Source organism: Rhabdonatronobacter sediminivivens (assembly GCF_013415485.1).
GTDB classification, from domain to species: Bacteria; Pseudomonadota; Alphaproteobacteria; order Rhodobacterales; family Rhodobacteraceae; genus Rhabdonatronobacter; species Rhabdonatronobacter sediminivivens.
In genome coordinates, this window is sequence record NZ_JACBXS010000006.1 from 1 (window position 1) to 56,890 (window position 56,890).

At 67.9% G+C, this 56,890-nt stretch carries 51 protein-coding genes and 1 riboswitch (1 of these 52 cut by a window edge); of the genes, 21 read left to right on the forward strand and 30 right to left on the reverse strand.

The window, feature by feature from the left end; all coding sequences use genetic code 11:
* From HUK65_RS03900 to rsmI, 15 genes are all read right to left on the reverse strand, one after another.
* Positions 1-1,338, reverse strand: a 1,338-nt coding sequence (locus HUK65_RS03900; protein WP_268839249.1) for a DNA polymerase III subunit gamma/tau, incomplete at its 3' end; no start/stop codon positions are given.
* Between the two features lie 16 nt (positions 1,339-1,354).
* Positions 1,355-2,266, reverse strand: a complete 912-nt coding sequence (locus HUK65_RS03905) for a 2-dehydro-3-deoxygalactonokinase (protein ID WP_179904833.1) — start codon at positions 2,264-2,266, stop codon at positions 1,355-1,357.
* Positions 2,267-2,378: 112 nt separating this feature from the next.
* A complete protein-coding gene (locus HUK65_RS03910; protein WP_179904834.1) occupies positions 2,379-3,251 on the reverse strand; it encodes an energy transducer TonB in 873 nt (290 codons plus the stop codon).
* Positions 3,248-3,610, reverse strand: a complete 363-nt coding sequence (locus tag HUK65_RS03915; protein ID WP_235441753.1) for an ExbD/TolR family protein — start codon at positions 3,608-3,610, stop codon at positions 3,248-3,250. The genes HUK65_RS03910 and HUK65_RS03915 overlap by 4 nt, the downstream gene beginning before the upstream one ends.
* A gap of 37 nt (positions 3,611-3,647) precedes the next feature.
* On the reverse strand, positions 3,648-4,034 hold the full coding sequence (locus HUK65_RS03920; RefSeq protein WP_179904836.1) for an ExbD/TolR family protein: 387 nt from the start codon (positions 4,032-4,034) through the stop codon (positions 3,648-3,650).
* Positions 4,034-4,666 (reverse strand): MotA/TolQ/ExbB proton channel family protein, encoded by a 633-nt coding sequence (locus tag HUK65_RS03925; RefSeq protein ID WP_179904837.1) that lies wholly within the window; start codon positions 4,664-4,666, stop codon positions 4,034-4,036. Before HUK65_RS03925 ends, HUK65_RS03920 begins: the two co-directional genes overlap by 1 nt.
* Positions 4,667-4,669: 3 nt before the next feature.
* Entirely contained in the window at positions 4,670-5,347 is a 678-nt protein-coding gene (locus HUK65_RS03930; protein WP_179904838.1) for an adenosylcobinamide amidohydrolase, read from the reverse strand.
* On the reverse strand, positions 5,344-6,102 hold the full coding sequence (locus HUK65_RS03935; protein WP_179904839.1) for an ABC transporter ATP-binding protein: 759 nt from the start codon (positions 6,100-6,102) through the stop codon (positions 5,344-5,346). Before HUK65_RS03935 ends, HUK65_RS03930 begins: the two co-directional genes overlap by 4 nt.
* Positions 6,099-7,085 carry a FecCD family ABC transporter permease gene (locus tag HUK65_RS03940; RefSeq protein WP_179904840.1) on the reverse strand — a complete coding sequence of 329 codons (987 nt, stop codon included), beginning with the start codon at positions 7,083-7,085 and terminating at the stop codon, positions 6,099-6,101. Before HUK65_RS03940 ends, HUK65_RS03935 begins: the two co-directional genes overlap by 4 nt.
* A complete protein-coding gene (locus tag HUK65_RS03945; RefSeq protein WP_235441754.1) occupies positions 7,082-7,891 on the reverse strand; it encodes an ABC transporter substrate-binding protein in 810 nt (269 codons plus the stop codon). Before HUK65_RS03945 ends, HUK65_RS03940 begins: the two co-directional genes overlap by 4 nt.
* A 4-nt stretch (positions 7,892-7,895) precedes the next feature.
* Entirely contained in the window at positions 7,896-9,785 is a 1,890-nt protein-coding gene (locus tag HUK65_RS03950) for a TonB-dependent receptor plug domain-containing protein (protein ID WP_179904842.1), read from the reverse strand.
* 129 nt (positions 9,786-9,914) lie between these two features.
* Positions 9,915-10,121, reverse strand: a riboswitch (cobalamin riboswitch).
* Between the two features lie 253 nt (positions 10,122-10,374).
* A complete protein-coding gene (locus HUK65_RS03955; protein ID WP_179904843.1) occupies positions 10,375-11,274 on the reverse strand; it encodes an alpha/beta hydrolase in 900 nt (299 codons plus the stop codon).
* On the reverse strand, positions 11,271-12,218 hold the full coding sequence (gene gshB, locus HUK65_RS03960; protein WP_179904844.1) for a glutathione synthase: 948 nt from the start codon (positions 12,216-12,218) through the stop codon (positions 11,271-11,273). Before gshB ends, HUK65_RS03955 begins: the two co-directional genes overlap by 4 nt.
* Before the next feature lie 154 nt (positions 12,219-12,372).
* Positions 12,373-12,726, reverse strand: a complete 354-nt coding sequence (locus HUK65_RS03965) for a YraN family protein (protein ID WP_179904845.1) — start codon at positions 12,724-12,726, stop codon at positions 12,373-12,375.
* Positions 12,723-13,619 (reverse strand): 16S rRNA (cytidine(1402)-2'-O)-methyltransferase, encoded by an 897-nt coding sequence (rsmI, locus tag HUK65_RS03970; RefSeq protein WP_179904846.1) that lies wholly within the window; start codon positions 13,617-13,619, stop codon positions 12,723-12,725. The genes HUK65_RS03965 and rsmI overlap by 4 nt, the downstream gene beginning before the upstream one ends.
* Before the next feature lie 89 nt (positions 13,620-13,708).
* On the opposite strand from rsmI, the gene HUK65_RS03975 reads away from it, so the two are divergent.
* The 4 genes from HUK65_RS03975 (at position 13,709) to murJ (ending at position 19,557) form a co-directional block, all read left to right on the forward strand.
* The gene (locus HUK65_RS03975) at positions 13,709-14,953 is read left to right on the forward strand and encodes a penicillin-binding protein activator (protein WP_179904847.1); all 1,245 of its coding nucleotides are present in this window, start codon (positions 13,709-13,711) and stop codon (positions 14,951-14,953) included.
* Positions 14,954-15,071: 118 nt separating this feature from the next.
* On the forward strand, positions 15,072-17,768 hold the full coding sequence (locus HUK65_RS03980; RefSeq protein WP_235441759.1) for a [protein-PII] uridylyltransferase: 2,697 nt from the start codon (positions 15,072-15,074) through the stop codon (positions 17,766-17,768).
* Positions 17,765-18,010, forward strand: a complete 246-nt coding sequence (locus HUK65_RS03985; RefSeq protein ID WP_235441755.1) for a YdeI/OmpD-associated family protein — start codon at positions 17,765-17,767, stop codon at positions 18,008-18,010. Before HUK65_RS03980 ends, HUK65_RS03985 begins: the two co-directional genes overlap by 4 nt.
* Positions 18,007-19,557, forward strand: coding sequence for a murein biosynthesis integral membrane protein MurJ (murJ, locus tag HUK65_RS03990; RefSeq protein ID WP_179904849.1), 1,551 nt, complete (start codon positions 18,007-18,009; stop codon positions 19,555-19,557). The genes HUK65_RS03985 and murJ overlap by 4 nt, the downstream gene beginning before the upstream one ends.
* Positions 19,558-19,719: 162 nt before the next feature.
* Here murJ and HUK65_RS03995 read toward each other — a convergent pair whose 3' ends face one another.
* A complete protein-coding gene (locus HUK65_RS03995; protein ID WP_179904850.1) occupies positions 19,720-20,670 on the reverse strand; it encodes an META domain-containing protein in 951 nt (316 codons plus the stop codon).
* Between the two features lie 187 nt (positions 20,671-20,857).
* Between HUK65_RS03995 and HUK65_RS04000 the strand changes: the two genes are divergently transcribed.
* From HUK65_RS04000 to HUK65_RS04010, 3 genes are all read left to right on the forward strand, one after another.
* Complete coding sequence (locus HUK65_RS04000; protein WP_179904851.1) at positions 20,858-22,543, forward strand: NAD(P)H-dependent oxidoreductase subunit E; 1,686 nt, start codon at positions 20,858-20,860, stop codon at positions 22,541-22,543.
* A 147-nt stretch (positions 22,544-22,690) separates the two neighbouring features.
* Complete coding sequence (gene fdhF / locus HUK65_RS04005) at positions 22,691-25,471, forward strand: formate dehydrogenase subunit alpha (RefSeq protein WP_179904852.1); 2,781 nt, start codon at positions 22,691-22,693, stop codon at positions 25,469-25,471.
* Between the two features lie 69 nt (positions 25,472-25,540).
* A complete protein-coding gene (locus HUK65_RS04010) occupies positions 25,541-26,458 on the forward strand; it encodes an HNH endonuclease (RefSeq protein WP_179904853.1) in 918 nt (305 codons plus the stop codon).
* Here HUK65_RS04010 and HUK65_RS04015 read toward each other — a convergent pair whose 3' ends face one another.
* Complete coding sequence (locus HUK65_RS04015; RefSeq protein ID WP_179904854.1) at positions 26,459-27,982, reverse strand: YifB family Mg chelatase-like AAA ATPase; 1,524 nt, start codon at positions 27,980-27,982, stop codon at positions 26,459-26,461.
* 124 nt (positions 27,983-28,106) lie between these two features.
* Between HUK65_RS04015 and HUK65_RS04020 the strand changes: the two genes are divergently transcribed.
* Positions 28,107-28,658, forward strand: coding sequence for an NADPH-dependent FMN reductase (locus HUK65_RS04020; RefSeq protein WP_179904855.1), 552 nt, complete (start codon positions 28,107-28,109; stop codon positions 28,656-28,658).
* Between the two features lie 15 nt (positions 28,659-28,673).
* Here HUK65_RS04020 and HUK65_RS04025 read toward each other — a convergent pair whose 3' ends face one another.
* Complete coding sequence (locus HUK65_RS04025; RefSeq protein ID WP_179904856.1) at positions 28,674-29,723, reverse strand: NAD(P)/FAD-dependent oxidoreductase; 1,050 nt, start codon at positions 29,721-29,723, stop codon at positions 28,674-28,676.
* A 52-nt stretch (positions 29,724-29,775) separates the two neighbouring features.
* Between HUK65_RS04025 and mnmD the strand changes: the two genes are divergently transcribed.
* Positions 29,776-30,435 (forward strand): tRNA (5-methylaminomethyl-2-thiouridine)(34)-methyltransferase MnmD, encoded by a 660-nt coding sequence (gene mnmD, locus HUK65_RS04030; protein WP_179904857.1) that lies wholly within the window; start codon positions 29,776-29,778, stop codon positions 30,433-30,435.
* Complete coding sequence (locus HUK65_RS04035; RefSeq protein ID WP_179904858.1) at positions 30,432-31,319, forward strand: DMT family transporter; 888 nt, start codon at positions 30,432-30,434, stop codon at positions 31,317-31,319. Before mnmD ends, HUK65_RS04035 begins: the two co-directional genes overlap by 4 nt.
* Before the next feature lie 79 nt (positions 31,320-31,398).
* Here the strand turns inward: HUK65_RS04035 and HUK65_RS04040 are convergent, their stop codons facing one another.
* Positions 31,399-33,393, reverse strand: coding sequence for a lytic transglycosylase domain-containing protein (locus HUK65_RS04040; protein WP_179904859.1), 1,995 nt, complete (start codon positions 33,391-33,393; stop codon positions 31,399-31,401).
* 151 nt (positions 33,394-33,544) lie between these two features.
* Here HUK65_RS04040 and dapA point away from each other — a divergent pair, with 151 nt between their 5' ends.
* Positions 33,545-34,420 (forward strand): 4-hydroxy-tetrahydrodipicolinate synthase, encoded by an 876-nt coding sequence (gene dapA / locus HUK65_RS04045; RefSeq protein WP_179904860.1) that lies wholly within the window; start codon positions 33,545-33,547, stop codon positions 34,418-34,420.
* A 129-nt stretch (positions 34,421-34,549) separates the two neighbouring features.
* Positions 34,550-35,449 carry a PhzF family phenazine biosynthesis protein gene (locus HUK65_RS04050; RefSeq protein ID WP_179904861.1) on the forward strand — a complete coding sequence of 300 codons (900 nt, stop codon included), beginning with the start codon at positions 34,550-34,552 and terminating at the stop codon, positions 35,447-35,449.
* A gap of 109 nt (positions 35,450-35,558) precedes the next feature.
* Here the strand turns inward: HUK65_RS04050 and HUK65_RS04055 are convergent, their stop codons facing one another.
* The 9 genes from HUK65_RS04055 to HUK65_RS04095 all read right to left on the reverse strand — a co-directional run bounded on the left by HUK65_RS04055 (position 35,559) and on the right by HUK65_RS04095 (position 43,502).
* Positions 35,559-37,322 (reverse strand): ABC transporter ATP-binding protein, encoded by a 1,764-nt coding sequence (locus tag HUK65_RS04055; protein WP_235441756.1) that lies wholly within the window; start codon positions 37,320-37,322, stop codon positions 35,559-35,561.
* A gap of 164 nt (positions 37,323-37,486) precedes the next feature.
* The gene (locus HUK65_RS04060; protein WP_179904862.1) at positions 37,487-37,849 is read right to left on the reverse strand and encodes a DUF934 domain-containing protein; all 363 of its coding nucleotides are present in this window, start codon (positions 37,847-37,849) and stop codon (positions 37,487-37,489) included.
* 93 nt (positions 37,850-37,942) lie between these two features.
* Positions 37,943-38,668 carry a phosphoadenylyl-sulfate reductase gene (locus HUK65_RS04065; protein WP_179904863.1) on the reverse strand — a complete coding sequence of 242 codons (726 nt, stop codon included), beginning with the start codon at positions 38,666-38,668 and terminating at the stop codon, positions 37,943-37,945.
* On the reverse strand, positions 38,658-40,322 hold the full coding sequence (locus HUK65_RS04070; protein WP_179904864.1) for a nitrite/sulfite reductase: 1,665 nt from the start codon (positions 40,320-40,322) through the stop codon (positions 38,658-38,660). Before HUK65_RS04070 ends, HUK65_RS04065 begins: the two co-directional genes overlap by 11 nt.
* Positions 40,315-40,614: a DUF2849 domain-containing protein gene (locus tag HUK65_RS04075; RefSeq protein WP_179904865.1), complete on the reverse strand. Its 300-nt coding sequence runs from the start codon at positions 40,612-40,614 to the stop codon at positions 40,315-40,317. Before HUK65_RS04075 ends, HUK65_RS04070 begins: the two co-directional genes overlap by 8 nt.
* A 1-nt stretch (position 40,615) precedes the next feature.
* Complete coding sequence (gene cysG / locus HUK65_RS04080) at positions 40,616-41,989, reverse strand: siroheme synthase CysG (RefSeq protein ID WP_179904866.1); 1,374 nt, start codon at positions 41,987-41,989, stop codon at positions 40,616-40,618.
* A 175-nt stretch (positions 41,990-42,164) separates the two neighbouring features.
* On the reverse strand, positions 42,165-42,572 hold the full coding sequence (locus HUK65_RS04085) for a curlin (protein WP_179904867.1): 408 nt from the start codon (positions 42,570-42,572) through the stop codon (positions 42,165-42,167).
* A gap of 38 nt (positions 42,573-42,610) precedes the next feature.
* Positions 42,611-42,997: a curli-like amyloid fiber formation chaperone CsgH gene (gene csgH / locus HUK65_RS04090; RefSeq protein WP_179904868.1), complete on the reverse strand. Its 387-nt coding sequence runs from the start codon at positions 42,995-42,997 to the stop codon at positions 42,611-42,613.
* 58 nt (positions 42,998-43,055) lie between these two features.
* A complete protein-coding gene (locus HUK65_RS04095) occupies positions 43,056-43,502 on the reverse strand; it encodes a curlin-associated protein (protein ID WP_179904869.1) in 447 nt (148 codons plus the stop codon).
* 243 nt (positions 43,503-43,745) lie between these two features.
* On the opposite strand from HUK65_RS04095, the gene HUK65_RS04100 reads away from it, so the two are divergent.
* The 5 genes from HUK65_RS04100 (at position 43,746) to HUK65_RS04120 (ending at position 50,847) form a co-directional block, all read left to right on the forward strand.
* Positions 43,746-44,678, forward strand: coding sequence for a histone deacetylase family protein (locus HUK65_RS04100; protein WP_179904870.1), 933 nt, complete (start codon positions 43,746-43,748; stop codon positions 44,676-44,678).
* A gap of 14 nt (positions 44,679-44,692) precedes the next feature.
* On the forward strand, positions 44,693-44,935 hold the full coding sequence (locus HUK65_RS04105; RefSeq protein ID WP_179904871.1) for an exodeoxyribonuclease VII small subunit: 243 nt from the start codon (positions 44,693-44,695) through the stop codon (positions 44,933-44,935).
* Positions 44,932-45,804: a polyprenyl synthetase family protein gene (locus HUK65_RS04110; RefSeq protein ID WP_179904872.1), complete on the forward strand. Its 873-nt coding sequence runs from the start codon at positions 44,932-44,934 to the stop codon at positions 45,802-45,804. The genes HUK65_RS04105 and HUK65_RS04110 overlap by 4 nt, the downstream gene beginning before the upstream one ends.
* 22 nt (positions 45,805-45,826) lie before the next feature.
* Positions 45,827-47,752 (forward strand): 1-deoxy-D-xylulose-5-phosphate synthase, encoded by a 1,926-nt coding sequence (dxs, locus tag HUK65_RS04115; protein ID WP_179904873.1) that lies wholly within the window; start codon positions 45,827-45,829, stop codon positions 47,750-47,752.
* 146 nt (positions 47,753-47,898) lie between these two features.
* A complete protein-coding gene (locus tag HUK65_RS04120) occupies positions 47,899-50,847 on the forward strand; it encodes a CAP domain-containing protein (protein ID WP_179904874.1) in 2,949 nt (982 codons plus the stop codon).
* Positions 50,848-51,066: 219 nt separating this feature from the next.
* Here HUK65_RS04120 and HUK65_RS04125 read toward each other — a convergent pair whose 3' ends face one another.
* The gene (locus tag HUK65_RS04125; RefSeq protein ID WP_179904875.1) at positions 51,067-52,752 is read right to left on the reverse strand and encodes an acyl-CoA dehydrogenase family protein; all 1,686 of its coding nucleotides are present in this window, start codon (positions 52,750-52,752) and stop codon (positions 51,067-51,069) included.
* Positions 52,753-52,942: 190 nt separating this feature from the next.
* Here HUK65_RS04125 and HUK65_RS04130 point away from each other — a divergent pair, with 190 nt between their 5' ends.
* Entirely contained in the window at positions 52,943-53,707 is a 765-nt protein-coding gene (locus HUK65_RS04130) for a sulfite exporter TauE/SafE family protein (protein ID WP_179904876.1), read from the forward strand.
* A 67-nt stretch (positions 53,708-53,774) separates the two neighbouring features.
* On the opposite strand, the gene HUK65_RS04135 is transcribed toward HUK65_RS04130, so the two are convergent.
* Positions 53,775-54,353, reverse strand: coding sequence for a LabA-like NYN domain-containing protein (locus tag HUK65_RS04135; RefSeq protein ID WP_179904877.1), 579 nt, complete (start codon positions 54,351-54,353; stop codon positions 53,775-53,777).
* A 148-nt stretch (positions 54,354-54,501) separates the two neighbouring features.
* Between HUK65_RS04135 and folK the strand changes: the two genes are divergently transcribed.
* The 3 genes from folK to HUK65_RS04150 form a co-directional block, all read left to right on the forward strand.
* A complete protein-coding gene (gene folK, locus HUK65_RS04140; RefSeq protein ID WP_327787030.1) occupies positions 54,502-55,059 on the forward strand; it encodes a 2-amino-4-hydroxy-6-hydroxymethyldihydropteridine diphosphokinase in 558 nt (185 codons plus the stop codon).
* 84 nt (positions 55,060-55,143) lie between these two features.
* Entirely contained in the window at positions 55,144-55,500 is a 357-nt protein-coding gene (gene rpoZ / locus HUK65_RS04145) for a DNA-directed RNA polymerase subunit omega (RefSeq protein ID WP_179904879.1), read from the forward strand.
* A gap of 73 nt (positions 55,501-55,573) precedes the next feature.
* Positions 55,574-56,890, forward strand: partial view of a RelA/SpoT family protein gene (locus tag HUK65_RS04150; protein ID WP_179904880.1) — the 5' portion only. 807 nt of this gene lie beyond the right edge of the window; 1,317 of the gene's 2,124 nt are visible here — the first part of the coding sequence; the start codon lies at positions 55,574-55,576; the stop codon falls past the right edge of the window.

Consider the following 56,890-nt stretch of genomic DNA (forward strand, 5'->3'; position numbering starts at 1 on the left):
CGCCCGCGCCCCGGCGGCGCCTGCGCTGCCCCCGGGCGCCGGTGCCGGGGGGCCGCCGTTGCCGGGCGGCGGGGGGCTGTCCTGCAGCCTGCGCACCACGTCTTCGGGGCTGGGCAGGTCGGCCACATGGGTCAGGCGGATCACCGCCATTTCCGCCGCCATCATGGCGTTCGGGGATATCTGCACTTCTTCGAGCGCCTTGAGCAGCATCTGCCAACTGCGGCTGAGGATCCGGATCGGCAGCCGTGCGGCCATATCGGCCCCGCGCTGGCGCTCATCAGGGCCGATTGTGGGGTCATCGCTGCCATCGGGCGTGATCTGGATGACGCTCAGCCAATGCGCGATCTCGGCCAGGTCCCGGAGGACTGCCGCCGGGTCGGCGCCATCGGCGTATTGCGCGGCCAGTTCCGCCAGTGCGCCCGCGGCATCGCCGCGCATGATCGCGTCGAACAGGTCCAGCACCCGCCCGCGATCGGCGAGGCCCAGCATGGCGCGCACCTGTTCAGCCTCCACCGCGCCGGCGCCGTGGCTGATCGCCTGATCCAGCAGCGACATGGCATCGCGCACCGAGCCTTCGGCCGCCCGCGTGATCAGCGCCAGCGCGTCGTCGCTGATCTGTCCGCCTTCGGCATCGGCGACGCGGCGCAGATGGGACAGCATCACCTCAGGCTCGATCCGGCGCAGGTCGAATCGCTGGCAGCGCGACAGCACCGTCACCGGCACCTTGCGGATCTCGGTGGTGGCGAAGATGAATTTCACATGCGCGGGCGGCTCTTCCAGCGTCTTCAACAGCGCGTTGAAGGCGTTGTTGGACAGCATGTGCACTTCGTCGATGATATAGATCTTGTAGCGCGCGCTGGCGGCGCGGTAGGCGACCGAGGCGATGATCTCGCGGATATCGTCCACCCCGGTGCGCGAGGCCGCGTCCATCTCCAGCACATCCACATGCCGCCCCTCGCTGATGGCGCGGCAATGTTCGCACCGTCCGCAGGGGTCGGTGGTGGGGCCGCCCTGACCATCGACACCGATGCAATTCAACCCCTTGGCGATGATCCGCGCGGTGGTGGTCTTGCCGGTGCCGCGGATGCCGGTCATCACGAAGGCATGGGCAATCCGGTCAGCGGCAAAGGCGTTCTTCAGGGTGCGGACCATGGCATCCTGACCGATCAGATCGGCAAAGGTTTCGGGCCGGTATTTCCGGGCCAGGACCTGATAGGCCGGTTTGGGGGGTGCCTGTTGCGCTTCGGTCATTGCCTGCCTGCGTGTCGTTCCGGCGCGGAGAGTAGCGCGCTTCGTGACGCTTGGCCACCGCTTCGCGCCGGGGATCGGTATGGGCAAGCAGCGCCGGGGCCGGTCAATGGGCGGTCCCCGGGGCGGGGCCGGGGGCGATCAGTGCGCGCGCGCGCGCCAGCCCGGCAAGGGTCATTTCGGTGTCATCACAGGTGCTGGTCGGCACCGCCAGATCGGCCAGCGCCCGGGCGTACTGCTCCGCCAGGCTTGGCGCGCCCAGCACGGCCACCCGCTGGCCCAGCCAATAGGGTTTCGCCGCGGCCAGTTCCGCCCCGATCAGCAGCCCGGAGAGCCGCGCCCGCCCTCCGGCGGGGGGCTGGCCCTGGATCAGCGCCTCTGCATGAAGTGTGAACAGGCGCGCGGCCAGACGCTCGGGCCGTTCCATCCCGGCGCGGACCCCGTCCACGAAGGCCGCATCTTCCCAGCCTGAAACAGAATCGCGCAGGATCGAATGCCCTTCCAGCAGTGCTGTCAGAGCGCCGGTGAGAAAGGTCTGGAAGCTGACCACCTCGCCCGCGCTCAGATGCACCCAGCGGCTCTGGGCGCCGGGCAGGCAGAGCACCCCGTCCCAGCCCGGATTGCGCGCCAGAAAGCCCGCGATCCGGGTTTCAGCGCCCAGCATCGCATCGGTGGGCTGCGCCTGCGACAGCCCGGGGACCAGATGCAGGGACAGGCGCAGGTCGCGCAGCGGGGCAGGGCGCAGCGTATCGCCCAAAGGGGTGCAGGGCACGGGGCGGAAACCGGCGGCGCCCCGGGCAGGGGCCAGACCGCAGGCCACCACCGGGAGGGTTCGGTCGCCGGGCAACCGCGTGCCCAGTGCCTCGATCACCGCCTGTCCCAGCGTGCTGGCGGTGGCGGCTGGCGTGGCCCCGCCAAGGGTGGTTTCCGCGGCATGCACCGGCGTGGGTCCGGCCATCGCCCAGATGCGCAACCGGGCCTCATCGATCTCTGCGCCGATCCAGTCGGGCTTGTTCATTCGGGGCGACTCCACATGCTGCGTGTTTCCGGTGACGGGGGCCTCTATGCCACGCTGCGCCGTCCGGGTCATCATCGGTCTGCGCCGCCGCGCCGTAACCGTCAGCGCCGGGTCAGCGCCATGTCAGCGGCAGGTTGAACCCATGGGTGCCGCGGATGCCCGACGGCGCGCGGGGCAGGCGGGCCCTTTGCACGGCCTGCATGGCCGCCCGGTCCAGTGCGGCATTGCCCGAGCCCGAAACCACCCGTGCCCCCACCAGACGCCCGTCGCTGGACACCTGCAACTGCACCTGCACGGTCCCCCGGGCCGAGGTTCCCGGACCGCGCTGCTGACGCTGGATCGCCGCGCGGATGCTGCCGCCCCATTGCGCCAGCAGCGTTGCGTCATTGTCGCTGCCGCTGCGCGTTTCGGCCCGGCCCTGGCCGCCCTGGCCCTGGTCAGCCCCCTGCGCGCGGCTGGAGGGGGCGCTGGGCGCAGGGCTGGGGGTGGGGCTGGGGGCCACGGGTTGCGCGGGGCTGGCCTGCGCAGGTGGTTGCGGGCGCTGTTGGGGGGCGCTGCGTTCGGGCCGGGGGCGCGGGCGGGTCTGTGGAAGCTCCTCAGGGGTGGCGTAGAGCTGCGGTGTCTGCGTTTCTGCCGGCGGGGGGGGTGCATGGTCCCGGGGCGCCTGCATGGCCTGCGGCAGCGCGGGCAAGGCCGCCGGGGCGCTTTCGGTGGGGCGGGGCATGTCGGGCGGGGGTGCGGCCTGGGGCGGGGCCATCGGGGCCGGGGGCGCGGGGGGCTGGACCAGCGGCTCTTCCCACTGGCGGACCAGCGCGGCAAGCTGCGGATCGGCTCCGGTCAGGGGGATGGACACCGCGCCGCCCTCGGTGCTGCCGCCTGCGCCCCCGGCATCCTGCCCGCTTTCGGGCTGGGCCAGCGAGAACATCGCCAGATGGGCCACCAGCGCAACCGAGGTGAAGCCCAGAAACTCCATCCCCGCCTTCATGGCGTCGTCGCCCCCGGGCGCACGACAAGGGTGACATCCGACATGCCAGCAGCGCCCAGATCCCGCAGCGCCCGGGCCAGATCTGCCGCCGGAAGTGCGGCATCGGCATGCAGGGTGACAGGGGCGCGCGCCTCGGCCAGAGCGGCCAGTGCCGCATCGCCCCCCGTGCCATCCGCCAGCACCATCCCCTGCGGCCCCAGCCACGCCGCCTGCGTGACGGGGTCCAGCGGGTCCGTGTCCAGTGTCACTACCGGCGGGGTGGTGTCCACCGGGTCCGGCGGGGCGATCTGCGCGGTCATCAGGAAGAAGATCAGCAGCAGGAACACCACATTGATCATGGGCACCACGCTTTCGCGCATCGGGCGGGGCGGGCGAGGGGGGGACAGATCCATCGGCTCAGGGCTCCATCACCACAAGCTGCGCGATCCCGGCGCCCTGCAGCAGCGCGGTCACATCGGCCAGCGCCTGCACATCGGCGCCTTTACGCGGGCGCAGGATGACCGGCGCATCCGGCGCGGGCATCAGCGCTGTCAGGGCATCGGGCAATGCCTGCGCAGGGGTTTCGACCCCGTTGAGCCAGAGCGCGCCTTCGGCGCCGAATTCCACCAGCCGGGGCGGGCCTTCATAGGTGGCGCCCCCGCCTGCGCCGGGGCTGAGCGCGATCCCCGCATCCGCCCCGAATCGCGCAGCCAGCATGAAGAAGACCAGCAGCAGGAACACCACATCGATCATCGGGGTCAGGCTGGGACGGCGCGCGGGGCGCGGGTTGGCCAGTCGGAACATCAGGCCACCCCCCGGGGCGTGGTGAAGACGCGGGTGGCCAGATCCTCCATATCGCCCTGCACCCGGTCGCAGATACTTTCGAACCAGCTCAGCGCCATCGCGGCCGGGATCGCCACCGCCATGCCTGCGGCGGTGGTCAGCAGCGCCTGCCAGATGCCACCGGCCAGGGCTGCGGGGTCGGCGCGGTTGCCCGCGGCCTGCAGCGCCTGAAAAGCCTCGATCATGCCCAGCACCGTGCCCAGAAGGCCGATCAACGGGGCGATGGTGGCGATCAGCTCCAGCGCGCGCAAGCCGCGCCGGGCCTGCATCAGGGCGCGCTTGCCGATGCGCAGGGTTTCCTCGCGCGCGGCGGGCTCGGGCATGGTGCGGTCGGTGCTGGTTTCCATGGCGCGGCGGCTGATGCGCGCGCGCAGCCCGCGCCGGCGCGCCAGTCGGTCCAGCGCTGCAACGCGCGCGCCGCGTTGCCAGTCGGCCACGGCCAGTTCCGCCGGGCGGCGGGACCACGCCCCCAGCCGCGCCAGATCCCAGAACTTCCACAGGATCAGCGCCAGCGTGACTACCGACAGCGCCGCAATCACCCACAGCGCAGGGCCGCCGCGTTCCAGAAAGGGCACAAGCTGCGACAGATCCATGGCTTATCCTCCGCTTGCCGGGCCGATTGTGGCCTGCCAGTCGCGCGCGCCCGCCAGGGTGGCGGTGTAGACCGCGCGGCCCAGCGCCTCGCCCAGGGGCGTGTGCAGCCCGGCGTAATCCTGCGCCCCCGGTGGCGCGGCAATGGCGATGCAGTCGGTGCCGGTCCCGGTGGCATGGCCGCTGCCATCGGGCAGGGGGTGGCGCGCGGTGAGGATGGCGGCGGTGCGCGCTTGGGTCGCGATGCTCAGCGCCTCCAGCAGGCCGGTTTGCGACATTGCCGCGCCCAGCTTGACCGCCAGATTGATGGTGCCGAAGCGGGCGGGTGCCACCTCACGGTCCCAGTCGCGGCCCGAGCGGTCCAACCGATGCCCCACCTGTTCCGAATTCGACAGGCCCACGGTCGCCACGGCCTCGACCGTGATGCCTTCGACGCAGGCGCGGGCAGTGCTGTGCGCGCGCAGATCGCGCGAGGTCAACATGCAGACGACCTCCTGCGTGCCAAGTTGCTGTGCCAGCCAGCGGGGGACATCCAGATCGGCGGGCAGATCGGCATTGCGCACCTGCCGCCACAGGATGCGCCGGGCGGTCTGAAACCCGGGGCGATAGGGCGCCCAGCTCAGCACCTGATGCGGCGCGCCAAGGTCATACGCCAGCCAGGGCGGGTCCAGATGCAGGCTCATGGCACCACCCCCAGCGGCTGGCAGATGGGGCCGTGATCGGTCTGGGCGTAATAGGCGCGGATATGAAAGACGCGGGCCAGCAGGTCTGGGGTCAGCACCTGTTCGGGCGGGCCATCGGCGGCGATCCCGCCGCGCCACAGCACCACCAGCCGGGTGCAGAACCGCGCCGCCAACCCCAGATCATGCATCGAGGCGATGACCGTGCGCCCGTCGCGCGCCTCGGCGGCCAGCGTCTCCATCAGGCCGATCTGATGCGCTGGGTCCAGCCCGGCGGCGGGCTCATCGACCATCAGCAGCGGGGTCGCCTGCGCCAGGGCGCGGGTGATCAGCACGCGGGCCTGCTCCCCGCCCGAAAGCTGGGTGGCGATGCGGCTGCGGAACGCCTGAAGCCCCATGCGGTCGATGGCGCTGTCGATGGCGGCCTGATCGGCAGGGCCGGGGCGCTGGCCGCTGCCCATATGCGGCAGGCGGCCCAGCGCGATCAGGGTGTCCACCGTCACCGGCCAGGCGATCTCGCGCGCTTGCGGCAGCCAGGCGGCGGTGCGCGCCCGCTGCGCCGGCGCCAGCGCCGACAGCGAGGACTGCCCCCGATGCGCCATCAGCCCCAGCGCGCCGCGCATCAGCGTGGTCTTGCCCGCGCCATTGGGGCCCAGCAGGCCCACGAACTCGCCCCCCCGGACCGACAGCGAGATATCGCGCAGCACGTCGCACGGCCCCCGCGCCACGGCAAAATCCTGAAGCTCCAGCCCGCTCATAGCCCCTGCGCCCGTGTCTTGTAGATCAGATGCAGGAACAGCGGCGCCCCCACCAGCGCGGTCAGCACCCCCAGCTTCAGGTCGCGTTCCGGCAGGATCAGCCGCACCGCAATATCGGCCATCAGCACCAGCGCCGCCCCCCCGATGGCCGAGGCCGGCAGCAGCGCCGAGGGCCGCGCCCCCACCAGCGGGCGCAGCACATGCGGCACCACCAGCCCCACAAAGCCGATCGCGCCTGCCACGGCCGTCGCCGCCCCCACCATCGAGGCCACCCCCAGCACCAGCAGCAACCGCAGCCGCGCCAGATGCACCCCCATCGAGGCCGCCGCATCCTCGCCCAGCGTCAGCGCGTCCAGCGCCCGCGCCTGGGTCAACAGCACCAACGCGCCCAGCGCGATGAAGGGCGCGGCCAGCAGCACATGATCCATGGAGCGGTCCACCAATGAGCCCATCATCCAGAACACGATTTCCGAGGCCGCGAACGGGTTGGGCGAGAGGTTCAGCACCAGTGACGTCAGCGCCCCCGCCAGCGCCGACACGGCAATCCCCGCCAGGATCAGCGTGATCGACCCGCCGCGCGCGCCCGCCAGCATCAGGATCAGCAGCACCGCCACCACCGCGCCCGCCAGCGCCGACAGCGGCAGCGCAAACAGATACGCCCCCGCAAAGCCCGTCTGCAACGCCAGCACCGCCCCCAGCGCGGCCGAGCCCGAAACCCCGATCAGCCCCGGCTCGGCCAGCGGGTTGCGCAGATAGCCCTGCATCGCCGCCCCCGCCAGCCCCAGCGCCGCCCCTACCAGCACCGCCAGCAGCGCGCGCGGCAGGCGGATTTCACGCATCACCAGCGTTTCGGCCAGCCTGTCGCCCCGGATCAGCGCCGCGAGCGAGTCCACCGGCGACAGCCCCGCCGGGCCAATCAGCAACGAGGCCGCAAACAGCCCCGCCACCAGCAGCGACAATATGGGCAACAGCAACCGCGTCATGGCGTATCTGCCGCGTCATGCAGATCGACCAGCCGCGCCACCGCCCCCAGCACTGCCGGGGTGCCGCAGATCCATTCGGCATCCGACAGCGCGCCGGCGGCATGGCGGTCGCGCAGAGCCTCCATCGCCGGATGGCGCAACACCTCTTCGGAGCGCGAGGCGCCAGGATACGCCTGCCCCGAGATCACCAGATCCGGCATCAGCATCACCAGCCGCTCCATCGCCAGCGTGCCGCCCCCCGCCAGACCGGCCTCGGCGGCGATGTTGCGAAACCCGGCGGCGGTCAGGATTTCATGGGCCAGCGAATGCTCGCCCGAGGTATAGTTGTTCGCATAATGCAGGGCCGCGCGGGGGGCGGTGCTGCCATGGCGGCGCAACCGCTCCAGGGTGGCGGTAAACTTGGCGGCCTGCGCCTCGGCCTCGGCCTCGCGCCCCAGCAGGGCGCCGACCGCGCGCAGGTTGCCTGGGATGCCCTCCAGCTTGGTGACCACCGGCAGCACCGCAACCTCCACCCCCAACCGCCGCAACAGCCCCACCGTGTAGGCCGAGGTGAACTCCCCCGCCAGCACCAGATCCGGCTGCAGGCGAAACACCTCCTCGGCCTGGCCATGGTTGACCGGGTATCCCAGCGCGGTGTCCAGCATGACCGACACATTCGGATCATGCGAGATATGCGACACCGACAGCAACTGCCCCGGCGCGGCCAGCATCATGGCCAGCTGATCGGTGCACAGGTTGATGGACACCACCCGTTCGGGCGGTGCGGCGGCCACGGCCCCCGCCCACAGGGCGAGGGCTGCGGCCATGGCCCTAGAAACGTGCGGCCAGGCCAACATACACCGCCCGACCGGGGGTCTTGTAGCCCTGGATCTGCTGGTAATCGCGGTCCAGCAGGTTGGTGACCCGCAGCGACAGATCGGTGCTGTCACTGACCGCATAGCGCAGCCCCAGGTCCACCGTGGTAAAGCTGCCCAGCCCCCCGGTGCGCCCGGCCAGAGTGCTGGCCGAGACCGAGCCGCGCAGATCCTCGGTCAGCTGCATGGTTGCCCCCAGCGTCAGGTCATGGCGCGGCACCCGCGCCACCCGCTCACCCGAATTCGGCCCTTCGGTGATCTTTGCCTGGGTGTAGGTGTAGGAAAGCGTGCCTTCGAGTGTGTCGGTCACGGGCAGCATCGCCTCCAGCTCCAGCCCCCGGCTGCGGGTGGCTTCGATCTGGGCATAGCGGTTGGTGGCGAAATCATAGTCGATCCGGTCATCGATCTTCACCTGGAAGGCCGTGGCCGAAAGCCGCCCGCCATTCATCAGCGAGACATCCGCTCCCAGCTCATACGACAGGCTGGTTTCCGGCTCCAGATCCGGATCGCCGAAATTGCTGAACAACTCGAAATTCGAGGGCGCACGGAAGCCGCGCGCGACCTGCCCGCGCAGGGTGGCGCTGTCGGTCGCCTGCCAGGCCAGGCTGACGCGCCCGGTGGTGAACCCGCCAAAGCGCGAATGGTCATCCTGACGCAGCGCCACGGTCACATCCAGATCGTCGCTGGGCCGCGCCACAAGCTGGGCGAAGGCGCCCATGATCCGCGTGCGCGCATCCAGATCGCCAAAGTTTCCGGTCTGGTCGTATTCCTCGCGCTCCCAATCGGCACCGTAGACCAGGGTATAGCCCGGCGCGATCTCGCTCACCCCTTTCCAGTCCAGCCGCGTGCGCTGCCCGGTATAGGTGTTGTCGCTGGGAGAGATGAATTCCTCAGGGTTGGAGACATCCTCGATATAGCGCCGCTCCACATGGTAGCGGGTGACCCCGATCTCCTGCCGCCCGATCTCCAGGTCAAGCTCGGCAAAGGCGCGCGCGCCCCATTGGCGCCAGTCGGCCACCGCGTCCGATTCCGGGTCGGTCGCGGCAAAGCCGAAGCGCTCATTGGTGTCGTATTCGGTCCGTGACCGCTGCACGAAGGCCGTCACCCCCAGCGCAAGCACATCGGTGGCCTGATAGCGGGCCGCCAGGTTCAGCCGCGATTGCCGGTAGCCATCGCGTTCGGCATCCGGGTCATAGACGACGCCCCCAGGCGTGCCCTCATAGGCCGTATGCCCGCCCGTCCGCTGATGCGACAGGCCCAGCGCCAGTTCCAGCCGGTCCATGCGATAGGCCAGCCCATAGTTTGCCCGAAGGGAGCGGTAGCTGCCGCCCTCAAGCTCGATATTCTGCACGAACCCGTCCTCGTCGGCGCGCAGCGTGGTGATATTGACCACCCCGCCCACGGCGGACCCGCCATAGAGCGCCGATTGCGAGCCGCGCAGAACTTCGATCCGGCTGACATTCGACAGCCCGATCTGGCCGATATCGGTCTGCGTTTGCGTGTTCGACGGATCATCCACGCGGATCCCGTCGATGAAGGTGGCGATGTAGCGGGCATCCGCGCCCCGAATGCGCAGACTGGCGGGCGATCCGGTGCCCCCGGCCTGGGTCACACTGACCCCCGGCAGCCGCTGCAGCAACGACGTCATGTCGTTTGCGCCGCTGTCGCGGATATCCTCGCGCGTCAACACGCTGACCGACGCGCCCGAGCGCTGGATCTCGGTTGCCGTCAGATTGGCCGAGAAGGTGATTTCATCGAGGTCGATGACCTGCTGAGCGCTGGCCGAGAAAGCCAAAACGCCTATCAATGCGGTTGAGGCGCAAAGCCCCAGGGGATGTTTCTGCATCTGCAACACCCTTGAAAGACCCATGCGGGCCTTGGAACGTGGAATGTCTGGCGGATGCTCGCGCACCGCAGACGGCGAAGGATGTCACCGCTACGGCCAAACCGTTACCCATGGCGCCGCCCGCGCCCGGATAGGGTGATCACCTCGGCAGGTCTCCTGACTCGCGGGTCTGCGCTTTGCCGGGCCTTCCCATGGTCTTGCACCACAGTGGCATGTGCCGACATCACTCGCCGCTTACAGTTGCGGGGGCAGTCGCGGATTGACGCCCGAAAGGCGCGCACCGTGTTCCCTTTTACCGAAGCGCAAAGCGCCCGGACCGAAGCCTTTCCCGCTTATCCGCCATGACCGGGTTTGACAATCCTTTTCGCCGCCCCATCTCCCCCCGGTCGTGGGTGTGGCGCGAAGACCGCACTGCGCCGATCCGGCATCCGTGCACGCGCCGGCATGGCTCGCGTCTGATGGCCCGCGCCTGCGCTGAAGCGCACCGCATGCAGCCGGAACAACGGCCATGCCCAACGGGATGAGCCGCGCCGACAGGCGGGCGAAGACGGGCGGGAGCCCCCCGCGCACCGCAGCGCAACCTACGGGGTCAGCGTGACAGGCACGCGCGGATGAAATCCCCGGTCTGGCGCAGCGACTCGCGCGCCTCGGGCAGCCAGCCGGGAAAGAACTGCCAGACATGGGGCAGGTTGCCGCGTATGTCGCAATCCACGCGAACACCCTGCGCCCGCAGCCGCTCGGCCATGCGCAGCGTGTCGTCGCGCAGGATCTCGGTCCGTGCCGCCTGCAGGAACACCGGCGGGGCGTCATCGAATTGCCCGAACAGCGGTGAGATGCGCGGGTCCGCCGGATCGGCACCCTGCAGGATCCGCGCGCGCAACCGTTCCAGCCGTTCTGCAGGCAACAAAATCTCGGACCGCGCATTCCCTGTCAGGGAAGCGCCAGACAGCGTCAGATCGGTGAAGGGAGAAAAGGCGAACACCCCCGCCGGCCGTGCGGCTCTCGTGGTGCACAGATGCGACAGAAGCGCCAGCGCCAGCCCCCCGCCCGCAGAATCACCGCCCAGGATGATCTGCTCCGGGGCATGTCCTCGCGCCAGCAAGGCGTGCCAGGCGGCGCAGGCATCCTCGAATGCGGCAGGGAACGGATGCTCCGGCGCCAGCCTGTAGGCGGGCAGGCACAGCGCCACCCCCGCCCGCCGCGCCAGGTAGCGCGCCAGCGGCGCATGGGTGCGCGGGCTGCCGGTGACATAGCCGCCGCCGTGGAAATACAGCACCACGGGCGCCCCCGGCTCGGGGCAGGCTGTCCAAAGCGCGGGCAACGCACCCAGGGCCTCGGCGTGAAACTCCCGCCAGGGCCGCCCGCGCGCGTTCAGCCAGGCCCCGAAGGCAAAGGCCCGGCGCGCGCTGTAACTGTCCCGCTGCCGACGCAGGGACCGCTTGACCCCCAGCCGAAGGAAGACCCGCAGCGCCTTGAGTTGCCAGCTCATCCGCCCCGGCGCCGGGCCTCGATCGCCTCCCAGATACGGGCGGCAACATTGATGCCGTCAAACCGTTCCAACTCCTGAATGCCGGTGGGCGAGGTCACGTTGATCTCGGTCAGCCAGTCGCCGATGATGTCGATCCCCACGAAGACCTGCCCCTTCTCACGCAGAAGCGGACCGATCGCGGCGCAGATCTCACGGTCACGGTCGGTCAGGGTCACCTTTTCGGGGCGCCCGCCGACATGCATGTTGGACCGCGTCTCACCCGCCGCCGGAACGCGGTTGATCGCGCCCACCGGCTCTCCATCCACCAGGATCACCCGCTTGTCGCCTTTTTCGACGGCCGGCAGAAACTTCTGCGCGATCAGCGGCTCGCGGCTCAGACCCGCAAACAGTTCGTGCAGGGACGCCAGGTTGCGATCATTCGGGTCCAGCCGGAACACGCCCGCCCCGCCATTGCCATAGAGCGGCTTCAGGATGATGTCCCCATGTTCGGCCTTGAAGGCGCGCAGCGCGGCCAGATCGCGCGCGATCATGGTCGGTGGTGTCAGTTCCGGAAACTTCAGCACCAGCAGCTTTTCGGGGTAGTTGCGCACCCAGAAAGGGTCATTCACCACCAGTGTCCCCGGGTGGATCATGTCCAGCAAATGCGTAGTGGTGATATAGCCCATGTCAAAGGGCGGGTCCTGGCGCAGCCAGACCACATCCACCGCGCCCAGGTCCTGCGCGCGCGCGGCGCCCAGGGTCACATGATTGCCCCGCTCGCGCCGAACCTCCATCGGTTGGCCCCAGGCGCTTACGCGGCCTTCATTGAACCGCAGGTGATCGGGGGTGTAGTGAAACAGTTCATGTCCGCGGGCCTGCGCTTCCTCGGCAAGCCGGAAGGTGCTGTCGGCGTCGATATCGACACCCCCGATGTGATCCATCTGAAAGGCGATCTTCAAGCTCATGGTCCGCTCCGGCTGCGCAGTGAAGGATCGCCCACGCGACCCGATCCCCTAGATGACGCCCTTCGCGGTCAGATGCAATGATCTGCACGGTATCACCGGGGTGCGCGCGCACCCCGGTGCCGTTCGGGACCGGGCGCCCGGGATGCTGGCCAGATCAGGGGCCAAAGGCGTTTTCGATCAGCTGAATGCGCCCCATGCTGTCCACCAGCGCAACGTCAAACCGTGTTTCGGTGTTCATGGCAGTGGGTTCGCCGGCCAGAAACTCGCCAGCGGCGGCGAAAATACGGTTTGCCTGCCGCTCGGTGATCCGCGCAAGCGCCCGTGAGAAGTCGCGGCTTTTCTTGACTTCGACAAAAACCAGCATGTCCCCGTCGCGCAGGATCAGATCGATCTCGCCGCCCGCGCCGCGCCAGCGGCGCGCGACCAGATCCAGCCCCGCGCGCAGATAGGAGGCAGCAACCCCCTCTTCGGCACATAGCCCCGCATGATACGAAACCGCCCCGCTCATGGCGCGTCCCGTAGGCGCAGCGCGGTCTGATAGACATCGCGCCTTGGCAGGCCCAGCGCCTCGGACACCTGGGCCACGGCGGCCTTGAGCGGTTGCTTTTCCATTGCCTGCATCAATCTCTCCTCAAGAACCTCGGCGCCGGATGTCTGCGTGCGTTGGCGATCTACCAGCACCACGATTTCACCCTTCAGCGTCCGCCCGGACACCGTTTCAGCCAGGGCGCCGAGGGGCATGCGGAGCACTTCTTCGAAGCGTTTGGTCAGTTCCCGGCACAGTGCTGCCTCCCGCTCAGCACCGAAGACTGCCACAAGATCCCCTAACATTTTCTGAATCCGATGCGGGCTTTCGTAGAAGACAAGTGTTGCGGGTATTGTTGCCGCCTCTTTCAGGAATTTCTGCCTTGCGCCTGCCTGTGCTGGGGCGAAGCCCATGAAGCAGAACCGGTCACTGGGCAGCCCCGAGACCACCAGCGCGGCCAGCAGCGCCGAGGGGCCCGGGGCGGCGTGGACGGCGAACCCCTGGGCGAGTGCCTCGCGCACCAGCTGGTAGCCGGGATCGGCGACCATGGGCGTGCCGGCTTCGGCGGCATAGACCACCGATTCGCCGCGCTTGAGTGCTGCAATCAGCCGCGGACGCATCTGCGGGCCGTTGTGATCGTGATACGGCAAAAGCGGGCGCTGGCCGATCGCGATGCCGTGCAGCTCCATCAGGCGGCGCAGGCTGCGGGTGTCCTCGGCGGCCAGGATGTCGGCGCCGGCCAGCAGGTCCAGTGCGCGCAGGGTAATGTCGCGGGCGGCGCCGATGGGGGTGGCGATCAGATGCAGCCCGGGTGGCGCCTTGGGCGTGGGGCTGGCCCGGGACGGCTGCGCGTCTTCGGATCGGTTTGCGGCCATCCGCCTGTCTCCTATTCGCAAGTTTACTTCGGGGGGGCAACTGCGTAGTGTCGCGGGCATTCACGCCTGTTGCAAGCCGGGAGAGTGCCATGGTCAAACCCTTGTTTACGCGAATCGCGGACAGAGTGTCCCGGTTCCTGCCCGTTCTGTCTTCGGCGCGCAGCTTTATCGCCTGTCGGCATGTGGCGCTTCCGGCGGTGGCGCTTTCGGCCAGCATGGCGCTGGCGGCCTGTGATCCGGCCGCCATGCAGCCTGGCGGGACCGCCGACCGGGGAGCGGCCAGCGGCCCGGTGCAGGTGGCGCTTCTGGTGCCGGGCGAGTCCTCGGACTCGGGGCGCAATGCGCTGGCGGCCAATCTGGAGAACGCGGCACGTCTTGCGATTGGTGATCTGCAGGGGGTCGAGATCGATCTGCGGGTCTATCAGACCGCCGGGAATGCCGACCGCGCTGCCTCCGAGGCCGCACGGGCGGTCAATGACGGTGCACAGATCATCCTCGGGCCGGTGTTTTCCGGCTCTGCCGCGGCGGTCGGGCGCACCGTGGCCGAGCGCAATATCAATGTGCTGAGCTTTTCCAACAACACCGAGATCGCGGGCGGCAATGTCTTCGTACTGGGGCATACCTTCGAAAACACCGCCCAGCGCCTGCTGGCCCATGCCGCGGAGCAGGGCAAGGGCCGGGTCATGGTGGTTTCCGAGCGCAACGAGGAGGGCGAGGTCGCCCAGCGCGCGATCCAGCGCGCCGCCGCGCGCACCAATGCCACCATCGCGGCCACCGAAAGCTACTCCTTTTCGCAGCAGGGGGTGGTGGATGCGCTGCCGCGGATCTCCTCGGCGGTGCGGTCCTCGGGGGCGCAGTCGGTCTTCTTTACCGCCAATTCCGCCGGTGCGCTGCCGCTGCTGGCGCAGTTGCTGCCGGAAAACCGGGTGTCGCCCTCGGACTATCAGTTCATGGGGCTGACCCGCTGGGATATCCCGCGTGAAACGCTGGAGTTGAGCGGCCTGCAGGGCGGGTGGTTCGCGCTGCCGGACCCCAGCATGATGCGCCAGTTTGAAACCCGCTACCGGGCACGTTTCGGGGCAGATCCGCATCCGATTGCAGCGCTTGGCTATGACGGCATTGCTGCGGTGGGTGCGCTGGCCCGCAGCCGCGGGTCGGACCGGTTCTCGCGCGCGAACCTGACCCAGGGGTCGGGCTTTGCGGGGGTCAGCGGTATCCTGCGGCTGCGGCCGGACGGCACCAATGAACGCGGGCTGGCCGTTGCCGAAATCCAGAACAACGAGGTTGTCGTCATTGCCCCAGCCCCGCGAAGCTTTGCCGGAACCGGTTTCTGAGCCGCTCCCGCGCGATATCTCGCCTGACGCACCGCAGCCGGGGCCGGTCTTTCCGGCCCCGCCCGCGCAGGAAGACGGCCTGATCCTGCCCCCGGCAGAGTTGGCTGACGTGCCCGCAATGGAGCGCCGCCTGCTGGACGCGCTGCAGGGCAGCCGCGGCACGCGGGAAACCCGCGCCGCGGTCGTTGCGGTCCTGTCCGAGGTGCTGGCCCGCGGCAACGCCGCGCTGGAAGCCGCCCTGCGCGCCCGCCCGCTGGAGGCCCGCGCCTATGTTGCCGCGCAGACCTGGCTGACGGATCTGGTGGTCACCACCGCCCTTCGGGTGGCGCAAAACCACCTGCATCCCAACCCCAATCCTTCGGAGGCGGAGCGCATCGCCGTGCTGGCCGTGGGGGGCTACGGGCGGGCGGAAATGGCGCCGCATTCGGATGTGGACCTGCTGTTCCTGGGGTCGTGGAAGATCACCGGGCGGGTGGAGAACGTCATCGAATCCACGCTCTACATCCTGTGGGATCTGAAGCTGAAGGTCGGCCATTCCAGCCGCACCGTCGCCGACTGCCTGCGCCTGGGCAAGGAAGACTACACCATCCGCACGGCCCTGCTGGAACACCGGTTCCTGTTCGGCAACAAACCCCTGGCAGACAATTTGCATGATGAGCTGTGGTCCGGCCTGTTCGCCCGCACCGAACGGGATTTCATCGAAGCCAAGCTGGCCGAGCGCGCCGAGCGCCACCAGAAGCAGGGCGGCCAGCGCTATGTGCTGGAGCCCAATGTGAAGGAGGGCAAGGGCGGGCTGCGCGACCTGCAGACGCTCTACTGGATCGCCAAATACCTGCACCGGGTCGAACAGGCCGCCGAACTGGTGGAGCTGGGCGTCTTCCGCCCCGAGGAATACAGCGCTTTCCATGACGCCGAGACCTTTCTCTGGGCCACGCGCTGCCATATGCACCACATCACCCGCCGCCCCGTGGAGCAGCTGACCTTCGACCTGCAGCCCGAGGTCGCCGAGCGCATGGGCTTCACCGATCACAGCGGCCGGCGCGCGGTGGAGCATTTCATGCAGGCCTATTTCCGCCACGCCACGCGGGTGGGCGAGGTGACGCGCATCTTCCTGACCGGGCTGGAGGCGCGCCTTGTCAAGCGCGAGCCACTGCTGCGCGGCCTTTTTCGCCGCCGCCGCAAGCTGCGTGACGGCTTTGCCATCGAAAACAACCGCATCACCTTTGCCGAGCCTGACACCGCGCTGGACGATCCCATCGCGCTGCTGCGCATCTTTGACGAGGCCTTGCGCACCGGGCATCTTTTGCACCCTGATGCCATGCGCCTGATCACCGCCAATCTGCACCGGATCGATGCCCGGCTGCGCGCCAGCCGCCGGGCCAACATGCTGTTCATGAACATGCTGCTCAAACGCGGCAACCCCGAACGCGCCCTGCGCCGCATGAACGAGGTCGGCGTTCTGGGCGCCTTCATCCCCGAGTTCGAACGCATCGTGGCGATGATGCAGTTCAACGTCTATCACCACTATACGGTGGACGAACACACCATCCAGTGCATCAGCACCCTGGCGCAGATCGAACGCGGAGAGCTGATCGAGGAGCTGCCCATCGCCTCGCGCATCCTGGAGGAAGGGGTGAACCGGCGCGTGCTCTATGTGGCGCTGCTTCTGCATGACATCGGCAAGGGCCTGCCCGAGGATCACTCGATCATCGGCGCCCAGATCGCCCGGCGCCTGGCCCCGCGCTTCGGCCTGACCCCGGAGGATGCCGAAACCGTGGAATGGCTCGTGCGCCACCATCTGCTGATGTCCGACACGGCCCAGAAGCGCGATATCTCGGACCCGCGCACGGTGCGCGATTTCGCCCGCGCGGTAAAATCGCGCCGGCGGCTGGACCTGCTGACGGTGCTGACGGTCTGCGATATCCGCGGCGTCGGCCCCGGCACCTGGAACAACTGGAAGGCCATGCTGTTGCGCCAGCTTTACCGTGACACGGCCGATGCGCTGGAAAACGGGCTGGAGGCGCTGAACCTGGAGAAACGCGAGGGTGCGGCCAAGCGTGCCCTGCGCGAAGCGCTGGCCGATTGGTCCCGCGCCGATCTGCGCACCGAAACCGCCCGCCACTATGGCCCCTACTGGCAGGGCCTGCCCACCGAAACCCAGGTGGTTTTCGCCCATCTGCTGCGCGGCATCTGCACCTGTGAAATACGCATCGATCTGCACCCGGACCCGGCGCGCGATGCCACCCGCGCCTGTTTTGCCCTGTCCGATCACCCCGGCGCCTTTGCCCGTCTGGCGGGCGCGCTGGCGCTGGTGGGCGCGAATATCGTCGATGCGCGGACCTATACCTCCAAGGACGGGTTCGCGACGGCGGTGTTCTGGATTCAGGACGGCGAGGGCCACCCCTATGAGGAAGCCCGCCTGCCGCGCCTGCGCAAGATGATCGAACGCACCTTCGCCGGCGAGGTCGTGGCCCAGAAGGCGCTGGAGGACCGCGACAAGATCCGCAAGCGCGAGCGCCGCTTCAACATCCCCACGAACATCAGCTTCGACAACGAAGGCTCCGAAATCTACACGATCATTGAGGTGGACACCCGTGATCGCCCGGGCCTGCTGCATGATCTGACCCGGACGCTGGCCGAGAACAACATCTATATTGCCAGCGCCGTGATTGCGACCTATGGCGCGCAGGTGGTCGACACCTTCTATGTGAAAGACATGTTCGGGCTGAAGCTGCACACCAAATCCCGCCAGGAGGCGCTGGAACGCAAGCTGCGCGCGGCCATCCGCGCCGGGGCCGAGCGTGCGCAGGCATGAAACGCCCCCGCCACCCCATGCCCGAGGACGTGGTGCGGCGGCTGGAGGCCGAAGGGCTGCGCGCCGCCTATGACGCGCGCCCGCCCTATCAGCGCAACGACTGGCTGGGCTGGTTTTCAGAGGCCAAACGCCCCCAGACCCGCGCCCGCCGGATTGACGGCATGATCGGCGACTTGCGCGCGGGGCATGGCTACATGGGCATGCCCTGGAACCCGCCCGAGGCGCGAAAGGCCCGCCAGTGACACCCATCCGACTGATCAGCGGCTTCCTGACCGTGGGGCTGTGGACGCTCTTCAGCCGTATCTTCGGCTTTGTGCGCGATGTGGCCATCGCCGCCTATCTGGGCGCCGGCCCGGTGGCCGAGGCCTTCCTGATCGCCTTTGCCCTGCCCAACATGTTCCGCCGCTTCTTTGCCGAAGGCGCGTTCAACATGGCCTTCGTGCCCATCTTCGCCAAGAAGCTGGAACAGTCCGAGGACGCGCTGGGCTTTGCCCGCAATGCCGCCGCAGCGCTGGGCATGTTCCTGCTGGGCTTTTCGGTGCTGGCGCATCTGGCCATGCCCTGGCTGGTCATGGCCATGGCCTACGGGTTCCGCGGGGATGAGCGGTTTGACATGGCGGTGCTCTACGGGCGCATCGCCTTTCCCTATATCCTGTTCATCTCGCTGGCGGCGCTGCTGTCGGGGGTGCTGAACTCCATCGGGCGTTTTGCCGTGGCGGCGGCGGTGCCGACATTGCTGAACGTGGTGTTCATCGCCGCGCTGGTGCTGGCGGATTGGCGCGACTGGCCGGTGGGGGATGCGCTGGCCTGGGCGGTGCCGGTGGCGGGGGTGGCGCAACTGGGCGCGCTGTGGTGGTCGGCGGCGCGGGCGGGCTTTGTCATCGCCCCGCAATGGCCCCGGATCACGCCCGAGATGAAGCGCCTGTTGCGCATCATGGGGCCTGCGATCCTGGCAGGCGGCGTGGTGCAGATCAACCTGCTGGTGGGCCGCCAGGTCGCCAGCTTCTTCGAAGGCGCGGTGGCCTGGCTCAGCTACGCCGACCGGCTTTATCAACTGCCGCTGGGGGTGGTGGGCATCGCCATCGGTGTGGTGCTGCTGCCGGACCTTTCGCGCCGGTTGGGCAATGGCGACACGGCGGGGGGGCGCTGGTCCTTCAGCCGCGCGCTGGAGTTTTCGCTGGCCCTGACCCTGCCCTCGGCGGTGGCGCTGATGGTGATTGCGGGGCCGATCGTTTCCGTCCTGTTCGAACGCGGCCAGTTCGGGGCGGCGGATACGGCGGCCACGGCGCTGGCGCTGGCGGTTTACGGGGCGGGCCTGCCTGCCTTCGTGCTGCAAAAGGTGCTCCAGCCGCTGTATTTCGCCCGCCATGACACGCGCCGGCCCTTCAACTACGCGGTGGTGGCCATGGTGGTGAACGCAGTGCTGGCGGTGGGGCTGGCCCCGGTCATGGGATATATCGCGGCGGCGCTGGCGACATCGGTGGCGGGCTGGGTCATGGTCTGGCAACTTTGGCGCGGGGCACGGCCTCTGGGCGAGGCGGCGCAGCCCGATGCGCGCTTCACCCGGCGCCTTTGGCGGCAAGTCGCGGCATCGCTGGCCATGGGCATGGCGCTCTGGGCGCTGATGCTGGTGCTAGACCCCTGGCTGATCCAGAGCGGGGTGCGCTACCTTGCGCTGGCCGCGCTCATCCTCGGTGGCTCAGTGGTTTATTTCGTCGCGGGCGCTGTCCTGGGCGCATTCAACCTGTCCGATTTCCGCAGTGCCCTGCGGCGCAAGTCCCGGGGCTGAGCCCTAGGCCAGGCAGACAGACGCCCCGGCGCCCTGGCGCCGGGGCAGCGCCCATGCGGCGCCGGGTGGGTGGGTGGGGCGACGCATGGGCGCTGCCTGTACCCGGCCCCAGGTTGCACCCGGCATGGAAGGGAAGCGCGCCACCAGCCTCTGCCAGACCGCTCAGTCGGCCACCTTCGCCGCCTCCAGCACCGGCGCGCCCCGTGCCGTCAGGACCAGCGCGCCTGCATCGTCCAGACGATAGCCGTCAACGCTGGCCAGAACCTCGACCAGTTTCCGTTCCTCGGCCGCCAGATCATCCGGGCAGGCCATCAGGGTCGATGCCATCTGACGGAAATCCAGCATTCCCCCATGACGGGTATAGCTTCCGATCATCCGGTTGCAGCCCAGCCCGGCACTGACCCGGCCATCCGGGGTGAACCCGATCGTGGCGTCCTCGGGCGCTGACACCGGAGCACCGTTCAGGGTCCTGATATCCCAAAGCTGCACCAGATCCGCTTGTGACGAGAGAAGGCTGCACTCGGGCAATTCCTCTCCCGCGATGGAAACCAGCGCGCTTTCGCCCCGGCTCCAGACCCAGGTATCGGCATCCTGCGGATCCTCGAACCGCGCGCCCGAGGCCGCGGGCGCTGCCTCCAGCAGCCAGACCCCGTCACTGCCCCGCAACCGCGCGCCTTCGGGTATGATCCCGAACTCCAGCAAGCTGTCGCCGCAGCGCAACAGGCTGGCAAAGCCCATGGGGTCGCTGTGGCGCGCGCGGATCTCGCCCAGGTCCAGATCGTCTTCGCCGGGTACAACCCCCTGCGGCAGGGTCAACCACAGCGCGCCGTCGGGCCAGCGTAACCCGGCGCGCAGGGTCAGCAGTTGGTCGGCTGGGACCTCCAGCGCGAACGCCAGCGGCACCTGTGCGCCGTCCGTGGGTACGCGCAGCGCAGCCAGTGCGCGCTCCTCTTCGTCCAGCGCCTCGACCATCAGCAGGCTGCCCTCGGGCAGGGCGATGCGTTCGAAATAGGTGATGGCGCCTGCCAACGTGCGGGTGTCGGCCAGTGCCGGCAGCGCAAGCGCAAGGCTCAGCGCGGCTGTCAGGGCAGGGGGGAGCAAAGGGTGTGTCATCATCGTGGCCTTGTGCAATTTCATATGCGCCCAGTGTAGCTGCATTGCGCCGGGGCGTCATGGGCGCGGTCGGGCAGGTTGATAGCTGCTGCCTATCGAATTACGGATAATTGATATTGACCGAGCGACAAATGCCCCGTTACATTGTATACCAACCAAGCAAACTAGCGATATGGGAGCCAGGAACATGGCCTTGGACGAAGGAAACGGTGTCTGGAAGTCGGGGCGCGGGCGCGGACGGCGCACCCCCAAGGGCCGCCAGTATGACGACCAGGCGCTGGAAGAGGTGCAGGCCCTGCTGGGCGAGCGTCCCCGCCGCCGCGACCTGCTGATCGAATTCCTGCATCTGATTCAGGACCGTTACGGGCATCTGTCCGCGGCGCATCTGCGTGCGCTGGCGCATGAGATGCGTCTTTCGATGGCCGAGGTCTGGGAGGATGCCAGCTTCTACGCGCATTTCGATCTGGTGAAGGAAGGCGAGACCCCGCCCCCGGACCTGACGATCCGGGTGTGCGATTCGCTGTCGTGCGAACTGGCCGGGGCGCAGGCTTTGAAGGACGCGCTGGAGGCCGGGCATGACCCTTCGAAGGTGCGCGTGCTGCGCGCGCCCTGCATGGGCCGTTGCGACACCGCGCCGGTGGTGGAGATCGGCCACCGCCATGTGGACCACGCCACGCCCGAGACTATCGCCGAAACCATCGCCGCGGGCGATTTCCACGCCGTGATCCCCGATTACGAGCGGTTGGAGGCCTATCGCGCCAATGGCGGCTACGCCGCGCTGGAAGAGCTGCGCCAGAACGGCGACTGGGAAGCGGTGCAGGAAAAAGTGCTCGAATCCGGGCTGCGCGGGCTTGGCGGCGCCGGGTTCCCTTCGGGCAAGAAATGGGGCTTCGTGCGCGCCAACCCCGGCCCGCGCTATCTGGCCGTCAATGGGGATGAGGGCGAGCCCGGCACCTTCAAGGACCGTTACTATCTGGAGCGCGTGCCGCATCTGATGCTCGAAGGCATGCTGATCGCCGCATGGGCGGTCGAAGCCGACAAGTGCTTCATCTACATGCGCGATGAATACCCTGCGGTGCTGCATATCCTGGCCGAGGAGATCGCCGCGCTGGAGGCGGCAGGGATCGTGGCGCCCGGATACATCGACCTGCGCCGCGGCGCAGGCGCCTATATCTGCGGCGAGGAATCGTCGATGATCGAATCGATCGAAGGCAAGCGCGGCCTGCCCCGCCACCGCCCGCCCTATGTGGCGCAGGTGGGCATCTTCAACCGCCCCACGCTGGTCCACAATGTCGAAACTCTGCACTGGGTGGCCCGCGTCTGCCGCGAAGGCCCCGAGGTGCTGAACAGCACCGAGTTGAACGGACGCAAGGGCCTGCGCAGCTATTCGGTCAGTGGCCGTGTGGCGAAGCCGGGCGTGTACCTGCTGGCCGCCGGGTCCACCATCCGCGACGTGATCGAGGCCGCAGGCGGCATGGCCGAAGGCCACACGCTGAAGGCGTATCAGCCGGGCGGGCCGTCTTCGGGGCTGTTGCCCGCGTCGATGGACGACATCCCGCTGGATTTCGATACGTTGCAGCCGCATGGCAGCTTCATCGGGTCCGCCGCCGTGGTGGTGCTGTCGGACAAGGACAGTGCCCGTGCCGCGGCGCTGAACATGCTGCGGTTTTTCGAGGATGAAAGCTGCGGGCAATGCACGCCCTGCCGCTCGGGTTGCGAGAAGGCGGTCAAACTGATGCAGGCCGACACATGGGACCAGCCGTTGCTGGAAGAGCTGTGCCAGACGATGGTTGATGCCTCGATCTGCGGGCTGGGGCAGGCGGCGCCGAACCCGATCCTGCTGACCATGAAACACTTCCCCGAGGAAGTCTGATGCCTGCCTGTCCCATAACGGCCCGGGGGTTTCCCGGCCCGGGACACCGCCGGGCCGCGCTCCCACCCGCCCACCCGCGCGCGCCCCGGCGCCGTCCCGGGCCGGGGGCGTCGCGGCCTGTTGCCATGAAATTCGGAGATTGAGCCAATGACCGACAAGATCACCTTTACCCTTGACGGCAAGCAAGTGACCGCCGAGCCCGGCCAGACCATCTGGGAAGTTGCCAACGGCCGTGGCCTGGTCATCCCGCATCTGTGCCACAAGCCTGCGCCGGGGTATCGCCCTGATGGCAACTGTCGCGCCTGCATGGTGGAAATCGAAGGTGAGCGGGTGCTGGCTGCCAGCTGCATCCGCGAACCGCAGGATGGCATGGTGGTGCTTTCGGCATCAAACCGCGCCAAGGCCGCGCAGAAGATGGTGATGGAACTGCTGGTCGCCGACCAGCCGAAGCAGGAAGTCGCGCACGACAAGTCCGCCCATCTGTGGGACATGGCCGAACGCAATGGCGTCAGCGAAAGCCGCTTTCCGGCGCTGGAGCGCGAGCGTATTCCGCTGCTCGATGACAGCCATGTGGCCATGCGCGTGAACCTGGATGCCTGCATCCAGTGCGGGCTGTGCGTGCGCGCCTGCCGCGAGGTGCAGGTCAATGACGTGATCGGCATGGCCGGGCGCGGGCACGACACCTGGCCGGTGTTCGACTTCAATGACCCGATGGGCGACAGCACCTGCGTGGCCTGCGGCGAATGTGTCCAGGCCTGCCCCACCGGGGCGCTGATGGAAGCCAGCGTTCTGGACGACGCCCAGCAGGGCGACAGCAAGGATATCGATTCCGAGGTAGAGTCGATCTGCCCCTTCTGCGGGGTGGGCTGTCAGGTCAGCCTCAAGGTCAAGGACGGCAAGGTCAAGTATGTGGACGGCATCAACGGCCCCGCGAACGAAGGGCGGCTTTGCGTCAAGGGCCGCTTTGGCTTCGACTACATCCACCACCCGCACCGGCTGACCAAGCCGCTGATCCGGCGCGAGGATGCGCCCGCCAAGGGGTTAAACGTAGACCCCGAGAACTGGCAGGAATTCTTCCGCGAGGCCAGCTGGGACGAAGCGCTGGACGCCGCGGCCAATGGCCTGGGCGGGTTGCGCGACACCCACGGCGGCACCGCCGTTGCGGGCTTCGGGTCGGCCAAGTGCACCAACGAGGAGGCGTATCTGTTCCAGCGCCTCATCCGCGAAGGGTTCAAGCACAACAACGTCGATCACTGCACGCGGCTGTGCCATGCCTCGTCGGTGTCGGCGCTGATCGAAAACGTGGGCTCGGGCGCGGTTACCGCCACGTTCAACGAGATCGAGAATGCAGACGTGGCCATCGTCATCGGCGCCAACCCGGTGGAAAACCACCCCGTCGCCGCGACCTTCTTCAAGCAGTTCACCAAGCGCGGCGGCAAGCTGATCATCATGGACCCGCGCGGTCAGGCGCTGGCACGCCACGCCACGCACATGCTGCAGTTCAAGCCGGGCGCCGACGTCTCCATGCTGAACGCGATCATGCACGTGATCGTCGAGGAAGGGCTTTTCGACACCCAGTACATTCAGGCGATGACCGAAAACTGGGACGAGATGCGCGCGCGGCTGAAGGATTTCACCCCCGAGAAGATGGAGCCCATCTGCGGCATTCCCGCCGACACGCTGCGCGCGGTGGCGCGCGACTTCGCGGGCGCCAAGGCAGGCATGATCTTCTGGGGAATGGGGATCAGCCAGCACATCCACGGCACCGACAATTCGCGCTGCCTCATTTCGCTGGCGCTGATGTGCGGGCATGTGGGGCGCCCCGGCACCGGGCTGCACCCGCTGCGTGGTCAGAACAATGTGCAAGGGGCTTCGGATGCCGGTCTGGTGCCCATGTTCCTGCCCGACTACCAGAGTGTGACCGAAGACAGCATCCGCAACCACTTCACCGAGATCTGGGGTTCGGGCGATTTCTCGGACCAGAAGGGTCTGACCGTGACCGAGATCCTGGACGCGGTGCACGAAGGCCACATCAAGGGCATGTATATCCTTGGTGAAAACCCGGCCATGTCGGACCCGGACCTGAACCATGCCCGCGAGGCGCTGGCGAAGCTGGAGCATCTGGTGGTGCAGGACATCTTCCTGACGGAAACCGCCAACTATGCCGATGTGATCCTGCCAGCGGCGGCCTTCTATGAGAAGTCCGGCACGGTCACCAACACCAACCGTCAGGTGCAGATGGGCCGTCCCGCCACCCAACCCCCGGGCGAGGCGCGCGAGGATTGGGAAATCACGGTGGCTCTGGCCGAGCGGCTGGGCCTGAACTGGGGCTTCACCCATCCCAGCCAGGTGTTCGCCGAGATGAAGAAGGGCATGAAGTCGCTCGACAACATCACGTGGGAGCGGCTGGAACGCGAGAACGCGGTGACCTATCCGTCGCTGTCGCCCGAGGATCCGGGCCAGGCGATCGTGTTCTCGGACGTCTTCCCGCGCGAAGGCGGCCGGGCGCGCTTCACCCCCGCCGACGTGATACCGCCGGACGAATTGCCCGATGCCGAGTATCCGATGGTCCTGACCACGGGGCGGCAGCTGGAGCACTGGCATACGGGGTCGATGACCCGGCGCTCCAAGGTGCTTGATGCGGTCGAGCCCGAGGCCAACTGCTCGCTCCATCCGCGCACGTTGAAGATGATGGGCGTGGAACCCGGCGGCATGGTGCGGCTGATCACCCGGCGCGGCAGCATCGAACTGATGGCACGCGCCGACCGCGCGGTGTCGGAAAACATGGTCTTCGTGCCCTTCGCCTTTGTCGAGGCCGCGGCGAACGTGCTGACCAACCCCGCGCTCGACCCCTATGGCAAGATCCCCGAGTTCAAGTTCGCCGCCGTGCGGGTTGAGCCGGCCGAAGCCAAGGTTGCTGCCGAATAGGGCGCAGAATAGGGCAGGGCGCGGCATTTTCACTTGCCAGACCATGGCCATGACGCCTTCAATGGTGTCATGGCCAATGCTGTTTTCATCCAGAACCCGGACTCGATCTACGATGATCGTCCCGGGCTGGCCTATCACTTCCCGCGGTCATACTTGCGGCGGGTAAAGCGGACCGTGGGCGACTGGGTCATCTTCTATGAAGGCAAGCGCGGGGCGAAGGGATATGTCGGTATCCAGCGTGTGGCCTCGGTTGCACCCGATCCCGCGCGCGAGGACCATTTCTATGCGTTCCTGGATCTGTCAACCCGCTGGGATTTCGAGCGGATCGTGCCAAGGGCCGATCTGACGGGCAGCGCCTGGGAGGCCAGCTTGCGCGGCACCGACGGGCGGCCGATCACAGGCGGCGCCAATGCCGCGGCGGTGCGCCTGCTGAGCTTTGCCGAGTTCACCGCCATCGTCACCGCAGGGCTGGAACCGCTTCAAGCGCCCGAGGCCCTGCCGCGGGATCAGGCCGCGCACCAGCTCTCTGGCTTTGCCGAAGTGCAAGCCCCCTTCGGTGATGCCGCGCTGCGCCCCCTGCGACCCGAGGTTCTGGTTTCCCGCGCGGCGCGGGACGCGTCCTTTGCCCGGATGGTCAGGATGGCTTACAAGGGGCGCTGCGCCATCTCCGGGCTGGATTTGCGCAACGGCGGGGGCCGGGCCGAGGTGCAGGCGGCCCATATCCGCCCCGTGCATGCCGATGGTCCGGACACGGTGCAGAACGGCTTGGCGCTTTCGGGCACCGTGCACTGGATGTTTGACCGCGGATTGATCGCTGTCGGGGCGCGGCATGAAATCCTGGTCTCGGACAACAAGGTCGCGCCGGATGTGCGCCAGCGTCTGATCTGCCCCGGCGGGCGGCTGCATCTGCCGGAAAACCCGCGTCATCATCCGCACCCTGAATTTCTGCGCTGGCACCGTGAAAACGTGTTCGGCGCCGCCGCCTGATCAGGTTGTGACGCGCTTTTCGCTGGTCAGCAGCCGATAGCTGACGGCTTCGGCCACATGGGGTTGGCGGACATCGGGCGCCCCGTCCAGATCGGCGATGGTGCGCGCCACGCGCAGGACCCGGTGATAGCCGCGCGCGCTCAGCCCGAAACGCTCGGCGACGCGCGCGATCAGGGCGCGGCCCTCGGCGTCCGGGGTGGCGATGTCTTCCAGCAGCGCGCCTTCGGCATCGGCGTTCACGCGCACCCGGTCATGGCCGCCAAAACGGTCGCTCTGCATCCGGCGCGCGGCCGCCACCCGGGCGGCGACGCTGGCCGAGGCCTCGCCCGCTTGCGGCAGGTCCAGATCGGCCCAGGCCACGGGCGGAACCTCGACCCGCAGGTCGAAACGGTCCATCAGCGGGCCAGAGATGCGGCCCATGTAATCCTCGCCGCAGGCCGGCGCGCGCCCGCAGGCCCGGCCGGGTTCGGTCAGATAGCCACATTTGCACGGGTTGGCCGCCGCCACCAGCAGGAACCGGCAGGGGTAGCGGATATGGGCATTGGCGCGGGCGACCATGACCTCGCCGGTTTCGATGGGCTGGCGCAGGGTTTCCAGCACCTGGCGGGGAAATTCCGGGAATTCATCCAGGAACAGCACGCCATTATGGGCCAGGCTGATCTCACCCGGCTTGGCCCCGCGCCCACCGCCCACGATGGCGGCAACCGACGCCGTGTGATGGGGTTCGCGGAACGGACGGCTGCGGGAGATGCCGCCCTCATCCAGCAACCCTGCAACGGATTGCACCATCGAGGTTTCCAGCGCCTCGATCGGGGTCAGCGGCGGCAGGATGCCGGGCAGCCGGGCGGCCAGCATGGATTTGCCGGACCCCGGTGCGCCGACCATCAGCATATGGTGGCGCCCGGCGGCGGCGATTTCCAGGGCGCGTTTGGCGCGCTCCTGGCCCTTGACGTCGAACAGGTCCCGCAAGTGTGCGTCCTTGTGCACCTCGCCGGGGCGGGCGGGGGCCAGGGGGGCCTGGCCGCTGAAATGGCGGATCACATCAATCAGGCTGCCCGGCGCCAGCACGCGGGCGGCATCGACCCAGGCGGCCTCGGCCCCGCATGCGGCGGGGCACAGAAGCGTGCGCCCATCGGCGGCGGCGGCCATGGCGGCGGGCAGGGCACCGGCCACGGGCAGCAGCGCGCCGTCCAGCGACAACTCGCCCAGGGCCAGGGTTTCAGCGGCGTCACTGGCGGGAATGATCTCCAGCGCTGCCAGCAGGGACAGGGCAATCGGCAGGTCGAAATGCGACCCTTCCTTGGGCATCCCGGCGGGCGACAGGTTCACGGTGATCCGCTTGGACGGCAGCGCAATGGACAGCGCCGCGAGCGCGGCGCGCACCCGCTCGCGCGCTTCGGACACGGCCTTGTCCGGCAGGCCGACGATATGGAACGCCGGCAGCCCCGCCGACAGCGCGCATTGCGCTTCGACAGGGCGCGCCTCGACCCCTTCGAAGGCGACGGTATGGGCCCGCGCGACCATGGATCACCCCTGTAACATCGGTTTGGTTAACGCATGACCGACAGGTGTTTAGGAATGGTTAACAAAGCCGGATGCTTGCCGGATGGGCCGCGCGGGTTATCTGAGGGCTCGAAAGGAGACCTCTATGTCGGAACTTACCCTGCTGGGGCTGTGCGGCTCCCTGCGCCGCGAGTCGTTCAACCGCAAGTTGATGCACGAGGCGGCCGGCGCCTTTGGCGGGCGCTTCGTCGAAGGCGACCTGCGTTTTCCGCTGTTTGATCAGGATCTGGAGTCCGCCGAAGGCATCCCGCAGCCGGTGGCCGCCCTGGCCGGGCAGATCGCCGCCGCCGATGCCGTGGTCATCGCCTGCCCGGAATACAACAAGGCCCCGCCGGGGGCGTTGAAGAACGCGCTGGACTGGGTCAGCCGGGTGAAGGGAAACCCCTGGAAGGACAAGCCGGTGGCGATTGTCTCGGCCACGGGTGGGCGCGCCGGGGGCGAGCGGACACAATTCGCGCTGCGGCTGATGATGGTGCCCTTTCGCCCGCGCCTGCTGCAGGGGCCCGAGGTGCTGGTGGGGACGGCCTCGGACCAGTTCGATGAAGGTGGCAAGCTGGTGAACGAGATCAATCTTTCTGCCCTGAAGGATCTGATGGCCGCCCTGCGCACCGAGGCCGCGCGAGTGCCTGCCGCCTGATCCGGCGCGCCGGGGTCAGAGGTTATCCGCCACCCGGAAGCCTTCAGGGATGCGCTCGGCCCCGTCCAGCACCAGATCGGCCATGACCTGTGCCAGCAGCGGTGCTACGGCAAAGCCGATCTTGAACCCGCCGTTGAAGATGAAATGACCCGGGCGCCCGGGCCATTCGCCCAGCATCGGCGCCCGGCTGCGGGCGCGCGGGCGCACCCCGGCCCAGCGTTCCAGCACCGGCGCACCGGCCAGTGCCGGGCAGATTGCGCGCGCGCGGTCCAGCAGCGCGTCGCATTGGGCGTCGGTGGTATCGGGGTGGTCAAACTCCCGCTCGCTGGTCGAACCGATGGCCACCGTCCCATCCGCATGGGGCACGATATGCAGCCCTTCGGCAAAGACCTGCGGGCTGTGCGGCGCGGCAAGGGCCAGCCGCAGCGCCTGGCCTTTCACGCCCGCCCCCATGCGCCGCCCCAGCGCGACGGACAGATCGCCCAGCCCTTCATGACCGTTCGCCCAAATGACCGGGCCGGCAGTCCGCGGTGCGGCCTCGGCCCTTTCGATCACCGTCCCGCCATGGGCGGTCACGGCACCCGCAAGCGCGCGAAGCGCCTGCCGCGGGTGCAGCCGGGCGCTGAGGGTGTCATGGATCACCAGCCCGCTGGCGCTGTGCGGCACCAGCCCGCAGACGTCGGCGGCCGGACGAACGGACCAGCTTGCCTGCCCCTGCCACAGCGCCTGCGCCGATGTCGCCCGCGCGCGCGCCAGATCCGTGCCCTCGGGGGGAAGCGGTTGCAACCGGCCAAGCCGCGCATAGCCCGGATCCTGCCCCGAGGCCGCCGCCACCTCGGCCCAGAACCCTTCGGCCATGATCAGCGCATCGAACTGGAACGCCTTCTTCGGGTTCCAGTTCTCGGGCACATGGGGGGCCAGCGCGCCCACCAGCCCGCCGCTGGCCCCGGCGCCGATGTGGCGGCGTTCGACCACCTGCACCCGCGCCCCGCGCTGCGTGCAGACCCAGGCCAGCGCCAGGCCGAAGACCCCGCCGCCCATGATTGTGACTGTGGCCATTGCCATTCTCCGTGCTGCCCGCCATGGTGCCCGCGACGGCTACTTAGGGCATGATGCAATGGCTGACCAGCACGCGCGGGTGGAGTGGCGCGCGGGCGATGTGCCCGTGGCAACGGGGTTTGACGACCCCTATTTCAGCCTGCACGATGGCCTGGCCGAAACCCGCCATGTGTTTCTGGACGGCAACGGCCTGCCAGGGCGGTTGCGCCCGGGTTTCCATGTTGCCGAACTGGGCTTCGGCACGGGGCTGAACCTGCTGGCCACGCTGGCGGCGGCAGGCGACTGCCCCGGCCCCATGCGCTACACCGCGTTCGAGGCGTTCCCCATGGCGCCCGCAGACATGGCGCGCGCCCTGGCGGTGTTTCCGGATCTGCCCGCAGCGCCCTTGCTGGCGCATTGGGGCGCCGGGCGGCGGCGGTTTGCACTCGGGGCGTTCGAGGTCGAGGTGATCATCGGGGACGCGCGCGAGAAGCTGCCCGGCTGGTCCGGGCGCGCCGATGCGTGGTTCCTGGACGGCTTCGCCCCGGCCCGGAACCCCGAACTGTGGGAGCCCGCGCTGCTGGCGCAGGTCGGTGCCCATACGGCGCGGGGCGGCAGTTTTGCCACCTATACCGCCGCCGGGGCGGTGCGCCGCGCCCTGGCGGCTGCCGGGTTCATGGTGGAGCGGGTCCCGGGCTTTGGCAACAAGCGCCACATGAGCCGGGGGCGGATGCCATGACCCAGCGCATGCCCGCCGTTCAGAACACCACTCTGGGCATCTGGCTGATGGTGGCCACGACCCTTGTCTTTGCTCTGCAGGACGGTGTCTCGCGCCATCTGGCGACGGAATACAACGTGCTGATGGTGATCATGATCCGCTACTGGTTCTTTGCCGCCTTTGTGGTGGCCGTGGCCGCGCGGCAGGCGGGGGGCATCCGGCAGGCTGCGGCCACGCGCCAGCCCTGGCTGCAGATCGGGCGCGGGGTGCTGCTGGCGGGCGAGGTCTGCGTGATGGTCACGGCCTTTGTGCTGCTGGGTCTGACCGAAAGCCACGCGGTCTTCGCCGTCTATCCGCTGCTCATCGCCGCCCTGTCCGGCCCGTTGCTGGGTGAGCGGGTGGGCTGGCGGCGCTGGGCGGCCATAGGCGTGGGCTTTGTCGGCGTGCTGGTGATCCTGCAGCCGGGGTATGGTGTGTTCGATCCGGCGGCGCTGGTGCCGTTGCTGGCCGCCACCATGTTCGCGCTTTACGGGCTGCTGACCCGCTATGCCGCGCGGCAGGACAGCGCGGCGGTCAGTTTCTTCTGGACCGGAACCGTCGGCGCGGTGTTCATGACCGCCGTCGGCATCTGGTTCTGGGAACCGATGCGCGCCCCGGACTGGGGCTGGATGGCGGCGCTCTGCGTGACCTCGGCCTTCAGTCACTGGCTGCTGATCAAGGCCTATGAAGTGGCCGAGGCCAGCGCCGTGCAGCCCTTTGCCTATCTGCAACTGCCCTTTGCCGCAGCACTTGGCATGGCGGTCTTTGGCGAAACCCTGCGCGCCAATGTGGCCATAGGTGCGGCGATCGTGGTGGGGGCGGGGCTGTTCACCCTGTGGCGGGCGCGCCAGCGCAAGGGCAGCTGAACCCCGGTTGCGCACCGGGCGCGGCCACGGGGCGGGGCGTTTTGCGCCACCGTCCAGACGTCGCATGGAGCAGGAGAGGTCAGGAGCCGCGCAACAAGGCCTCCAGATTGATCGGCGCCGGTTCCCCGGCCAGTCTTGTGCGATAGACCACCAGCGATTCCGCCACCCGCATGATATAGTTGCGGGTTTCGGCAAAGGGGACGCTTTCCACCCAATCCACGATATCCACATCCCCGTTGCGCGGATCGCCCAGCCGGTCGATCCAGGCGCGGGGGCGGCCCGGCCCGGCATTGTATCCCGCCGCCACCAACGCCAGCGAGGGGCCGAATTCTTCGCGTAGCCCGCGCAGATAGGCCGCGCCCAGCCGGGCATTCAGCGCCGGGTCGGTGGTCAGGCTCGCCGGGTCGAAGCCCTCGATCCCCAATTCGCGTGCCATCATCTGGCCCGTGCCGGGCAGCACCTGCATCAGCCCGCGCGCATCGGCGTGGCTGACCACCGCCGGGTCGAACTCGCTCTCGCGCCGGGCGATTGCCATGACCAGATCGGCGGGCGCGGGCAGATCGACCGCTTCCAGCCCCGTCAGCGGAAAATAGGCGCGCGGCAGCACATGCCCCTTCTGCACGGCAATCTTGGCCACGTTCAGCGCCTTGTTGGGTTCCTCCAGGCCCAGCAGCAGATCGCCCAGCGCGCCCAGGTCATCGGCGCTGTCCAGTTGCCAGGCCAGGTGCAGGATCAGGCGGCGGGCTTCCAGCCAGTTGCCGGCATCGCGCAGCAGCAATGCGGCGGCCAGCAGGTCGGACCCGGCAAAACCGCTTTCCTGCCAGTGCGGATAGGTGGGGCCATTGGCCAGCGCGGGGTCCATGCCCAGCCCGGCGCGTTCGGCGGCAAGCTGGCCATAGAAGCTGGTGGTATGCTCGGCGGCATAGGCAAAGGCGGCCTCGGCGGCGCCGTGATCGCCCAGGGCCTCATGGGCCAGCCCCTCCCAATACCCGGCGCGGCCCAGGCTGATGGGGCTGGACACGCGGATGCGCAGGGCGCGGAAATGGCGCAGCGCATCCTCGGGGCGGTCCAGATGCCGCAGGGCGATGAACCCGGCCAGCCATTCCAGATCGGCGAATTGGGCGCCATCCTCCAGATGGTGCGGCGTGGCCAGCGCATAGGCGCGTTCGGCATCGCCCTCGCCCAGGGTTGTGCGCGTCAGAAAGATGCGCCAGCGGGCCCAGGCCTCGGGGGTGCCCAGCGCATCTGCCCCGGTGGCCGAGCGTTCGATCAGCAGATCACCCGCGCTGTCGGTCAGTCCGGCATTCATGCGCCACTGAAACCGGTCATGGGCCAGGCCCGGGTCATCGGCCAGCGCCGCAGGGACCGCGTTGACCAGGGCGTTGACCCCCTGTGCATTGGCCTGCAGGCCCAGCCGCGCCTGCGCCAGCCGCGCCACCTCCGCCGGGACCCGCTCCAGCATCCGTTCGGCGGCTGATCCTGCCCCGCGCCACAGCAGCATGTCCAGCCGCGTGCCGTGCAGATCGGCCAGCGCCTCGCCGTGCCGCTCCAGAAGCTGTGCTTCCTGCCGGGCGTTCAGGCTGTGTTCCAGCCAGAGGCTGCGGGCCAGATCATCGGCCTCGGCGCCCGGGTCCAGCGCCTGCAGCAGCGCCATGGCCCCGGCTGCGCTCTGGGGGGTGCGGTCGGCGTAGAAACGGCGCACTTCGGCGGCGGGGGCATCCTCCAGCAAGGCCTCGGCGGCGCGCTGGATGGTGACCGGCAGCGGCCAATGCGCCATATCCGTCAGCCAGGCGTCAAACTCGGCCAGCGTCCCTTCGCCCGCGCGCAGCCGGAACCAATCCAGCAGATGCGTGGCTTCAGGCGGCACATCGGCGGTGCGCAGGCTGGCACGGGCTGCGTCCCAGTCGCCCCGTTGCCCCATGTCTAGCGCCAGTGCGGTCAGCCCCGCTGCGCGCGACGGCGGGGGGCGGTCCTGCGCCACCAGCGGTGCGGCGGGCACCAGCCACAGCGCAACCAGAGCGATCAGACCGAAGCAGGCTGGACCCGGGCGCCATTGCAGGGGATTTCGCGGCATGAGATTTCTTTCGGCTTGAAAACAGGACGCCACGAGTCTAAGCGCGCAGGCGTGGGCCGCAACACACAAAACAGACAGTCGCCGCCCGCAGGCGGAGCCGTGCCGCAAATGCCCGCTCCCCGCCCCCCCCACGCGCAGGAGGAGACGCGCCATGATCAGAGGGTCCATGCCCGCACTTGTCACCCCGATGCAGGATGGCAAGGTCGATTACAAGACCCTGCGCGATCTTGTCGAATGGCATGTTGCCGAAGGCAGCCACGGGGTTGTTCCCGTGGGGACAACCGGCGAAAGCCCCACTTTGAGCCATGAAGAACATGAGCAGGTGATCGAGGAAGTGGTCGCCGCAGCTGCCGGGCGGATCTCGGTGATCGCCGGGGCCGGGTCCAACAACACGACCGAGGCGATCCGCTTCATGCGCCACGCCGAGGCGGTGGGCGCCGATGCCGCGCTGGTGGTGACCCCCTACTACAACAAGCCCACCCAGTCCGGGTTGATCGCGCATTTCCGCGCCGTTCATGATTGCTGCGCCCTGCCGATCATCATCTACAACATTCCGGGGCGGTCGGTGGTGGACATGACCCCCGAAACCATGGGCGAGCTGGCCCGCCTGCCGCGGATCATCGGCGTCAAGGATGCCACCGGCAAGCTGGAGCGTGTCAGCCAGCAGCGCGCCACCTGCGGGGCCGACTTCATCCAGGTCTCGGGCGAGGATGCCACCGCGCTGGGCTTCAACGCCCATGGCGGGGTGGGCTGCATTTCCGTCACCGCCAATGTGGCGCCGCGGCTTTGTGCCGAGTTTCAGGAGGCCACGCTGGCCGGCGATTACGCCACCGCGCTGGACTATCAGGACCGTCTGATGCCCCTGCACGAGGCGATCTTCATCGAACCGGGGCTGGTGGGGGCGAAATACGCGCTCTCGCGGCTGGGCAAATGCAGTGATGAGGTGCGCCTGCCGCTGGTCGGCCTGACCGATCCCACCAAGGCACGGATTGACGCCGCCATGCGCCATGCGGGGCTGCTGAACTGACGATCATGCGGCGCGCTGGCCCTGTCGCCAACGCGCGCGCACGCAGCTGTCAGGGTTCAGGGGCGCGCTTTTCGTGACCCGCGCCCTGCTACCTGGCGTCACGGGATTTCCGGAGTGAAGGGGGCGCGCGTGCTTGAGCTGATCACTTATGATGTCTTCACCGACACGCCCTTTCTGGGCAACCCGCTTGCGATCATACCGGATGCGGATGGCCTTTCGACCGCGCAGATGCAGGTGCTGGCGCAGGAGCTCAACCTGTCCGAAACGATATTTGTCCTGCGCCCTGACACTCCGGCGCACCGGGCAAAGGTCCGCATCTTCTTTCCAAAGGCCGAGATCCCCTTTGCCGGGCATCCGACCATTGGTTGCGCGATTCATCTGTCCGGGCTGGTCAACATGGCCGGGGACGGCGCGGTCGAGATGGTCCTGGAAGAAAACGCCGGTCCCGTGCCGGTCTCGGTCCGAAAGGTCGATGGCCGGGTATCGGCGGAATTCACCGCCCCGGTTTTGCCGGAGCAACTTGGCGAAATCCCCGACATCGGCCTGACGGCGCGCGCCCTTGGGCTGGACCCCGGCGATATCAGCACCCCCGTTGTGGCCGCCCCCGAGGTCTGGCAGGCGGGGCCCGACTATCTGCTCATCCCCGTTTCAACGCGTGACGCGCTCGCGCGCGCCCGGCCTGCAGGCGCCGATTGGGACAGGCTGACCGAACGCGCCGGGACGATCAGCACCTGGCTGTTCGTCGATGACGGCGCGCAACATTTCCGCGCCCGCATGTTCTCGCCCGCCGGTGGGACGCCCGAGGACCCGGCAACCGGGTCCGCCGTCGTCACCTTTGCCGGGCTGCTGGCGCATCATGGCTATTGCAGCGCGCAGGGGGACACCCGCATCCGGGTCACGCAAGGCGTGGAAATGGGCCGCCGCTCCGAGATCGGGGCGCGCCTGGTGATGCAGGGCGGGAAACTGGCGGCGGTGCGGATCGGCGGTTCGGCGGTTCATATGTCCACTGGCCGGATACGCATACCCTGAAGGGACGCAGCCTCGGCGCCGTCGCCTGATCCGGGGCGGGCGACTGCGCGCCCTCAGGACCGGGTATCGGGTAGTGCCCGCCCCGCGGCTTGCACCCACCAGCCCGCGATCAGCCGTCCGCGAATTGCAGCGCATGCAGCCGTGCGAAATGGGCGCCCAGGGCCAGGAGTTCCGCATGGGTGCCGGTTTCCACCACCTGACCGTGATCCATGACCAGAATCCGGTCGGCCTTGCGCACCGTTGCCAGGCGGTGCGCAATCACAAGGGTCGTGCGCCCCTTGGCCAGCCGCTCCAGTGCCGCCTGCACCAGTGCCTCGGACCGGGCGTCCAGCGCACTGGTGGCCTCGTCCAGCAGCAGGATCGGGGCGTCGCGCAGGATGGCGCGGGCAATGGCCACGCGCTGGCGCTGCCCGCCTGACAGGGCCGAGCCCCGCGGCCCGGCGCGGGTGTCCAGCCCCTCGGGCAGCTGATCGGTGAATTCCGTGACATGGGCGGCCTCGCAGGCGGCCCGCAACTCCGCATCCGGCACATCGGGCCGCCCCATCAGGATATTGTCGCGGATGCTGTCATCGAACAGCGCCGTGTCCTGGCTGACCACCGAAAACAACCCGCGCAGGGCCGCCAGATCCATCTGCGCCGTGTCCTGCCCGCCGATCAGCACCTGCCCCTCTTGCGGCCTGACCATCCGTGCCAGCAGCGCAAACACCGTGGTCTTGCCCGCCCCCGAAGGCCCGACGATCGCCGTGGTCTGCCCGGCCTCGGCCCGCAGGTCCAGCCCGCGCAGCACGGGTTCGCGCCCATAGGCGAAATGCACCCCGCGGATGTCGATGTCGCAGGCCGCGCGCCCTGGCACCGGCGCATGCGGCGGCGCGGGCGAGGTGATATGCGGCTGGATCTGCAACAGCTCATACACCCGTTCGGCGCTGGCCAGGATATTCTGCCATTGCGCGGCCAGCGCGCTGAGCTTGCGCACCGGTTCGAACATCAGCGTGATGGCGGTGAAGAAGGCCATGAACTGGCCCACCGTGCGGTCGCCATCAATGATCTGCATCCCGCCATAGGTGATCACCATTGCAAACCCCAGCGCGGCGGCAACATCCATGACCGTGGGTGCGGCGTCCTGGGCGATGACCGTGCGGGTCGCGGCGCGCCGATGCTTTTCCACCACCTGGTGGAAGCGGCCGCTTTCGCGGGCCTCGGTCCCGGTCAGCTGAATGGTCGAGATCCCGTGAAAGACCTCGTCAAGACGGTTCGAGACTTCGGCGGCATTGCGCCGGGCCTGGGCGCTCTTGGCGCGGATCCGGCGCTGCAGGGCCAGCATGGGCATGACCAGCATCGGAATGCCGATCACGGCGATCAGCGTCCACAGCCAGTCCATGTAAAGCGCCACCGCCAGCAATCCGATCAGCGACGCCCCGTCGCGGCCAACCCCCGTGATCAACCCGCGCAGCAGCGCATGCACCGCCTGGCTGTCCCCCTGGACGCGCTCGATCAGATGACCCGGCGAATGGTTCTGATAAAACCCCAGGTCCAGGCGCAGCAGATGTGCCAGCACATGCTCCTGCATTTCGGCGCGGGTCTTCTTGGCCAGATGCGCAGTGATGATCCGGTTGCTTAGCCGTGCCGCGCCACGCAGCAGGATGACCGCGGCCATGGCCAGACCCACCCAGACCACCAGCTCTGCGCGCCCGGCAATCAGCACATCATCGAAAAGCGGCTGGATCAGAAAGCTGAAGGCGCCCAGCATGGCGCCCTCGATCGTCATCAGGACCAGCGCCACGGCCAGCCACCAAGCGCGCTTGCGGATGAAGTCGCGCCACAGCCAGCCCGCCAGTTCCAGATCCCTCTGGGATAGTCCGATCCTGGTCTTCAACGCGCCCGTCCCCCTGGCGCCCCGCAACGGGGCCGTCCCGTGCGGTCATAGAACGTGACGGGTCCGGGTTCAATCACTCCCCGGGGGTGGGCCGCACGCGCGTCCAGACCCCCGGCGCGCGCAGCCCCCCGCGGGCCCGTGCAGATGACGCGGGTCGCATGGCGTCACCCGCTGTTCAACAGCCGCTCCCGATACCCCGCGGGCGCCCGCAGAGATGCGCCCGCGGGCAGGCGCACAGCCGCCTCGGGGGCCAGTTCAACCTCGTCGAACCCCACACGGGCAAGGGCTGCGAACTGGTCGGCGATCAACGGGCCTGCGGCGCGCAATCGCCCTTCAAATCCTGCCGCGCGCAATCTCCGCGCCAGCGAGAAACCGCGCCCGTCCCCCATGGCGGAAAACGCTATCCGCACCACCCCGCTGTGCCGAGCCGCGGCCTCCAGGGCCGATCCGTCACTTTCTGGCGCCAGGGTCAGCACCGCCCCGCCGTCCGCCGCAGCCGCCGCCATGCCGTCCGAGGTTATCAGCATATCTTCATCCTCACCTTCATCTTGCCGAAAAATGCTCCGGGGGAAACCAGCCGGAACGGCCGATGGGGGCCTGGCCCCCCTTACCCGGCCCCCTTACCCGGCCCGCCGCACCGCGCCGTCGGCGCCGAAATGCAGCCCGCATTCGGTCTTGTCCCGTCCCCGCCAGCGGCCAGCGCGCGGGTCTTCGCCTGCGGCAACCGGCGTGGTGCAGGGTGCACAGCCGATGGACGCAAACCCCCGCGCCACCAGCGGATGCCCGGGCAGGGCGCGGCGTTGCCGATAGTCCAACAGATCCTGCGCGGACCATCCCGCCAGCGGCGTAACCGCCATTCCGGCATGATCGGGCGCGAATTCCGGCAGGGCCGCGCGGGTGGCGGCCTGGTGGCGCTTGCGCCCGTTGATCAGCACCGGAAAGCGTGGGCGGAGCGCATCCAGCGGCGCGCGTTTGCGCAGGGTGCAGCACCGGTCGGGGGCCGTTTCATGCAGGATGCCATCGGGGTCGGCGGTGGCCAGCGCCGCGGCCTCGGCGCGCAACAGCCGCACATCGGCCAGTTCCAGATGCGCGGCCAGCGCGCGAAGATACTCCAGCGTTTCCGCAAACAGCATCCCCGTGTCCACCACCAGCACCGGGGTGTCGCGGTCCACTTCGGCCACCAGATCCAGCAGCACCGCCGAATCTGCCCCGAATGACGACACCACCGCCACTTGGCCGGGAAAGGCTGCCAGCGTGGCGCGGATCACCTCGGCTGCCGGGGCATCGGCGTAAAGCCGGTTCATCCAGGCTGCACGGGCGGCGTAATCGGTCCCGTCATCCAGCATGGGCCCGCCTTTCCGCCGCTTCAGGGTAAAGTGCCGCCTTGAACGGCGCGGCGCCCAGACGGCGATACACCTCCAGAAAGCTCTCGGCCCGCCCGTGGCGCAGGTCCAGATAAGCGCCGATCAGCCGCTCCACCGCGGGCACGATCTCATCCCAGGAAAACCCCGGGCCCGCGCGCTCGCCGATGGCCGCGGTTTCCGTGCCATCGCCGCCCAGCGTGATCTGGTAGCTTTCCACCCCGGCCTTTTCCAGCCCCAGGATCCCGATATGGCCCACATGGTGATGCCCGCAGGCGTTGATGCAGCCCGAGATCTTGATCTTCAGCGCACCGATATCGTGCTGGCGGTCGATATCCTCGAACGCCCGCGCGATCCGCTGCGCCACCGGGATCGACCGCGCCGTGGCCAGCGCGCAGTAATCCATGCCGGGGCAGGCGATGATATCCGACACCAGCCCCACATTCGCCGTCGCCAGTCCGGCCGCCTGCAGCCGCGCAAACAGGGAGGGCAGGTGGCGGCGCGGCACATGGGGCAGGATGATGTTCTGCTCATGGCTCACGCGCAGCTCGTCATGGGCATAGGTTTCGGCCAGATCGGCCAGCAGGCGCATCTGGTCGCTGGTCGCATCCCCCGGCGCCCCGCCCACGGGTTTCAGCGACACCGTGACCGAGGCATAATGCCCCAGCCGGTGCGGATGCAGATTGGTGTCCATGAAGGACCGCAGTGCCGGGCTGAGGAATTGCGGCACCGCGGCGGGCGGTTCGAAATCCGGGGGCGCAAAGGCGGCCTCCAGCCGCTCCAGCAGGGCGGGGTCCACGGGGGCGAAGCTGCGGCGGTTTTCCGCGAAGGCGTCCTCGATCATGGCGCGCAGCGTCTCGATCCCGGTTTCATGGACCAGGATCTTGATCCGTGCCTTGTATTTGTTGTCACGTCGGCCCAGCAGGTTATAGGTCTGCAGGATCGCCTCCAGATAGGGCAGCAGATCGGCGCGGGGCAGGAAGTCGCGCACCACCTTGCCCAGCATCGGCGTGCGGCCCAGACCCCCGCCGACCAGCACCTCGAAGCCCTCTTCGCCCGCAGCGTTCCGCAGCATCCGCAGTCCGATGTCATGGGCGCGGGTCACGGCGCGGTCATGGGGGCTGCCGGTGATGGCGATCTTGAACTTGCGCGGCAGCCAGGTGAACTCGGGGTGGTCGGTGGACCATTGGCGGATCAGCTCGGCCACCGGGCGGGGGTCGGCGATCTCGTCTGCGGCGGCACCGGCGAACTGGTCGGTGGTCACGTTGCGGATGCAGTTGCCGCTGGTCTGGATGGCGTGCATCTCCACATCGGCCAGCGCGTCCAGCATGTCCGGCACATCGCGCAGCTTCGGCCAGTTGAACTGGATGTTCTGACGGGTGGTGAAATGGCCATAGCCCCGGTCCCAGCGGTCGGCGATCATGGCAAGCTGGCGCATCTGCGCGCCGTTCAGCGTGCCATATGGGATCGCCACCCGCAGCATATAGGCGTGCAGTTGCAGATACAGCCCGTTCATCAGCCGCAGGGGCTTGAATTCATCCTCGGTCAGGGCGCCGCTGATCCGGCGCTCCACCTGATCGCGGAACTGGGCCACGCGGTCGCGCACGAAGGCGGCATCGAAGGCGGTGTAGTCATACATGGGGGGCCTCGTCGCGCAGGAAGGTGGGGCCGGTGGTGCGGTACAGCTCGCGGAAATGCAGCGGCGCGGCGCGGCCCTGCGGGTCAAGCGTGACGGGGGCCAGATAGGGGCCGACGGCTTCGTGCGGGCGGGATTGGGCCTCGTCCAGCAGGGTGTGGGCGCGCAGGGCGTCATGCGCCACGGCAGCCGCCGTGATCTGGCGCGTCCAGTCCAGCGCCTCGGTCAGGTAGATCACATCGCCATCCAGCAGGTGGTTCGCGGTCACGATCTGGGGGTGGGGGGCTTTGGTCATGTCACAGGGCCTCTTGCAGATCGGGGGAAAGGGCAGCGGCGGCAGCGCGGGGGGCGAGGCCATAGAGCAGCACCACCGGGCCGCGGGGCGCGGCCTCGGCCAGCCGCTGGGGCAGGTCGATCAGCCGCGCTTCGATCACGCGCTGGTCCGGGCGGGATGCGTTTTCCACCGCCGTCACGGGCGTCTGCGGGTCGGCACCATGCATCAGCAGCCGCCCGCGCAGGAATTCCGAGGCCCGCACACCCATGTAAACGGCCGCGCAGGTGCCGGGGCGGGTCAGCGCGCGCCAGTCATGTTCGGCGAAGCCATCAACATCATGGCCTGTCAGCAGCCGCAGGTCCGGGTTGCGCCCGCGCTGCGTGAGGCTTTGCCCGATGCTGGCGGCGGCAGCGCTGGCGGCGGTGATGCCGGGCGTGATGTGCCAGTCGATCCCGGCGGCATCGAGCGCCCGGGCTTCATCATCCAGCCGCCCAAAGATGCCCGGATCGCCGGATTTCAGCCGTACCACGCTGTTGCCCGCGCGGGCGTGTTCGACGATCAGGGCGTTGATATCGGCCTGTTTCCAGGCGGGGCCATAGGGGGTCTTGCCGACATCGAGGATCAGCGCCTCGCGCCGCGCCAGTTCCAGGATCGGCTGCGGGACCAGCCGGTCATGGATGACCACATCGGCCTCGTGCAGCAGACGCCGGGCGCGCAGCGTCAGAAGCTCGGGATCGCCCGGGCCGCTGCCGACCAGATGGACCACACCGCGCTGCGCTGCGGGACCTTCGCCATGCAGGCGCTCCAGTTCCTGCGGGACGTGGCCTGCGGCCTGCGCCTGCGGGCCGGTGCCGAAATAGAAGCGCGTCCAGAATACGCGCCGGGCCTTGCTGTCCCACGCGGCCACCCGGTGACGGAACCCTTGCCCCGCGCGCACCAAGGCGCCCAGCGTGGCGGGGAGCATCTCCTCGACCCGCGCCTTGATGTGGCGGGCGACCACGGGGGCCGCGCCTTCGGTGCCGATGGCGACGGTGACGGGGTCACGGTCCACGATGGCGGGGGTGATGAAATCCGAGGACAGGTCATCGACGATGTTGACCAGCGCCCCGGCGGCCCGGCCAATGGCGGCGGCGCGCGCATCCAGCGCCGGGTCGGCATTGGCGCCATAGACCAGCGCGGCCCCCATGGCATCGCAGGGGCGCAGGGGGCGGGGGTGCAGCTCCAGCCGCCCGGCCTGCGCGAAGCCCGTGATCTCAGGCGCCGGATCGGTGCCGCAGACGGTGACATGCGCTTCGGTCTTCAGCAGCAGCCGCAGCTTGGCCAGCGCGGTGTCGCCCGCACCGGACACCACGACGCGGCGACCTGCCAGATCCATGAAGATTGGGTAGTGACGCATGAGGAGCCTCCGGGTTTCTCATGCGCAGAGTAGAATTTTGTTCTGTATGGGCGCAATATGGGCGGGTCAATAAGGAAATCATGCCTTGCCCCGAGGCTCCTTTAAAACAGAATGCCGCAATGCGGGCCGGAGCGGGACAAATCCTGCCCCGCCCCGGGTCGGTGCGAAACATGGCTTACCAGCCGTATTGCAGCAGCAGCCCCGACTCGCCCCCGTATTGGGTGACATGCGCGTTGGCGCCGCGCCCGAATTGCAGGATTGCCTGACTGTTGTTGGCGCCGCGCTGGGTCAGGTCGGCGGAATGGTCGGCGCCGCGCTGACGAATGATGCCCAGATTGCCCCCGCCGGACTGGCGCAGGGCGGCGGCGTGGTTGCGGCCCACCTGCGTTACATCGGCGCCCGAGCGGATGTCACGGTGGATCGCATAGGCGGTGACAAGGGCACCCAGAAGGCGCGCCTCCTGCGTATTGCCGGGGGTGATGGACAGGCTGAGCGAATTCGCCATGGCCGGGGCCAGCGGCAGGGTCAGCGACAGGGCCAATGCGGCGGCCAGGGGCAGGGCGGGGCGTGTGAAACGGGACATGGGGACCTCCTTCCAGGGGTGCGGGGGAACGGGATGGCTTACAGATCGGCGCTGTGGCAGCGGCGGGTGATCTGGTCGGCGGTGAGGGTCAGCTCGGCCTCGATGCTGCGGCGGGTGCCGCCAAGGGTGCTTTCCGCCAGCAGGGCGGGTTTCCCGGGGTCGGCCTCGAAATCGCCGGACTGGCGGATGGTGGCGGACCCGCCCGCGCTGCGCTGGCGGATGTCCAGCGCATAGGTGCCGCTGAGCGCGCGATCGGCATGGGCACGGGCGACCAGTTCGGTGCCGTCGCGGGTCTCGGTCAGCTGCAATTCGCAGCGCAGGGGCGCATCGGCCTTGGTGACGCTGCGCGCCGGGGTCATGACGGTGCTGGCGCAGGCGGCGCCGGTGATGATCAGGGCCGAGGCGGCCATAAGGATGCGGGGCATGGAACCCTCCTGTGGCAGGCGGGGGGCGGGACTGCCCCCCGCAGATGGTGCAGCGGCGTCAGTCCTGGATAATCAGCAGCACATTGCCGCTGCCGGACTGCCGGGTGCTGGCGGTATTGCCGCTGCCGTTCTGGATGACGCCCACGGCGTTGCGCTGCCCGCTCTGGGTGACGGTGGCATCGTTGCGGCAGCCGTTCTGGGCCACGCCAACGATGTTGCGCCGCCCGCTCTGGTCCAGATCGGCCACGTTCCGGCAGCCGGTCTGCCCGACCGAGACGCGGTTGCGCGCCCCGTCCTGGGTGCTGATGGTCAGGTTCGCCCGGCCGCGCTGGGTGATGGACATGCGCTGGCGGTGCCCGCCCTGAGCGGCGGCGGCCTCGTTCGCATTGCCCCACTGGCTGACCGAGACCGATGACCCGGCTGCGGCGGGCAGGGCGGTGAGCGCCAGCGCAAGCGCCAGCGGTGCGGCCAGAAGGAATGCGGGGCGGAAGGGGCGGTGGGTCATCGGGTCTCTCCTGCATGGGTGATGGGCGCTTCGGATCGGCGCCGGGCGCCCTTGGTGTGATCCGCCCCTGCACCCTCGGGCCGCGGGGCGCCGCCACGCAATATCGCTGCGTTGTCAGCCCATGACGGTGCTGCGGTTATCGGATAACACCGCCGTCTGGCCCGCCTGTATCAGTGTGCCATCTGCCGGAGTTTTGTGCAGTTTCGGCTTCCCCCCCGCGCGCCGATGCACTAGGTTGCCCGCATGACAACAGCCCTGATTTCACACCCTGACTGCACCACCCATGTCACCCCGGACGGCCACCCCGAACGGGTTGCGCGGATCGAGTCCGTGACAGCCGCCCTTGCCGATCCGGAATTCGACGCCCTTCAGCGCCACGAGGCGCCCATGGCCGACGAATCAGAGGTGCTGCGCTGCCACCCGCCGGAATATGTCGAACGCATCCGCAAGGCCGTGCCGGTGGCGGGCAGCTACCAGCTGGACGCGGACACCCATCTTTCGCCCGGATCCTGGCGCACGGTGATGCGCGGGGTCGGCGGGTCCTGCCGCGCGGTCGATCTGGTGCTGGAAGGCGCGGTGACCAACGCCTTTGTTGCCATGCGCCCGCCGGGGCATCATGCCGAAACCAGCACGCCGATGGGGTTCTGCCTGTTCGGCAATGCCGCCATCGCGGCCAAACGCGCGCTGGACCATCACGGGCTGGAGCGTGTGGCGGTGGTGGATTTCGATGTCCACCACGGCAACGGCACGCAGGACCTGCTGTGGAACGAAGGGCGGGCGCTCTTCATCTCCAGCCATCAGATGCCGTTGTTTCCGGGCAGCGGTGCACCGGGGGAGCGCGGCGCCCACAACAACATCCTGAACCTGCCGCTGCCGCCGGGCAGTGGCGGCGATGCCTTCCGCGAGGCATGGGAGACCAGCGCCTTCCCCCGACTGCGGGAGTTTGCGCCGCAACTGATTATCGTTTCGGCCGGGTTTGATGCGCATCGCGATGATCCGCTGGCCAATCTGGCGCTGGTCGAGGAAGATTTCGCCTGGATCACCGGGGCGCTGTGCGACATCGCCGCCGAAAGCTGTGGCGGGCGCCTGGTCTCGGTGCTGGAAGGGGGCTATGACCTGGAGGCGCTGGCGGCTTCGGTGCGCGCGCATGTTCTGATGCTGATGGACAAATCCTGAAGGGCCTGGGCTGCATGACTGATACCCCCGTTGAGGAGATGAGCTTCGAAACCGCGCTCAAGGCGCTGGAGGACATTGTCACCCGGCTGGAAAGCGCCGATGTGCCGCTGGAAGAGTCGATCACGCTCTATGAGCGCGGCGCGAAGCTCAAGGCCCATTGCGAGGCCCGCCTGAATGCCGCGCAGGAGAAGGTCGAGGCCATCCGCCTGGCGCAATCGGGCGAGCCTGCGGGGACCGAGCCGTTCAACGCCGGATGAGCTTTGCGGCGCGCCTGGCCGAAACCGCGGCCCTGACCGAAGCGCATCTGCTGGCCGCGATTGCCGCCTATCCCCCTGGCACAATCCGCGATGCCATGGCCTATGCCGCGCGGGGGGGCAAGCGGTTGCGCGGCTTTCTGGTGCTGGAGTCGGCCCGCCTGCACGGGCTGTCGGATGCACAGGCGCTGGACGCCGCCGCCGCGATCGAGGCTGTGCACGCCTATTCGCTGGTGCATGATGACCTGCCCTGCATGGATGACGATGACCTGCGCCGGGGCCAGCCCACGGTGCATGTCAAATGGGACGAGGCAACGGCCGTGCTGGCGGGCGATGCGCTGCAAACGCTGGCGTATGAGCTACTGTCGCGCGCATCGGCCGCGCCGGATGATGCCGCGCGGGTGGCGCTGATCGGCGCGCTGGCGCAGGCGGCAGGCGCGCGGGGCATGGTGCAGGGCCAGGCGCTGGACATCGCCGCCGAAGCCGCCGCCTCCCCCCTGACGTTGGAGCAGATCACCGAATTGCAGGCCGGCAAGACCGGGGCACTGATCGGCTGGGCCGCCTGCGCCGGGGCGCGGATGGTCGGGGCTGATCCTGCGCCGCTTGCCGCCTATGCTGCAGCGCTGGGCCTTGCCTTTCAGATCGCGGATGACATTCTTGACATAGAAGGAAGCACCGAGAAGACGGGGAAGCGATTGCGCAAGGATGAAGCGGCAGGCAAGGCGACATTCGTGTCGCTGCTGGGGCTGGACGGGGCCCGGGACCGGGCACGGGTCCTGGTCGGGCAGGCCGAGGCCGCACTGTCCCCCTACGGCGATGCCGCCGACAGCTTGCGGCAGGCCGCCCGCTTCGTTATTGCCCGCGACAGCTGACGCGCCGGAACAGGGACATTGCATGACTGACCGACCGAATACGCCCTTGCTGGATCAGGTGCACAGCCCCGCCGACCTCAAGCCCATGAGCGACCGGCAGTTGCGCCAGCTTGCCGACGAGCTGCGGGCCGAGACCATCAGCGCCGTGTCGGAAACCGGCGGGCATCTGGGCGCGGGCCTGGGTGTGATCGAACTGACCGTGGCGCTTCATGCCGTGTTCGACACCCCGCGCGACCGGCTGATCTGGGATGTCAGCCACCAGTGTTATCCGCACAAGATCCTCACCGGGCGGCGGGACCGCATCCGCACCCTGCGCCAGAAGGACGGGCTGTCGGGCTTCACCAAACGTTCGGAAAGCCCCTATGACCCGTTCGGCGCCGCGCACAGCTCCACCAGCATTTCCGCCGCGCTGGGGTTCACCATGGCGCGCGAGTTGGGCGGCGCCCCGGACCCGGCGCTGGGCGATGCGATTGCGGTGATCGGCGATGGCGCCATCAGCGCCGGCATGGCGTTCGAGGCGCTCAACAACGCGGGCCATCTGGGCCGGCGGCTGTTCGTGATCCTCAACGACAATGAAATGTCCATCGCCCCGCCCACCGGGGCCATGTCCAGCTACCTCTCGCGGCTTTATGGCGAACAGCCGCTGCATGATTTGAAAGAGGCCGCCAAGGGCGCCATCAGCCTGCTGCCCCCGCCCTTTCAGGAGGGCGCCAAACGCGCGCGCGACCTGCTGAAACACGCCACCATGGGCGGCACCTTGTTCGAGGAACTGGGCTTCAAATATCTTGGCCCCATCGATGGGCATGACCTGGACCAGTTGCTGCCCGTCCTGCGCGCCGCCCATGACCGCGCCACGGGGCCGATCCTGCTGCATGTACTGACCAAGAAGGGCAAGGGCTACCGCTTTGCCGAGGACGCGCCAGACCGCGGCCACGCGCGGGCGAAATTCGACGTGATCTCGGGCAAGCAGCACAAGGCGCCGTCGAACGCGCCCAGCTACACCAAGGTCTTTGCGCAGGCGCTGATTGATGAGGCCACGCGCGACGAACGCATCGTCGCAGTCACCGCCGCCATGCCCGATGGCACCGGGCTGGACCTCTTCGCCGAGCGTTTCCCCAAGCGCATGTTCGACGTGGCCATCGCCGAACAGCATGGCGTGACCTTCTGCGCCGGGCTGGCGGCGGGGGGGATGAAACCGTTTTGCGCCATGTATTCCACCTTTCTGCAGCGCGGCTATGATCAGGTGGTGCATGACGTGGCCATCCAGCGCCTGCCGGTGCGCTTTGCCATTGACCGCGCCGGGCTGGTGGGGGCGGATGGTGCCACCCATGCGGGCGCTTTCGACGTGGCCTATCTGGCCAACCTGCCCGGTTTCGTGGTCATGGCTGCGGCGGACGAGGCTGAATTGGTCCATATGGTCGCCACCGCCGTGGCCCATGATGACGGCCCCATCGCGTTCCGTTTTCCGCGCGGCGAAGGCGTGGGCGTGGAGATGCCCGAGCGCGGCCAGCCGCTGGAGATCGGCAAGGGTCGGATCATCCAGCAGGGCAGCCGCGTGGCGATCCTGTCCTTCGGCGCCCGCCTGGCCGAGGTGATGAAGGCCACCGAGGCGCTGGGCGCGCGGGGCATCACCCCCACCGTGGCCGATGCCCGTTTCGCCAAGCCGCTGGACCGTGACCTGATACTGCAACTCGCCGCCGGGCATGAGGCGCTCATCACCATCGAGGAAGGCGCCATCGGCGGTTTCGGCAGCCATGTCGCCCAGCTTCTGGCCGAGGAAGGCGTCTTTGACAGCGGGTTGAAGTACCGCTCCATGGTGCTGCCCGATACCTTCATCGATCAGGCCAGCCCGCGCGACATGTATGCTGCCGCCGCCATGAACGCCGAGGATATCGAGGCGCGCATCCTGTCGCTTCTTGGTGTGGCTCGGATGGGCAAGCGCGCCTGACTGGGCCAGGCGGTTCAGGTCGAATTTCCGCTATTGCGTCATTGACTTTGCACCCCCGGGGGCGGCACCCTGAAACCCGTGCCCCCGCGCCTGCAATGGTGCCGCGCGGCGATACGCAGTGATTGGACAGGTATCAGGACGCTCTCATGACCCCGGCTGAACAGTTTTTTCTTGAACAGCTCAACCGCGCCCGCCTTGATCCGTTGGCCGAAGCGTCCCGTTACGGCATCGATCTGAATTCAGGTGTCTCGGACGATGATCTGATGACGGGCGAAGCGCGCCAGCCGCTGGCTTTGAACGCGATGTTGAAAGAGGCGGCGCATTGGCATTCGCTCGACTACCTGACCGGCGGAGTCATTGACGGCCATATCGGTTCGGATGGCTCCAGACCTTTCGAACGCGCCCAGGATGCCGGCTATCCATCAAGCTTTGTCAGCGAAAACCTGAGCGGCCTGTTCCTGTCCGAACCCTGGGATGCCGACGACGCGATGATGGGTCTGCCCAACGGACCGCCGAAGCATCATGAAGGGTTGTTCCTCAGCCCGGGCCATCGAATCAACACCTTGAACGGTGATTTCCGCGAGACTGGGGTGGCTCAGGAAATTGACCAGATCCCGCCGGATTTTGTCGAACGCCTTGGTGCAGATCCCGAACAGGAGTTTTTCGGATCGGTTGTTACCGTGAAGTTCGGCACCGACTCCGGCGGCCCCAATTTCCTGACCGGTGTCATCTACGATGATGCCGACACAGACGGCTTTTACAGTATCGGAGAAGGGCGTGAGGGGGTCACGATCTCCGTAGGCGGCCAAAGCGTGACCAGCGCCGCGGCTGGTGGCTATGCTCTCGCGTCAGATGCCGCCGAGGTCGAGGTCAGTTTCGACTGGGACGGCACTGCGCTTTCCGCGCAGGTGGACCTGTCGGACGGGAATGTGAAGCTCGATCTGGTGGACGGACTACGCATCATGTCTTCGGGCGATCTGGTGCTGGGTGATGGTGTGATCGAGGCCGGTTTGCTGGGCGTGGCCGATCTGTCGCTGACCGGCAACGGGCTGGACAACACGCTGCATGTGGGCCGCGGTGACACTGTGATCGACGGTGCGGGCGGGTTCAACGCCGTGGTCTTCACCGGGGCCGAGGCCGATTACGAGGTTTCGGTCAACGGCGGCACCGTGACCGTCACGGACTTGCGCAGCGATACCTCCGCGCAGGGGGTCAACACGCTCAGCAGCGTGCAGGAGTTGCATTTTGCCGATGGGGTCGTCAGCCTGACTGCGCCGGGCCCGGACCCGGATCCGGACCCCGCGCCCGATCCCGTCGCGCCCCCAGACCCGGATCCGGACCCCGAACCAGATCCCGAGCCTGAGCCTGATGACAGCCCCGACCTGAACGGTATTTCCATGACCCCAGCCGAACAGCTTTTCCTGGAACTCGTGAACCGCACCCGGCTTGATCCCCTGGCCGAGGCTGATCGCTTCGGGATCGACCTCAATCAGAATGTCACGGGCGACCCGCTGGCCGACCACGCGCGCCAGGCGCTGGCGCCCAATGCCGCGCTCTTGCAGGCGGCGCGCGATCACTCCGAAGACATGATCCTTCGGGATTACTTTGCCCATGACACGCCTGAAGGGGTCACTGCGCAGCAGCGCGGCGAGGCGGCGGGCTATGTCGGCGGGGTGGGCGAGAACCTTGCGCAGACAACCACCACCGCCAATCTGACTGCGGCCGAGGCCGTGCCCAATCATCACGAAGGGCTGTTCAACAGCGTTGGCCACCGCGTCAACATGCTGCGGGACCATTACCGCGAGATCGGCCCCGGCCAGCAGGTGCTGGAGGTGGAGCGCGAACTGGAGGTCACCTATTCCGACGGCAGCACCGCGCTTGAAATGCGCGATGTGACCGTTTCCGCCGTGACTTCGAAATTCGGCAATCCCGGCGACAATTCGGTTTTCCTGACCGGGGTTGTCTATGACGACGCCGACGGGGATGGGTTCTATTCGGTTGACGAAGGGCGGGAGGGGGTTGAGCTTTCCGCGAACGGAGCCATGACCACCAGCGCCGCCGCCGGGGGCTATGCCCTGGCGTTTGACAGCGGAACCACCACTGTGGAGGTCAGCTTCAGCATCGAAGGGCAGCCGCTATCGGCGCAGGTGGACCTGTCGGACGGGAATGTGAAGCTGGATTTGGTGGACGGTCTGCGGCTGATGTCCTCGGGCGATCTGGTGCTGGGTGATGGTGTGATCGAGGCCGGTCTGCTGGGCGTGGCCGATCTGTCGCTGACCGGCAACGGGCTGGACAACACGCTGCATGTGGGCCGCGGTGACACTGTGATCGACGGTGCGGGCGGGTTCAACGCCGTGGTCTTCACCGGGGCCGAGGCCGATTACGAGGTTTCGGTCAACGGCGGCACCGTGACCGTCACGGACTTGCGCAGCGATACCTCCGCGCAGGGGGTCAACACGCTCAGCAGCGTGCAGGAGTTGCATTTTGCCGATGGGGTCGTCAGCCTGACCGATCCAGACCCTGATCCAGACCCCGATCCAGACCCCGATCCTGATCCGGGAACCGTTGCTGTTTCCGGGACCGTGACCTCGGTCAGTGGCGCCGCGCTGGATGGCGTCAGTGTCCAGTTCACCCCCCATGGCGGATCGGCGGCCGGTGATCCCGTCATCTCGGACGCGGATGGCGGCTTTGCTCTTGACCTCGGTGCTGGCGCCACGGGCACGATCCATGGCACGCGGGACATTTCCGCCGCCGATGGCCGCCCCTCTGCCGGGGACGCGCTTGAGGTGCTGCGCATGGCCGTTGGCCTGACCCCCAGCTTTGGGGCCGCCACACCTGAAGCCTTCATCGCGGCGGATATGGACGGCAACGGCCAGATCAATGCACAGGACGCGCTGGAGGTGCTGCGCGCCGCCGTTGGCATTGAAAGCGCCCACGGCGCGCAATGGGTCTTTGTGGACGGCGATGCCTTGGAGCCGATGGATCGCGCTTCGGTCAGCCAGGACCGCGGGATTGCGCTGGATAGGGTGGATGAGCCCATCTCCGATCTGCAGATGACCGGCATACTGACCGGCCATATGAGCGAATTCGGCTGATATCGTGCCCCGCCGCGACCGGGCCCGGATGCGCCTGGCCCCAACCGCTGACCCGTGACCGACGCCATGGCGTCGGTCAGCGCCCACGAGGCGCGCGGGTGGGTGGGTGGGGCGCGGCTCGTGGGCGCTTCTGGCCGGGACATTCGCACAAAGTGAAAAAGGCAGTGCGCATCCCGCGCCGTTCCCCCCTGCGACCAGCCCGCCCGGCGCGCGCCTGCGTCAGTTCCCGCGACCCGAAGCTATGTCGATCAACCGCCGCGCGATAACTTGCGCCTGGATCTCGGCCGCACCTTCAAAGATGTTCAGGATCCGCGCGTCGCACAGGATGCGGCTGATCTGATACTCCAGTGCGAACCCGTTGCCGCCATGGATCTGCAAGCCGTTGTCGGCGGCGGCCCAGGCGACGCGCGCGCCCAGCAGCTTGGCCATCCCGGCCTCCAGGTCGCAACGGCGGTCGGCGTCTTTCTCGCGGGCGCTGAAATAGGTCAGTTGCCGCGCCACCATGATTTCGACCGCCATCATCGCCAGCTTGCCCGAGACGCGCGGGAAAGCGATCAGCGGCTTGCCGAACTGCTTGCGATCCTCGGCATATTGCATGGCCACCTCCAGCGCGTTCTGCGCAACGCCAATGGCGCGCGCCGCAGTCTGGATCCGCGCCGATTCGAACGTCTGCATCAACTGCTTGAAACCCTGCCCGGTCGCACCGCCAAGCAGGTTTGCGTCCGGCACGGTGAAGCCGTCAAAGCCCAGCTCGTATTCCTTCATGCCGCGATAGCCCAGCACCTCGATCTCACCGCCCGAGATGCCTTCGTTGGGGAAGGGATGGGCGCAATCGCCGGGGGTTTTCTCGGCCAGGAAGAGCGACAGGCCGCGGTAGTCGGTGGTCTCGGGCTCGGTCCGGGCCAGAACGGTCATGACATTGGCGCGGGCGGCGTGGGTGATCCAGGTCTTGTTGCCGGTGATGGACCAGTCATCGCCGTCGCGCACGGCCCGGGTGCGCAGCGCGCCCAGGTCCGACCCGGTATTGGGTTCGGTGAACACGGCTGTGGGCAGCACCTCGCCGCTGGCAATGCGGGGCAGCCATTCGGCCTTCTGATCAGCCGTGCCGCCGCAGAGGATCAGCTCGGCCGCAATTTCCGAACGGGTGCCCAGGCTGCCCACACCGATATACCCGCGCGAGAGTTCCTCGGACACCACGGCCATGGCGGCCTTGGACATGCCCAACCCGCCGAATTCCTCGGGGATGGTCAGGCCGAAGACGCCCATGTCGGACAGCTCGGTGATGATCTCCATGGGGATCAGTTCATCGCGCAGGTGCCAGCCATGGGCATCCGGGGCCACACGCTCATCGGCGTAGCGGCGGAACTGGTCGCGGATCATTTCCAGCTCTTGATCCAGGCCGGTGGCGCCAAAGGTTGCGCGCCCGCCATTGTCGCGCATGAGCTCCACCAGCCGCATGCGTGCGGCACTTGTGTTTGCGCCCAAGCGCAGCGTTGTGATGGCCGGATCGTCCAGGGCGGGTGCGATGCCGATATCCGAGAGCCGCGCGACCTCGCCCTGGCTCATGGAGATGCCGCCGATGATCTGGCTCAGATACTCGCCAAAGGCGATCTGATGAAGCAACGCCTCCAGTTCGCCAAACGTGCCTTCGGTGTTCAGCCGTTCGGCCCAGCCCTGCATCTGACGCAGCGATTCGACATAGGTGGCCAGCCAGGCCAGCGCATGCGCCGCATGCTGATCCGCCTCCAGCGCGGCCGCATCGATCCGGCCACCGGGCGCGGTGCGCTGGCGCAGGATTTCGGTGGCGGCATCAAGCGCGGCCTCGACCGGGGAGAGCGCCTGCCGGGTCAGTGCCAGCAGGTCGGGCAGCAGGATTTCGGGCAGGGTCTGGCCATCATGGGGCATGAAGGACTCCGGTCATTTTGCACATGCAGCAGACATAGGGCCTTCGCACCTGCAGCGCAACAAAAAATCCCTGATACAGCGCATTGCTTTACTAAAATGTCGCGGCGGATTTTGCCGATGCAGCCCCCGGGCGAAGCCGGTATAGCTGACGCATCACCGCCAGACAGGTCAGGGACAGAGGGAAAACAGCATGGATTTCGGCGGGCTGGAATTATGGGCGCTGGCGCTGGCCATGGGCATCACGCTGTTTGCCGGCACCATCAAGGGCGCGCTGGGTTTTGCCATGCCGATGATCATGATTTCCGCCTTTCCCGGGTTCATGACGGTTGAGCTGGCGCTGGCAGGGCTGATCCTGCCCACGCTGGTCACGAACCTGAGCCAGGCATTTCGCCAGGGCGTGGACGAGGCCATCGGCTCGGTGCGCAAGTACTGGCGGATGATGACGGCGATTGCCGTGTTCCTGGTGATCAGCGCACAACTGCTGCCCTATATGCCCGAACGGCTGATGCTGGGGCTGCTGGGGGGGCCGATCGTGGCCTTTGCCGTGGTGCAGCTGCTGGGCATTCCGCTGCGCATCCGGGTGGAGCGGCGGCGGCGCGCGGAATGGGGGCTGGGGATGATCGGGGGGCTTTATGGAGGCGTCTCAGGCGTCTGGGGGCCGCCGCTGATTGTCTATCTGCTGTCCACCGGGGCCGAACCGCGCGAGATGGTGCGCGTTCAGGGCGTGGTGTTCCTGATGGGCGCGGTGGTGCTGCTGGGGGCGCATCTGCAATCAGGGGTGCTCAACGCCTCCAGCATCCCGTTTTCGGCGCTGCTGGTCCTGCCGGCGGCGTTGGGCATGTGGCTGGGCTATCGCATTCAGGACCGGCTGGATGCTGCCCGCTTCCGGCGCTGGACACTGGTGCTGCTGGTTCTGACGGGGCTGAACCTGCTGCGCCGGGCGGTCATCGGCTGAACGCAGCATGACCCCTGGCCCGGGCGCCGCGGCATGCGCCGCCCGGTCTGGCCATGATGGCAGCCGATCAGCGCCCGGCGACGGGGGCTTCCGCCTCGGTCCTGGCTTCGCGAGGTTCGCGGGGGGGGCGACCGATGACCTCGCGCAGTTCATCCAGTTCGATGAAGTTATCGGCCTGACGGCGCAGCTCATCCGCGATCATCGGCGGCTGGCTGCGGATGGTCGACACCACCGACACCCGTACCCCCTGCCGCTGAAGGCTTTCCACCAGCGGACGGAAATCGCCATCACCGGAAAACAACACCGCGTGATCCAGTCTGGAGGCCAGTTCCATCGCATCCACGGCCAGTTCTATATCCATGTTGCCCTTGACCTTACGGCGGCCCATGGAGTCGGTGTATTCCTTGGCGGGTTTCGTCACCATGGAATAGCCGTTGTAATGGAGCCAATCCACCAGCGGGCGGATGGGGGAATAATCGTCGTTTTCCAGCAATGCGGTGTAATAGAACGCCCGCAGAAGCTTGCCACGGCGCATGAATTCCTGGCGCAACAGCTTGTAATCAATGTCGAAACCAAGCGCCTTGCCCGCTGCATACAGGTTTGCGCCATCTATGAACAGCGCCAGCCGTTCGTCCTTGTAGAACATGTTCCGCTTCCTTTCTTCGGCGCGCGCCTGAAATACCTTGCCGTGCGCCTTTGCCAGAGGCAGAGATCATGTCTGCCAGTCGGGCTTGGAATAATACTCTTGTAGGTGAGAAAATAAGTTGAACCGGGAAAATTACAACAACGCATTGGTGGCACTCGGTGGCAATATGCCGACGCAAACGGGTAGCCCGAATGAGGTGATCACCCGGGCCATCGGTGCGCTCAAGGCTTTGGCGGTTGGCCCGGTGCGCTCCAGCCGCCTGTATCGGACCCCGGCCTTTCCGCCCGGGTCCGGTCCGGATTTTGTCAACGCAGCGGCAGCCTTCCGCACCACGCTTGCCGCCCCGGAATTGCTGCAGCGGCTGCATGAGATCGAACACAGGGCCGGGCGGCAGCGCCGGAACCGCTGGGGCGCGCGCACGCTGGATCTGGATCTGCTGGCCCTGGACGATCTGGTCTGCCCGGATGTGGCGGGATTTCGCGCCTGGGCGGACCTGCCGGTGGATCTGGCCGGGCAGAGTGCGCCGCAGCAGTTGATCCTGCCGCATCCGCGGCTGCACGAACGCGGCTTTGTGCTGGTGCCGCTGGCGGATGTGGCGCCGGACTGGGTGCATCCGGTGTTCGGCCAAGACGTTCGCCGGATGTGCGCCGCCCTGTCACCGACCGCCCGCGCCGAGGTGGTGGCGCTGGATGCGGAAAGCGGATAGCCGCACTGCTGGTGCTTGAAAACCCCGTCCGATGCCTGTATGTACCGCCGATGACCCCCCGCTATTGACTGGATTGGAGTGCTCATGGCCCGCGTGACGGTTGAAGACTGCGTTGACAAGGTTCCCAACAGGTTCGAACTGGTGGCCCTGGCCGCGCATCGCGCGCGCGAGATTGCCTCGGGGGCGCCCATCACGGTGGACCGGGACAATGACAAGAACCCCGTCGTTGCCCTGCGCGAGATCGCCGACGAAACCCAGGCTGTGGACCCCTTGCGTGAGCGGCTGATCGAAAGCCTGCAGACGCAGATCGAGGTTGACCTGCCCGAGGATGACAACATGTCGCTGCTGATGGGGTCCGAACCTGACCGCCCCGAAGCCGACGAAATGTCCGAGGAGCAGATGCTGCGCGCCCTGATGGAAGCGCAGGGCAACCCGGGCTGACCCGGGGCGGCATTTCCCCTTGCGGTGTCCGCGCGCCCCGGTCGCGGGCACCTAGAAGCGATAGGCGGGCCCAGTGATCACGGTGGATGACCTGATTGCGCTGATGCGCAATTACAACCCGCGCACCGACGAGGCCCTGCTGCGCCGCGCCTGGGACTACGGCGAACGGATGCACGAAGGGCAGAGCCGTCATTCCGGTGAGCCCTATTTCACCCATCCCGCCGCCGTGGCTGCCATCCTGACCGAAATGCGGCTGGACGATGCCACCATCGTCACGGCGCTTCTGCATGACACGATAGAGGACACGCGCTCCACCTATGCCGAGGTCGCGCGGCTGTTCGGTGAGGATATCGCCGAACTGGTTGATGGTGTCACCAAGCTGACGAATCTGCAGCTTTCCTCCTCCGAAGCCAAGCAGGCCGAGAACTTCCGCAAGCTGCTGATCGCCATGTCCCGCGACCTGCGGGTGATTCTGGTCAAGCTGGCCGACCGGCTGCACAACATGCGCACCATCCGCTCCATGCGCCCGGACAAACAGGCGCAGAAGGCGCGCGAAACCATGGATATCTATGCCCCCCTGGCCGGGCGCATGGGGATGCAGTGGATGCGCGAGGAACTGGAGGATCTGGCCTTCCGCGTGCTCAACCCCGAGGCGCGCAACTCCATCCTGCGCCGGTTCATCACCCTGCAGCGCGAGGCTGGTGACGTCGTCCACCGGATCACCGCCGATATCCGCACCGAACTGGTTCATGCCGGGATCGAAGCCAGCGTTTATGGCCGGGCGAAAAAGCCGTTCTCTGTCTGGCGCAAGATGCAGGACAAGGAACTGGCATTCTCGCGCCTGTCCGACATTTATGGTTTCCGGGTCATCGTGGGTGATGTGGCGCAATGCTATCAGGTGCTGGGCCTGATCCACCGGCGCTGGCGCGCGGTGCCGGGGCGGTTCAAGGATTACATCAGCCAGCCAAAGACCAACGGCTACCGCTCCATCCATACCACGGTGTCGGGGCGCGACGGCAAGCGGGTCGAGGTGCAAATCCGCACCCGCGAGATGCACGAGGTCGCCGAGGCCGGGGTGGCGGCGCATTGGGCCTACAAGGACGGCAAGCGCACCGCCAATCCCTTTGCCGTGGACCCGGCGAAATGGGTCAGCACCCTGACTGAAGGGCTGGGCGCCAGCGATGACAACGACGCCTTTCTGGAACATGTCAAGTTGGAGATGTATTCCGACCAGGTCTTCTGCTTCACGCCCAAGGGCGATGTGGTGCAATTGCCGCGCGGGGCCACGCCGCTGGATTTCGCCTATGCCATCCACACCCGGATCGGCGACAGCTGTGTTTCCGCAAAGGTGGACGGGCTGCGCGTGCCGCTCTGGACCCGGCTGAAGAAC

Coding starts and splice junctions, on each gene's coding strand:
- HUK65_RS04100 (WP_179904870.1), top strand. CDS start 43,746: ATGACAACAGCCCTGATTTCACACCCTGACTGCACCACCCATGTCACC.
- HUK65_RS04035 (WP_179904858.1), top strand. CDS start 30,432: ATGACCCAGCGCATGCCCGCCGTTCAGAACACCACTCTGGGCATCTGG.
- HUK65_RS04040 (WP_179904859.1), bottom strand. CDS start 33,393: ATGCCGCGAAATCCCCTGCAATGGCGCCCGGGTCCAGCCTGCTTCGGT.
- gshB (WP_179904844.1), bottom strand. CDS start 12,218: ATGAGCTTGAAGATCGCCTTTCAGATGGATCACATCGGGGGTGTCGAT.
- HUK65_RS03980 (WP_235441759.1), top strand. CDS start 15,072: ATGGAGCGCCGCCTGCTGGACGCGCTGCAGGGCAGCCGCGGCACGCGG.
- HUK65_RS04025 (WP_179904856.1), bottom strand. CDS start 29,723: ATGGCAATGGCCACAGTCACAATCATGGGCGGCGGGGTCTTCGGCCTG.
- dapA (WP_179904860.1), top strand. CDS start 33,545: ATGATCAGAGGGTCCATGCCCGCACTTGTCACCCCGATGCAGGATGGC.
- HUK65_RS03925 (WP_179904837.1), bottom strand. CDS start 4,666: ATGGATCTGTCGCAGCTTGTGCCCTTTCTGGAACGCGGCGGCCCTGCG.
- HUK65_RS03975 (WP_179904847.1), top strand. CDS start 13,709: ATGGTCAAACCCTTGTTTACGCGAATCGCGGACAGAGTGTCCCGGTTC.
- HUK65_RS03955 (WP_179904843.1), bottom strand. CDS start 11,274: ATGAGCTGGCAACTCAAGGCGCTGCGGGTCTTCCTTCGGCTGGGGGTC.
- HUK65_RS04020 (WP_179904855.1), top strand. CDS start 28,107: ATGTCGGAACTTACCCTGCTGGGGCTGTGCGGCTCCCTGCGCCGCGAG.
- HUK65_RS04125 (WP_179904875.1), bottom strand. CDS start 52,752: ATGCCCCATGATGGCCAGACCCTGCCCGAAATCCTGCTGCCCGACCTG.
- HUK65_RS04120 (WP_179904874.1), top strand. CDS start 47,899: ATGACCCCGGCTGAACAGTTTTTTCTTGAACAGCTCAACCGCGCCCGC.
- HUK65_RS03910 (WP_179904834.1), bottom strand. CDS start 3,251: ATGAAGGCGGGGATGGAGTTTCTGGGCTTCACCTCGGTTGCGCTGGTG.
- HUK65_RS04075 (WP_179904865.1), bottom strand. CDS start 40,614: ATGACCAAAGCCCCCCACCCCCAGATCGTGACCGCGAACCACCTGCTG.
- HUK65_RS03920 (WP_179904836.1), bottom strand. CDS start 4,034: ATGTTCCGACTGGCCAACCCGCGCCCCGCGCGCCGTCCCAGCCTGACC.
- csgH (WP_179904868.1), bottom strand. CDS start 42,997: ATGCCCCGCATCCTTATGGCCGCCTCGGCCCTGATCATCACCGGCGCC.
- HUK65_RS03930 (WP_179904838.1), bottom strand. CDS start 5,347: ATGAGCCTGCATCTGGACCCGCCCTGGCTGGCGTATGACCTTGGCGCG.
- HUK65_RS03995 (WP_179904850.1), bottom strand. CDS start 20,670: ATGACACACCCTTTGCTCCCCCCTGCCCTGACAGCCGCGCTGAGCCTT.
- HUK65_RS03905 (WP_179904833.1), bottom strand. CDS start 2,266: ATGAACAAGCCCGACTGGATCGGCGCAGAGATCGATGAGGCCCGGTTG.
- HUK65_RS04095 (WP_179904869.1), bottom strand. CDS start 43,502: ATGACCCACCGCCCCTTCCGCCCCGCATTCCTTCTGGCCGCACCGCTG.
- dxs (WP_179904873.1), top strand. CDS start 45,827: ATGACTGACCGACCGAATACGCCCTTGCTGGATCAGGTGCACAGCCCC.
- HUK65_RS04135 (WP_179904877.1), bottom strand. CDS start 54,353: ATGTTCTACAAGGACGAACGGCTGGCGCTGTTCATAGATGGCGCAAAC.
- mnmD (WP_179904857.1), top strand. CDS start 29,776: ATGGCTGACCAGCACGCGCGGGTGGAGTGGCGCGCGGGCGATGTGCCC.
- HUK65_RS04105 (WP_179904871.1), top strand. CDS start 44,693: ATGACTGATACCCCCGTTGAGGAGATGAGCTTCGAAACCGCGCTCAAG.
- HUK65_RS03945 (WP_235441754.1), bottom strand. CDS start 7,891: ATGGCCGCAGCCCTCGCCCTGTGGGCGGGGGCCGTGGCCGCCGCACCG.
- HUK65_RS03915 (WP_235441753.1), bottom strand. CDS start 3,610: ATGCGCGAAAGCGTGGTGCCCATGATCAATGTGGTGTTCCTGCTGCTG.
- HUK65_RS04130 (WP_179904876.1), top strand. CDS start 52,943: ATGGATTTCGGCGGGCTGGAATTATGGGCGCTGGCGCTGGCCATGGGC.
- HUK65_RS03985 (WP_235441755.1), top strand. CDS start 17,765: ATGAAACGCCCCCGCCACCCCATGCCCGAGGACGTGGTGCGGCGGCTG.
- HUK65_RS04110 (WP_179904872.1), top strand. CDS start 44,932: ATGAGCTTTGCGGCGCGCCTGGCCGAAACCGCGGCCCTGACCGAAGCG.
- rpoZ (WP_179904879.1), top strand. CDS start 55,144: ATGGCCCGCGTGACGGTTGAAGACTGCGTTGACAAGGTTCCCAACAGG.
- rsmI (WP_179904846.1), bottom strand. CDS start 13,619: ATGGCCGCAAACCGATCCGAAGACGCGCAGCCGTCCCGGGCCAGCCCC.
- HUK65_RS04060 (WP_179904862.1), bottom strand. CDS start 37,849: ATGCTGATAACCTCGGACGGCATGGCGGCGGCTGCGGCGGACGGCGGG.
- cysG (WP_179904866.1), bottom strand. CDS start 41,989: ATGCGTCACTACCCAATCTTCATGGATCTGGCAGGTCGCCGCGTCGTG.
- fdhF (WP_179904852.1), top strand. CDS start 22,691: ATGACCGACAAGATCACCTTTACCCTTGACGGCAAGCAAGTGACCGCC.
- HUK65_RS03935 (WP_179904839.1), bottom strand. CDS start 6,102: ATGAGCGGGCTGGAGCTTCAGGATTTTGCCGTGGCGCGGGGGCCGTGC.
- HUK65_RS04065 (WP_179904863.1), bottom strand. CDS start 38,668: ATGCTGGATGACGGGACCGATTACGCCGCCCGTGCAGCCTGGATGAAC.
- HUK65_RS03965 (WP_179904845.1), bottom strand. CDS start 12,726: ATGAGCGGGGCGGTTTCGTATCATGCGGGGCTATGTGCCGAAGAGGGG.
- HUK65_RS04010 (WP_179904853.1), top strand. CDS start 25,541: ATGGCCAATGCTGTTTTCATCCAGAACCCGGACTCGATCTACGATGAT.
- HUK65_RS04015 (WP_179904854.1), bottom strand. CDS start 27,982: ATGGTCGCGCGGGCCCATACCGTCGCCTTCGAAGGGGTCGAGGCGCGC.
- HUK65_RS03950 (WP_179904842.1), bottom strand. CDS start 9,785: ATGCAGAAACATCCCCTGGGGCTTTGCGCCTCAACCGCATTGATAGGC.
- HUK65_RS04000 (WP_179904851.1), top strand. CDS start 20,858: ATGGCCTTGGACGAAGGAAACGGTGTCTGGAAGTCGGGGCGCGGGCGC.
- HUK65_RS04085 (WP_179904867.1), bottom strand. CDS start 42,572: ATGTCCCGTTTCACACGCCCCGCCCTGCCCCTGGCCGCCGCATTGGCC.
- HUK65_RS04070 (WP_179904864.1), bottom strand. CDS start 40,322: ATGTATGACTACACCGCCTTCGATGCCGCCTTCGTGCGCGACCGCGTG.
- HUK65_RS03940 (WP_179904840.1), bottom strand. CDS start 7,085: ATGACGCGGTTGCTGTTGCCCATATTGTCGCTGCTGGTGGCGGGGCTG.